This window comes from Leptospira licerasiae serovar Varillal str. VAR 010 (assembly GCF_000244755.1).
Lineage (GTDB): Bacteria > Spirochaetota > Leptospiria > Leptospirales > Leptospiraceae > Leptospira_B > Leptospira_B licerasiae.
Genome location: NZ_AHOO02000006.1, coordinates 173,015 through 230,685, shown reverse-complemented (window position 1 = coordinate 230,685; position 57,671 = coordinate 173,015). Strand labels below are relative to the sequence as shown.

At 41.4% G+C, this 57,671-nt stretch carries 55 protein-coding genes (1 of these 55 cut by a window edge); 30 read left to right on the top strand and 25 right to left on the bottom strand.

Annotated elements, in window-relative coordinates; genetic code table 11:
- The 9 genes from LEP1GSC185_RS09295 to serB all read left to right on the top strand — a co-directional run.
- Window positions 1–506, top strand: the 3' end of a protein-coding gene (locus LEP1GSC185_RS09295; protein ID WP_008590841.1) for a DsbA family protein. 562 nt of this gene lie to the left of the window's left edge; 506 of the gene's 1,068 nt are visible here — the last part of the coding sequence; the start codon falls outside the window, past its left edge; its stop codon occupies window positions 504–506.
- A gap of 31 nt (window positions 507–537) precedes the next feature.
- Entirely contained in the window at window positions 538–1,518 is a 981-nt protein-coding gene (locus tag LEP1GSC185_RS09290) for a malate dehydrogenase (RefSeq protein WP_008590400.1), read from the top strand.
- 16 nt (window positions 1,519–1,534) lie between these two features.
- Window positions 1,535–2,674, top strand: a complete 1,140-nt coding sequence (locus tag LEP1GSC185_RS09285) for an aminotransferase class I/II-fold pyridoxal phosphate-dependent enzyme (protein ID WP_008591722.1) — start codon at window positions 1,535–1,537, stop codon at window positions 2,672–2,674.
- Between the two features lie 2 nt (window positions 2,675–2,676).
- A complete protein-coding gene (gene bioD, locus LEP1GSC185_RS09280) occupies window positions 2,677–3,342 on the top strand; it encodes a dethiobiotin synthase (protein ID WP_008590077.1) in 666 nt (221 codons plus the stop codon).
- Window positions 3,339–4,643 carry an adenosylmethionine--8-amino-7-oxononanoate transaminase gene (gene bioA / locus LEP1GSC185_RS09275; protein WP_008591486.1) on the top strand — a complete coding sequence of 435 codons (1,305 nt, stop codon included), beginning with the start codon at window positions 3,339–3,341 and terminating at the stop codon, window positions 4,641–4,643. Before bioD ends, bioA begins: the two co-directional genes overlap by 4 nt.
- A gap of 68 nt (window positions 4,644–4,711) precedes the next feature.
- A complete protein-coding gene (bioB, locus tag LEP1GSC185_RS09270; protein WP_008590563.1) occupies window positions 4,712–5,806 on the top strand; it encodes a biotin synthase BioB in 1,095 nt (364 codons plus the stop codon).
- A 147-nt stretch (window positions 5,807–5,953) separates the two neighbouring features.
- Entirely contained in the window at window positions 5,954–6,127 is a 174-nt protein-coding gene (locus LEP1GSC185_RS20025) for a hypothetical protein (protein ID WP_008591702.1), read from the top strand.
- 23 nt (window positions 6,128–6,150) lie between these two features.
- Window positions 6,151–6,894, top strand: coding sequence for a GDSL-type esterase/lipase family protein (locus LEP1GSC185_RS09265; protein ID WP_008590117.1), 744 nt, complete (start codon window positions 6,151–6,153; stop codon window positions 6,892–6,894).
- A 6-nt stretch (window positions 6,895–6,900) separates the two neighbouring features.
- Window positions 6,901–7,767, top strand: coding sequence for a phosphoserine phosphatase SerB (gene serB, locus LEP1GSC185_RS09260; RefSeq protein WP_008591487.1), 867 nt, complete (start codon window positions 6,901–6,903; stop codon window positions 7,765–7,767).
- An 82-nt stretch (window positions 7,768–7,849) separates the two neighbouring features.
- On the opposite strand, the gene mutS is transcribed toward serB, so the two are convergent.
- Both mutS and LEP1GSC185_RS09250 read right to left on the bottom strand, forming a co-directional pair.
- A complete protein-coding gene (gene mutS, locus LEP1GSC185_RS09255; RefSeq protein WP_008591172.1) occupies window positions 7,850–10,408 on the bottom strand; it encodes a DNA mismatch repair protein MutS in 2,559 nt (852 codons plus the stop codon).
- On the bottom strand, window positions 10,377–11,039 hold the full coding sequence (locus LEP1GSC185_RS09250; protein ID WP_008591674.1) for a phosphoribosylanthranilate isomerase: 663 nt from the start codon (window positions 11,037–11,039) through the stop codon (window positions 10,377–10,379). The genes mutS and LEP1GSC185_RS09250 overlap by 32 nt, the downstream gene beginning before the upstream one ends.
- A gap of 95 nt (window positions 11,040–11,134) precedes the next feature.
- Between LEP1GSC185_RS09250 and LEP1GSC185_RS09245 the strand changes: the two genes are divergently transcribed.
- Window positions 11,135–11,833 (top strand): purine nucleoside phosphorylase YfiH/LACC1 family protein, encoded by a 699-nt coding sequence (locus tag LEP1GSC185_RS09245; protein WP_008591013.1) that lies wholly within the window; start codon window positions 11,135–11,137, stop codon window positions 11,831–11,833.
- 25 nt (window positions 11,834–11,858) lie between these two features.
- On the opposite strand, the gene LEP1GSC185_RS09240 is transcribed toward LEP1GSC185_RS09245, so the two are convergent.
- The 4 genes from LEP1GSC185_RS09240 to LEP1GSC185_RS09225 all read right to left on the bottom strand — a co-directional run bounded on the left by LEP1GSC185_RS09240 (window position 11,859) and on the right by LEP1GSC185_RS09225 (window position 16,448).
- Window positions 11,859–12,266, bottom strand: a complete 408-nt coding sequence (locus LEP1GSC185_RS09240; RefSeq protein WP_008590287.1) for a response regulator — start codon at window positions 12,264–12,266, stop codon at window positions 11,859–11,861.
- Window positions 12,267–12,374: 108 nt separating this feature from the next.
- Window positions 12,375–13,451 carry a 3-isopropylmalate dehydrogenase gene (leuB, locus tag LEP1GSC185_RS09235; RefSeq protein WP_008590680.1) on the bottom strand — a complete coding sequence of 359 codons (1,077 nt, stop codon included), beginning with the start codon at window positions 13,449–13,451 and terminating at the stop codon, window positions 12,375–12,377.
- A 19-nt stretch (window positions 13,452–13,470) separates the two neighbouring features.
- Window positions 13,471–14,685, bottom strand: coding sequence for an aspartate aminotransferase family protein (locus tag LEP1GSC185_RS09230; RefSeq protein WP_008589826.1), 1,215 nt, complete (start codon window positions 14,683–14,685; stop codon window positions 13,471–13,473).
- Window positions 14,682–16,448, bottom strand: a complete 1,767-nt coding sequence (locus LEP1GSC185_RS09225; protein ID WP_008589661.1) for a phospho-sugar mutase — start codon at window positions 16,446–16,448, stop codon at window positions 14,682–14,684. The genes LEP1GSC185_RS09230 and LEP1GSC185_RS09225 overlap by 4 nt, the downstream gene beginning before the upstream one ends.
- 83 nt (window positions 16,449–16,531) lie before the next feature.
- Here LEP1GSC185_RS09225 and LEP1GSC185_RS09220 point away from each other — a divergent pair, with 83 nt between their 5' ends.
- The gene (locus tag LEP1GSC185_RS09220) at window positions 16,532–16,897 is read left to right on the top strand and encodes a hypothetical protein (RefSeq protein WP_008590716.1); all 366 of its coding nucleotides are present in this window, start codon (window positions 16,532–16,534) and stop codon (window positions 16,895–16,897) included.
- A gap of 22 nt (window positions 16,898–16,919) precedes the next feature.
- On the top strand, window positions 16,920–18,062 hold the full coding sequence (locus tag LEP1GSC185_RS09215) for an aminotransferase class I/II-fold pyridoxal phosphate-dependent enzyme (protein ID WP_008591773.1): 1,143 nt from the start codon (window positions 16,920–16,922) through the stop codon (window positions 18,060–18,062).
- Here the strand turns inward: LEP1GSC185_RS09215 and LEP1GSC185_RS09210 are convergent.
- A complete protein-coding gene (locus LEP1GSC185_RS09210) occupies window positions 17,960–19,108 on the bottom strand; it encodes a hypothetical protein (protein WP_024864002.1) in 1,149 nt (382 codons plus the stop codon). The two genes, LEP1GSC185_RS09215 and LEP1GSC185_RS09210, sit on opposite strands and share 103 nt — an antisense overlap.
- Before the next feature lie 33 nt (window positions 19,109–19,141).
- On the opposite strand from LEP1GSC185_RS09210, the gene LEP1GSC185_RS09205 reads away from it, so the two are divergent.
- The 9 genes from LEP1GSC185_RS09205 (at window position 19,142) to LEP1GSC185_RS09165 (ending at window position 29,025) form a co-directional block, all read left to right on the top strand.
- Window positions 19,142–19,915, top strand: coding sequence for an LOG family protein (locus tag LEP1GSC185_RS09205; RefSeq protein WP_008590446.1), 774 nt, complete (start codon window positions 19,142–19,144; stop codon window positions 19,913–19,915).
- 89 nt (window positions 19,916–20,004) lie between these two features.
- The gene (gene rpmB, locus LEP1GSC185_RS09200; protein WP_008590546.1) at window positions 20,005–20,280 is read left to right on the top strand and encodes a 50S ribosomal protein L28; all 276 of its coding nucleotides are present in this window, start codon (window positions 20,005–20,007) and stop codon (window positions 20,278–20,280) included.
- Complete coding sequence (locus LEP1GSC185_RS09195; protein ID WP_008591719.1) at window positions 20,237–20,932, top strand: endonuclease III domain-containing protein; 696 nt, start codon at window positions 20,237–20,239, stop codon at window positions 20,930–20,932. Before rpmB ends, LEP1GSC185_RS09195 begins: the two co-directional genes overlap by 44 nt.
- Window positions 20,933–20,942: 10 nt before the next feature.
- A complete protein-coding gene (locus LEP1GSC185_RS09190; RefSeq protein WP_008591302.1) occupies window positions 20,943–21,374 on the top strand; it encodes an acyl-CoA thioesterase in 432 nt (143 codons plus the stop codon).
- Between the two features lies 1 nt (window position 21,375).
- On the top strand, window positions 21,376–21,792 hold the full coding sequence (locus LEP1GSC185_RS09185; protein WP_008591197.1) for a peptide chain release factor family protein: 417 nt from the start codon (window positions 21,376–21,378) through the stop codon (window positions 21,790–21,792).
- A 6-nt stretch (window positions 21,793–21,798) separates the two neighbouring features.
- Window positions 21,799–23,679, top strand: a complete 1,881-nt coding sequence (gene uvrC, locus LEP1GSC185_RS09180; RefSeq protein ID WP_008591681.1) for an excinuclease ABC subunit UvrC — start codon at window positions 21,799–21,801, stop codon at window positions 23,677–23,679.
- A 50-nt stretch (window positions 23,680–23,729) separates the two neighbouring features.
- Window positions 23,730–25,865, top strand: coding sequence for an LIC11755 family lipoprotein (locus tag LEP1GSC185_RS09175; RefSeq protein WP_008590374.1), 2,136 nt, complete (start codon window positions 23,730–23,732; stop codon window positions 25,863–25,865).
- A gap of 11 nt (window positions 25,866–25,876) precedes the next feature.
- On the top strand, window positions 25,877–27,265 hold the full coding sequence (locus LEP1GSC185_RS09170; protein WP_008590903.1) for an LA_2168 family protein: 1,389 nt from the start codon (window positions 25,877–25,879) through the stop codon (window positions 27,263–27,265).
- A complete protein-coding gene (locus tag LEP1GSC185_RS09165; protein ID WP_008591252.1) occupies window positions 27,262–29,025 on the top strand; it encodes a phospholipase D-like domain-containing protein in 1,764 nt (587 codons plus the stop codon). Before LEP1GSC185_RS09170 ends, LEP1GSC185_RS09165 begins: the two co-directional genes overlap by 4 nt.
- Here LEP1GSC185_RS09165 and LEP1GSC185_RS09160 read toward each other — a convergent pair.
- Window positions 29,005–30,333, bottom strand: a complete 1,329-nt coding sequence (locus LEP1GSC185_RS09160) for an O-antigen ligase family protein (protein ID WP_024864003.1) — start codon at window positions 30,331–30,333, stop codon at window positions 29,005–29,007. The genes LEP1GSC185_RS09165 and LEP1GSC185_RS09160 overlap by 21 nt on opposite strands.
- Window positions 30,334–30,458: 125 nt before the next feature.
- Between LEP1GSC185_RS09160 and LEP1GSC185_RS09155 the strand changes: the two genes are divergently transcribed.
- A complete protein-coding gene (locus tag LEP1GSC185_RS09155; RefSeq protein WP_008589728.1) occupies window positions 30,459–31,754 on the top strand; it encodes a glycosyltransferase in 1,296 nt (431 codons plus the stop codon).
- A 16-nt stretch (window positions 31,755–31,770) separates the two neighbouring features.
- Here LEP1GSC185_RS09155 and LEP1GSC185_RS09150 read toward each other — a convergent pair whose 3' ends face one another.
- Window positions 31,771–32,829: a glycosyltransferase family 9 protein gene (locus tag LEP1GSC185_RS09150; RefSeq protein ID WP_008596552.1), complete on the bottom strand. Its 1,059-nt coding sequence runs from the start codon at window positions 32,827–32,829 to the stop codon at window positions 31,771–31,773.
- Window positions 32,826–33,428, bottom strand: coding sequence for a DUF4254 domain-containing protein (locus LEP1GSC185_RS09145; RefSeq protein WP_008590270.1), 603 nt, complete (start codon window positions 33,426–33,428; stop codon window positions 32,826–32,828). Before LEP1GSC185_RS09145 ends, LEP1GSC185_RS09150 begins: the two co-directional genes overlap by 4 nt.
- A 127-nt stretch (window positions 33,429–33,555) precedes the next feature.
- Here LEP1GSC185_RS09145 and LEP1GSC185_RS09140 point away from each other — a divergent pair, with 127 nt between their 5' ends.
- Window positions 33,556–35,310: a patatin-like phospholipase family protein gene (locus LEP1GSC185_RS09140; RefSeq protein WP_008590275.1), complete on the top strand. Its 1,755-nt coding sequence runs from the start codon at window positions 33,556–33,558 to the stop codon at window positions 35,308–35,310.
- On the opposite strand, the gene LEP1GSC185_RS09135 is transcribed toward LEP1GSC185_RS09140, so the two are convergent.
- From LEP1GSC185_RS09135 to LEP1GSC185_RS09115, 5 genes are all read right to left on the bottom strand, one after another.
- Window positions 35,311–35,940, bottom strand: coding sequence for a nucleoside phosphorylase-I family protein (locus tag LEP1GSC185_RS09135; protein WP_008591275.1), 630 nt, complete (start codon window positions 35,938–35,940; stop codon window positions 35,311–35,313).
- Between the two features lie 4 nt (window positions 35,941–35,944).
- Entirely contained in the window at window positions 35,945–37,873 is a 1,929-nt protein-coding gene (locus LEP1GSC185_RS09130) for an AMP-dependent synthetase/ligase (protein WP_008591067.1), read from the bottom strand.
- 5 nt (window positions 37,874–37,878) lie between these two features.
- Window positions 37,879–38,892, bottom strand: a complete 1,014-nt coding sequence (gene argC / locus LEP1GSC185_RS09125) for an N-acetyl-gamma-glutamyl-phosphate reductase (protein ID WP_008589637.1) — start codon at window positions 38,890–38,892, stop codon at window positions 37,879–37,881.
- A gap of 123 nt (window positions 38,893–39,015) precedes the next feature.
- Window positions 39,016–40,104 carry a recombinase RecA gene (recA, locus tag LEP1GSC185_RS09120; protein WP_033272188.1) on the bottom strand — a complete coding sequence of 363 codons (1,089 nt, stop codon included), beginning with the start codon at window positions 40,102–40,104 and terminating at the stop codon, window positions 39,016–39,018.
- Window positions 40,105–40,379: 275 nt separating this feature from the next.
- On the bottom strand, window positions 40,380–41,225 hold the full coding sequence (locus LEP1GSC185_RS09115) for a hypothetical protein (RefSeq protein ID WP_008591367.1): 846 nt from the start codon (window positions 41,223–41,225) through the stop codon (window positions 40,380–40,382).
- A 68-nt stretch (window positions 41,226–41,293) separates the two neighbouring features.
- On the opposite strand from LEP1GSC185_RS09115, the gene LEP1GSC185_RS09110 reads away from it, so the two are divergent.
- The 6 genes from LEP1GSC185_RS09110 to LEP1GSC185_RS09085 are packed head-to-tail and all read left to right on the top strand — an operon-like array spanning window position 41,294 to window position 46,960.
- Window positions 41,294–41,767, top strand: coding sequence for a hypothetical protein (locus LEP1GSC185_RS09110; RefSeq protein ID WP_008591154.1), 474 nt, complete (start codon window positions 41,294–41,296; stop codon window positions 41,765–41,767).
- A complete protein-coding gene (locus LEP1GSC185_RS09105; RefSeq protein ID WP_008590273.1) occupies window positions 41,767–42,186 on the top strand; it encodes an HIT family protein in 420 nt (139 codons plus the stop codon). Before LEP1GSC185_RS09110 ends, LEP1GSC185_RS09105 begins: the two co-directional genes overlap by 1 nt.
- A 51-nt stretch (window positions 42,187–42,237) precedes the next feature.
- Window positions 42,238–43,620: a TldD/PmbA family protein gene (locus LEP1GSC185_RS09100; protein ID WP_008589723.1), complete on the top strand. Its 1,383-nt coding sequence runs from the start codon at window positions 42,238–42,240 to the stop codon at window positions 43,618–43,620.
- A complete protein-coding gene (locus LEP1GSC185_RS09095; protein WP_008589465.1) occupies window positions 43,620–44,957 on the top strand; it encodes a TldD/PmbA family protein in 1,338 nt (445 codons plus the stop codon). Before LEP1GSC185_RS09100 ends, LEP1GSC185_RS09095 begins: the two co-directional genes overlap by 1 nt.
- A gap of 2 nt (window positions 44,958–44,959) precedes the next feature.
- Window positions 44,960–45,763: an AAA family ATPase gene (locus tag LEP1GSC185_RS09090; protein ID WP_008589497.1), complete on the top strand. Its 804-nt coding sequence runs from the start codon at window positions 44,960–44,962 to the stop codon at window positions 45,761–45,763.
- Between the two features lie 6 nt (window positions 45,764–45,769).
- On the top strand, window positions 45,770–46,960 hold the full coding sequence (locus LEP1GSC185_RS09085) for a hypothetical protein (RefSeq protein WP_008590481.1): 1,191 nt from the start codon (window positions 45,770–45,772) through the stop codon (window positions 46,958–46,960).
- 78 nt (window positions 46,961–47,038) lie between these two features.
- On the opposite strand, the gene LEP1GSC185_RS09080 is transcribed toward LEP1GSC185_RS09085, so the two are convergent.
- The 9 genes from LEP1GSC185_RS09080 to LEP1GSC185_RS09040 form a co-directional block, all read right to left on the bottom strand.
- The gene (locus LEP1GSC185_RS09080) at window positions 47,039–47,584 is read right to left on the bottom strand and encodes a YceI family protein (protein ID WP_008591677.1); all 546 of its coding nucleotides are present in this window, start codon (window positions 47,582–47,584) and stop codon (window positions 47,039–47,041) included.
- 12 nt (window positions 47,585–47,596) lie between these two features.
- Window positions 47,597–48,262, bottom strand: coding sequence for a hypothetical protein (locus LEP1GSC185_RS09075; RefSeq protein ID WP_244264629.1), 666 nt, complete (start codon window positions 48,260–48,262; stop codon window positions 47,597–47,599).
- Between the two features lie 203 nt (window positions 48,263–48,465).
- Window positions 48,466–48,651 carry a hypothetical protein gene (locus tag LEP1GSC185_RS09070; RefSeq protein WP_008590780.1) on the bottom strand — a complete coding sequence of 62 codons (186 nt, stop codon included), beginning with the start codon at window positions 48,649–48,651 and terminating at the stop codon, window positions 48,466–48,468.
- A gap of 5 nt (window positions 48,652–48,656) precedes the next feature.
- Window positions 48,657–49,460 (bottom strand): SprT-like domain-containing protein, encoded by an 804-nt coding sequence (locus LEP1GSC185_RS09065; protein WP_008589646.1) that lies wholly within the window; start codon window positions 49,458–49,460, stop codon window positions 48,657–48,659.
- Complete coding sequence (locus LEP1GSC185_RS09060) at window positions 49,414–51,402, bottom strand: ATP-dependent helicase (RefSeq protein ID WP_008591096.1); 1,989 nt, start codon at window positions 51,400–51,402, stop codon at window positions 49,414–49,416. Before LEP1GSC185_RS09060 ends, LEP1GSC185_RS09065 begins: the two co-directional genes overlap by 47 nt.
- An 8-nt stretch (window positions 51,403–51,410) precedes the next feature.
- Window positions 51,411–51,881 carry an FKBP-type peptidyl-prolyl cis-trans isomerase gene (locus LEP1GSC185_RS09055; protein WP_008591261.1) on the bottom strand — a complete coding sequence of 157 codons (471 nt, stop codon included), beginning with the start codon at window positions 51,879–51,881 and terminating at the stop codon, window positions 51,411–51,413.
- Between the two features lie 115 nt (window positions 51,882–51,996).
- Complete coding sequence (locus LEP1GSC185_RS09050) at window positions 51,997–52,332, bottom strand: LIC14007 family protein (RefSeq protein ID WP_008589998.1); 336 nt, start codon at window positions 52,330–52,332, stop codon at window positions 51,997–51,999.
- A 279-nt stretch (window positions 52,333–52,611) separates the two neighbouring features.
- On the bottom strand, window positions 52,612–54,636 hold the full coding sequence (locus tag LEP1GSC185_RS09045) for an oxidoreductase (RefSeq protein WP_008589973.1): 2,025 nt from the start codon (window positions 54,634–54,636) through the stop codon (window positions 52,612–52,614).
- 133 nt (window positions 54,637–54,769) lie between these two features.
- Complete coding sequence (locus LEP1GSC185_RS09040) at window positions 54,770–56,287, bottom strand: 2-isopropylmalate synthase (protein ID WP_008590856.1); 1,518 nt, start codon at window positions 56,285–56,287, stop codon at window positions 54,770–54,772.
- 97 nt (window positions 56,288–56,384) lie between these two features.
- On the opposite strand from LEP1GSC185_RS09040, the gene LEP1GSC185_RS09035 reads away from it, so the two are divergent.
- A complete protein-coding gene (locus LEP1GSC185_RS09035; RefSeq protein ID WP_008589730.1) occupies window positions 56,385–56,726 on the top strand; it encodes a hypothetical protein in 342 nt (113 codons plus the stop codon).
- Between the two features lie 140 nt (window positions 56,727–56,866).
- On the opposite strand, the gene LEP1GSC185_RS09030 is transcribed toward LEP1GSC185_RS09035, so the two are convergent.
- The gene (locus LEP1GSC185_RS09030) at window positions 56,867–57,580 is read right to left on the bottom strand and encodes a queuosine precursor transporter (RefSeq protein WP_008590428.1); all 714 of its coding nucleotides are present in this window, start codon (window positions 57,578–57,580) and stop codon (window positions 56,867–56,869) included.
- Window positions 57,581–57,671 lie beyond the last annotated feature (91 nt).

Sequence of the window (57,671 nt, the reverse complement as noted above, 5' to 3'; positions counted from 1 at the left end):
CTAGCGAAAATCCGACTATCGGACCTAATGATGCAAAAGTTACCATAGTAGAATTTTCGGATTTCGAATGTCCCTATTGCGCTATGAGCCAAACTACTACAAAAGCGCTCAGAGAACAGTATAAGGATAAAATAAAATGGGTCTTTAGGGATTTCCCTATGGATTTCCACAGAAACGCAATGTTCGCTCACGTTGCGGCAAATTGTTCTATTCCTCAGGGAAAATACTGGCAGTACAATAGCCTTCTTTTCGAAAACGGAAGAAAATTAGAAAAAGGGAATGTAATCAAACTAGCTCAGCAAGTCGGTTTGGACATGGGAGCTTTCAATCGTTGTATCGCCGACGAGGATAAGATCAAAAGCGAGATTGAAGCGGATATGCAGGCTGGCCAAAGTTACGGCGTGAACGGAACACCTGCATTCTTCATTAACGGTATTTTAGTGGAAGGCAATATGCCGATCCAAAATTTCACGAAGATCATCGACGAAGAGCTGAAAAACAACTAAGCTCTAGTATATAAAAAGTTAGGAGTTTCAAATGGCAAAAACAGTTAAGGTAGCAGTTACGGGTGCCGCAGGGCAGATAGGATATTCTTTATTATTTAGGATCGCATCCGGTCAGATGTTCGGAGCGGACACCCCTGTAGAGATCCAAATGTTGGAACTGGAAGCGGCTCTTCCTGCTGCTAAAGGTGTGATCATGGAATTAGAAGACTGCGCCTTTCCTCTTTTGCAAAAAGTAAGTGTTTCCGCGGATCTGGATGTCGCTTTTAAAGACATTAACTGGGCGCTTTTAGTAGGCTCCGTTCCAAGAAAAGCAGGAATGGAGAGAAGCGACCTTCTCAAAATTAACGGTGGAATTTTCGTGAACCAAGGAAAAGCGATCGAAAAGAACGCTTCTTCAGACGTAAGAGTTCTGGTTGTCGGAAACCCTTGTAATACGAACTGTCTTATCGCTATGAACAATGCGAAAGGAGTTCCTACGGATCGTTGGTTTGCAATGACTAAGCTGGATGAGAACCGCGCTAAATCCCAACTTGCGATCAAGTCTGGAAATTTGGTAAAAGATGTAACTAACGTTGCGATCTGGGGAAATCACTCTTCTACTCAATACCCTGATTTCTATAACGCTAAGATCGGCGGAAAAGTGGCAACTGATGTGATCAAGGATCATGAATGGTTAAAAGGCGATTTTATTAAGAACGTTCAACAACGTGGAGCCGAGATCATCAAAGCAAGGGGAGCTTCTTCTGCTGCATCCGCTGCTAACGGAGTTGTGGATACTGTTCGTCAGATCATTACTCCTACTCCGGCAGGAGATTGGTTCAGCGTTGCTGTAACTTCAGACGGATCTTACGGAGCCGATAAGGGACTCATCTTCGGATACCCAGTGAAGTCGGACGGAAATAAGGTTGAGATCGTTAAAGGATTAGAATTGAACGACTTCGCAAAAGAAAAGTTCAATATAACGCATGACGAACTTAAATCAGAAAGAGACGAAGTAAAAGGGATGTTATAATCCCTACGGAAAACCTGTGCAGGAAACGCAATCCTCGAAACTTCCTTTTTTTTCGGAGCTTCCTGCCTTCTTTTCTAGGTTAGAATCTCAGAATCGGATCCGGACCCTGGATCCTCCTTCTGGTCTGGATCTTTGCTCCAATGATTATCTAGGACTTTCTACTCATCCTGAAGTAATCCAAGCTCTAAAAGAAGGGATCGATATTTATGGTGCGGGTTCCACTGCCAGCCGTTTAGTTCGAGGTCACAGAACAGTATTCGAAGAATTGGAAAATGATTTCTCTGATTGGGTCCAATCGGAGGATTCACTCTTCTTCGCAAACGGATATGCCGCCAACCTTGGAACGATTTCTTGCGTTGCAGATCCTTCTTATACAATCTTTTGCGATCGAAAAAATCATGCTTCTTTAATGGATGGAGTTCGACTTTCCGGCGCTAAAAAAGTATATTATAAACATTCCGATCTAAACGATCTAGAAAATTCCCTAAAAAAATATTCCGGCACAAAACATAAGATGATCGTCACCGAATCCGTATTCAGTATGGACGGGGACAAAACGGATATATCTGCATTAATCGATCTGAAAGAAAAATATGGGGCGTTACTTTACCTAGATGAGGCTCATGCGATCGGACTTTTCGGGAAAGATGGAGCCGGAGTTTCCCTAGAAAAAAGTATCTCTAGATCTTCTGAAATAGATTTTAGAATGTCTACTTTAGGAAAAGCGCTCGGTTTAGAAGGCGCAGTTATTTCTACTTCTAAAGATGCCAGAAAGTATCTGCTTCATTCTGCTCGTACTTTTGTGTTCTCCACAGGGCCTCTTCCTGCAATCGCTCATGCGGGTAGGGTTGCTATTCGTTTAGCAAAATTGATGAACAAGGAAAGAAGTATATTAGAAGAGAATTCTGAATTTTTCAGAACTTCTCTCCACCGGATCGGATATAATACAGGAAATTCTAATACTCAAATTATACCTATACTCATGGGTTCGGAAGAACAAGCATTGGAACTTTCTTCCATTCTATATCAAAACGGATTCCAAGCCAAGGCGATCCGTCCTCCTACCGTGGATATTTCCAGGATCCGTGTTTCTCTCAATTCTAAGATTGCCAGAAAGGATCTGGAAAAATTCATACAATTGGTTCGGGAGAATTAAGCTTGTCCATCTTTGTAACCGGAACTGGTACCGATATAGGTAAAACATTCTTCTGTGCTCTTATGATGGCAAAGTATGCGGAAGAACTTGGACTAAAATATCTAAAACCCATCCAAACAGGAACGGATTCAGACAGAGTAAAGATCATGAATCTTACCGGACTCAATGAATCTTTCTTTTTAAAAAATTATTATACATTCGAACTTCCAGCTTCTCCTCATTTAGCTTCCGAAATGGAAAATACGACGGTAGATACGGACGAACTTTCCAGACATCTATTCAGTATCAAAGACGCTAAAATTTTGGTGGAAGGCGCAGGCGGAGTTTATGTTCCTCTCAATCGTTATTATTTTACGGCAGACTTGGTGGAGCAGGCAAAAATCCCATTGGTATTGGTAGCTTCTACCGAGCTTGGAACGATCAATCATACGTTATTGTCGATTGAAGCGCTTCGAAAGAGAGAGATCAAACTTTTAGGTGTATTTTTTATAGGTCCTGAAAATCCTCTTCGTTCGGACAATATTAGGACCATTATAGAAGCGGCAGAAATCGGACTTTTAGGGACATTTCTTCTTCCGGAAAGAAAGTTGTCTAGAAAAGAATTCCTTGATAAGGTTGCAAATGAATTCGATCCGGATAGGATCCTTCCGGACTTACTTTTCCCTTGATCTGGCATCCTTATACAATCCAACTAGATTCCGATCCTCCTTTAAAGATCGTCTCAGCAAAGGGAGAATTTCTATATGATGAAAACGGAAAAGAATATATAGATGCGATCTCTTCCTGGTGGGTGAGTATCCACGGTCATAATCATCCTAAACTTGTGGATGCCGTCAAAAAACAGTTGGATTCCTTGGATCATGTACTTCTTGCAGGTTTTACACATCCCCCGGCGTTAGAACTAGCTCATGAACTTTTAGAATTTACGGACTGGAACTTCCGTAAGGTTGTCTATTCAGATAACGGTTCCACTGCGCTTGAGATCATGCTTAAAATCGCACTTCAATATTTTAGGAACCAAGGCAGACAAAAGAAAAAAGTATTTATCAACTTCTCCTATTCTTATCACGGGGACACGATCGGCGCAATGAGCGTTGGAGGTGATTCCGTATTCAATCGGGTCTTCCAAAGCTTATTATTTCAAACAAAAAGTTTTCCTTCTCCTGCTTGCCATGATTGTCCTGTTTCTAAATCCCCACATTCCTGCGCAGAAGATTGTTTGGACGAACTGGAGGCATACTTATCCGCTCACTCCGAAGAAGTGGTAGGTGTTGTGATGGAACCTTTGATCGCCGGCGCAGGAGGTATGTTATTCCATAAGCCAAGCGTTCTAACTAGGCTTAGAGAGATCACAGAACGTCATGATGTGCTTCTTCTTTTGGACGAAGTGTTTACAGGTTTCGGAAGAACAGGTGCAAATTTTGCTTATCAAAAGGCAGGCATTCGTCCGGATATGATAGCTCTTGCAAAAGGGCTGACAGCTGGAATTCTACCCTTAGCTGTGACCTTGGTCAGAGAAGAGATCTATAAAGAATTCTTATCCTCTGAGCCTATAAAAGCGTTCTATCACGGTCACACTATGACCGGATATCCGCCGGGTTGCGCTTCTGCGCTTGCATCATTACGAATTTATAAAGAAGAAAATAGGCTCGCTGACGTAAAACGATTGGAGTCTTATCTGGAAGAAGGATGGGCCAAACTTAGAGCTGAATTTCCGGATAAGATAAAAAATACAAGAGTACTCGGTTCGGTGGGTGTAGGAGAACTTTTTACAGGAAAGATCCGACCCGGTTATGTAAATCCGTTTGCGAGAGAATTCCGTAGGATCTGCCAAGAGAAAGGAGTCATCCTTCGTCCGCTTGGCAATGTGATTTATATCACTCCACCATATAATATTTCAAAATCTTCTTTGGACAAGGTGTTCCAAGCAATCCGAGAAGGCCTATCGGCTTACAAGATCCAAGATTGACGAACGCCCGTTTTTATATCGAATAATGGATTGCCAAGGAAAACACCGCCTCGGAAACTATCGGCAGAATGAAACTTAGTCTAGAAACTCCTCAAGTCACTGAAGAAAAAATATTTTCAGAGGTGCCAAGCATTATAGATCGAGAGGAAACACATGCCATTCTAAGCGGCCAGATCCCTTTGACAGAGGCTTTGGACAAGGCATATAAAGTCCGTGAAAAATACTTCGGTAAAACAGTCCGTATCCATGTTCTAGACAATATTAAGAACGGACATTGCCCCGAAGACTGCGGTTATTGCGCTCAAAGAAAGAATGCAGATTCCGGAGTCCAGGAATACTCCATGAAATCCCCGGAAGAGATCTTCCAGGATGCAGCACAAGCTAAGGAGAATGGAGCCTATCGTTTTTGTATGGTTACTGCCGGAACAGGACCAAATTCATTAACCACCGAAAAACTTGCATTCACTATCGAAAAGATCAGCAAAGAACTTGGATTAAAAGTCTGTTTGTCCGCGGGTCTACTCGACAGGGAAAAAGCGGAACGTTTAAAAGCTGCCGGTCTTGATAGATACAATCATAACCTAAATACTTCTAAGGCACACTATCCAGAAATCTGTGACACTCATACCTACGAACAAAGAGTAGAGACCATTACCCATTTGATGAAGGCCGGAGTAGGAATGTGTTCCGGTGTGATCGTTGGAATGGGAGAATCCCTTTGGGATCTAACGGATGTTATATACGAGATCAAGAACCTAAAAGTGATCTCTATTCCTGTGAATTTTTTCATCCCGGTTGCAGGACATGCGATCAAAAATCCCCAAAGTTTAACCCCTGAATTTTGCCTCAGAACGCTTATTGCATTTCGTTTGGTGAACCCTGACTCGGAGGTCCGTATTGCTGCGGGAAGAGAAGGGCATCTCAGAGGATTGCAAGGAATGGCTTTATACGCCGCAAATTCCTTGTTTGCTAGCGGCTATTTAAACGTAAAAGGCTCCGATGCTGCGGACACGATCCGAATGATCTTAGACTCGGGATTCTATCCAGAATTCTCTTCCGGCGTTGGAGAAGAAATAGATTGGGAATCCGCTTTAGGAAAAGACCATCCTTACGCTCGTGAAAATTTCCCGGAACTTTACAAATATCGGAAATCCTTGAAATAGTTTTTTTGGATTACGAACCAAAATCGTATAGCATTTTCGGACCTAGTATGGGAAGATTCCCAGGCTCGGTGGTTTTCCAAGATAAATTTCGGAATAGATTGAAACTCTGGTAGGGATGAAAATCCTGGATATAACGGAGATTGTCGGATGAAATACAAAATAGAGATCAATAAACTAAAAAACGGCTATATAGAAGCCAAATTGATCGATACAGTTTCCAACAACCCAATTGAATTTCGTATCTGCGACACGGAAGAATATCTGCAAGCTCAGATTGCTGATTGGCATAAACGATTTCATATGAAAGAATCCGAGAACTGAGAGTTTTTAAAGGGACCGTTCAAATGAAAGTATTAGGGATTTGTTTTTTTCTTCTTTCCCTAATCTCTTGTTCTGTTTTCCAACCTAGGGTAATATACGACTACTATAATCCCGATTTCAAATGTGTGGACAAAGTCGGTATCAGGAATTCTGACGAATGGGAATCTTACCAAAAATTGTATTTGGAAGCTGTTCTTATCTACACAAATGAGAACGAAAAATTAAAAAAAGCGAATATAGTTTTCGTAGGAAATAGTCTGATCGCTGCCATTCCGCCGGATCTGATCCAGGCAGATTTTTCGGGTTCAGTGAATCGAGGGATCGCCGGGGATATGACGGAACTTCTTTTAAATCGCCTGGATTCCACGGTTCTGAATCTAAAACCTTCTACAATTATCTTAGAAATCGGTGGGAATGATATTCGAGACGGAAAATGTCTGGATTATATAGAAGGCATTCATAGGCTTTTGATCCAAAAGATCAGAAAAACTCTTCCGAATACTAAAATTTTGATTTTGGGAATTCCTCCGGTTTTGAGCCGGAATGTAAATTCAATATCGCCAATCGTAAATACTTGGCTTTTGCGGTTTGCAAATGAGAACCAAAATGTTCAGTTTTTGGATATCTGGCCTGAGTTCAGACAAAAAGGGATCCCTTTTCTCAGAGAGGAATTGGCATTTTCTTATGACGGAAAAAAAGATCCGATCCACATCAACAGAGATGCCTATATCATCTGGCTTCGCAAAATTAAATCCCTTCTAAGATAGTCTTAAGTGATCTTATTTTTCAGTCCAAAAAACGATTCGGACCCCCAAAGATTATCCGAGGCACTTTCCGACCGATTCAAACAACCAGTCTTTATAGAAAGAAGGACTGAAGTTTCCAAAGAATACGTATGCGATGTATGGAAGACGGATCGTGTATTCCAAAGAGAAGAATTACTTTATCTCAGGCAGGAATTACAAAGATTCCGTAAGATCGATCTGATCCAAATCTTTTCCTTTTTAAGCAACGGAGCCCTATTCTGCTTCGACATGGATTCCACCCTGATTAAAGAGGAAGTCATAGACGAATTAGCAAGATACGCAGGAGTCTATGAAGAAGTAGCACATGTTACTAAGGAAGCTATGGAAGGAAATTTGAACTTTCACGAAGCTCTCCGAAAAAGATGCTCTTATCTAAAAGGTCTTCCTGTGTCCATATTCGACGAATTGTATTTTAAATTACACGCGAATCACGGTGTCCCCGAATTGTTCCAAGGTTTAAGGAAGAAGAACGCAAAAACGGCTGTATTCAGCGGCGGATTTATCGATATATTAGAAAGATTTAAACAAGAATATTCCATCGACGAGGTCCGTGCGAATTATTTGGACAGAGAAGGGGATAAACTTTTAGGGACAGTATCCGGAACCGTAGTGGATAAAATTATCAAAAGAGATTCTCTTTTGGAGCTACAGTCCCGCTTTCAAATGAGTAAGGAAAATGTAGTAGCTGTCGGCGACGGTGCAAACGACCAACTGATGTTGGAAGCATCGGGGATCGGGATCGGATTTCATGCAAAGGAAGGTCTTAAGACCAATATTTCCAACTGGATAGACTTTGCTTCTATGGATGTTCTTTTGTATTTGTTTACGGAATAGCCCACGATCAAGGACGTCCCACATTTATTGTCTTCACAGCTCTTTGCCTCTGCGTGAGAAAAAACGAGGAGCCGCCCCTTGTTTATCCCCTCGAGCTCACTCTTTTCTTCCAATCATCCAAAAGTTTTAAAGCTTCTATCGGAGTCATAGAGTCGATCGGAAGATCTGTGATTTCCTTTTTAAAATCCTGCCAGAACTGAGTATCACCATTAGGTGCGCTCATGTCTTGGAATAGGGAAGGTTCCCTAGTTTGGATACGGATTTCCTTTTTCCTGGATTCCATATCCGTGAGAATTTCTGCGGCACGTTTTACGACTGAATCAGGAACACCTGCAAGTTGGGCCACATAGATACCGAAGGATTTTTTAGCCTTACCTGGTTTTACTTTTCTTAAAAAAATTACTTTGTCGTCCTTCTCCACTGTCTCCATATGAAGGTTCCAAACTCCAGGAAGCCTAGAAAGTTCAGTAAGTTCGTGATAATGGGTGGCAAAAACGGTTTTAGGTCTTGGGTGCATCTCGGAAAGAGATTCTAAGATAGCCCAGGCAATGCTCATCCCGTCGTAGGTGGATGTTCCTCTTCCTACTTCATCAAAAAGTAATAAAGATTGAGAAGTGCAGTTCCTAAGAATATTTGCAGTCTCTTTCATTTCTACATAGAACGTGGATTCTCCTGCATTCAGGTTATCTCCCGCACCGATTCGAGTGAATAATTTGTCTAAGATAGGAAGTTTTGCGGCCTCGGCAGCCACACTTCCACCGATCTGGAATAAGATCTGATTGATCGCGATCTGCCTCATGAATGTGGATTTACCTGCCATATTAGGACCAGTTAGGATCGCGATCGAGTTTTCTTTTCCATCTAAGCCCACATCGTTTGGAGTGAATTTTGCACCTACTGGAAGACTAGCCTCCACCACAGGATGTCTGGAAGATTTCATTTCCAGAGTGGAATCTTCGCTCAGTTCAGGGCGTATCCAGCCGAATTTTTCCTCGGCTTTTAAGAGAGCGATTTGGAAATCTAGATCTCCAAATTCTTCCGAAACGAGAAGAAGTTCGGAAGAATATTCCAAAACGGTTTGTACCATTTTTTCGAATTCAACCTTCTCCACTTTTTGGATGATCTCATCTGCTTCTAAAATTGTTCTTTCTATCTCTTCCAATCTGGCAGTGGTAAATCTTTCGGATGTAACCAGAGTTTGTTTTTTGAGATATTCTTTAGGAGCCTGCTCTGCTTGTGCGCGGGAAATCTCTATAAAATATCCAACAATCTTATTGTACTTGATCTTTAGAGTGGAAAGTCCGGTTTTTTTCTTTTCTTCCGTTTCTAATTCTAAGATCCAGTCCGCACCTTTGGAGCCTGCTTCTCTGGCCCGATCCAGGTTTTTATCGAATCCGTCTTTCAGAAATTTACCATTCCCTAATATAACCGGAAGTTCTTCCGTATGGATCCTATCTTCGATATGGACTTTTAGGTCGTCCAATTTGTCCGGTTTGGAGATCGGATAACCAAGAGGAGAAAGTAAGCCGATAAGAGAATCCAATGTTTGGATAGAAGAAAGAATTGTTTTAAAATCCCTAGGATAGGCCTTGTTTCCTCTGAATCTTGCTAGAATTCTTTCCAAATCTCCAAGATCCTTCAGAGCTTGGGTCAAATGGGCAAAAGGGACTTTTTTGATGATATCCTGTTTTTCCCATCTGGATTTCAGAATAGCCGGGTCCGTTTCCGGAAATAAGATCCTCTGTTTTAAAACTCTTTTTCCCTTGGCAGTGCTGCAAAAATTTAGAACGGAAAATAGAGTATGGCCTTTGTCTTCTTTTTCGTTTTCAATCAACTCCAGGTTTAGGATGGTCTCTCTATCCATCTCCAAATAGGAACCTGTTTGCAGAATACGCGGTTCTCTTAATGTAAGAGTCCCATCCCTGTAATTTTCTCTAATATAATATTCTAATGTTTTAGTAACCGTCTGGAACGGATCGTTTGAATTCTCCGATCCGACTTTAGATGCGTCCAAAACGGTCAGCTCTCTTTCTCCGAAATTGGGCCAAGTCCTGATCCTTTCCAGGTCTTGAGAAAATACACAAATTTCACTCGGTTTAAATTTTACGAATTCTGATTCCAAAACTTGTGTCCTGGAAATTGGAACTGCAAAATGTAGGACTTCCCCTGTGGAAACATCTGCCATTCCCACAAAGATCAAAGCGGCTTTCGGGACCAACACGCATAGATAATTATTTTGGAATCCTGAAAGCAAATGTTCTTCTATAACTGTTCCAGGAGTGATGATTCTCACTACGTCTCTGGTCATCAGTTTTGTATTTCCGTCTTCGGGTCTGGATTGTTCGCAGACCGCTATCTTCTTGCCTGCAGAAAGCAACCTGGAAATATATCCGTCCTTACTATGGAACGGTATACCGCACATCGGAACTGAGTTTTGTCTTTTTGTAAGCGCAATATCTAGGATCGCTGAGGCAATTTTTGCATCTTCCAAAAACATCTCATAAAAATCTCCCATTCGGAAGAATAGGATAGAATCAGGGAACTTTGCCTTGATCTCCAGATACTGCCTCATCATCGGAGTATCCAGGGCTTCCGTCAGATCCGGAGAATTAGTTTCCGTTGTAAGAGAATTGTTTTGCATTTCTGATAAAATTCCGAATGAGTTTTTGGTCCTTAATTCCGGGAGAAGATTCCACGCCGCTAGCCACATCCACTCCGTATGCTTTGGTTTGCGAAAGTGCCTTCGCGACGTTCTCCGGAGTTAGTCCACCTGCGAGTAGATAAGGCCTTCTGACTTCCGAAACCTGTTCCCAAGGAAAACTTTCTCCTGTGCCTCCACCTGCTTCCGAATTATAACTATCTAATATCAATAAATCTGAATTTAGGAAACGGAGAGAGTTATCATTCACATTTCCGCGAACACGATAGGAAATAATTCTGGAATCCTTGGTTTGGAATAGCGGGGAAGTTTCGCCCGGAGCCAATGGGTCGTCGCTAACGTATTGGACATAGTCGTGGTGCAAATTTTTTAAAATTGCTTCTATATATTGGGTTGAAGATTTATAAAAAAGGAATACGATTTTCGGGCGTAAAAACGAAGGAACGGAAGTATATAAATAGGTGACTAGGATCTCAGCTTCTTTAGGAGAAACCAATCTTGGGCTGGAAGATACAAAATTGATCCCGATCAGATCGGCTGCTTCTTCCACGCAGATTTTAAGATCGTCTACTTTTCGTATTCCGCAGATTTTTACTTTAGGGGTTTGGGACATGGGATTTTTTTTCCGGGATTGTATTTTGATTCCGTTTCCGGCTCGAAATATTTCCTCTCTTTTCTATACAAGACCAGGACTTCCCCAAGTCAAGTATGATCGATCATAGATTTTTTCTAGAAGATAAAAGAAGCCTTAGGCTTTTGATCCTGGGAAACAAAGAAGCTTCCGGAGATCCAAACGATCCTAATTTTATCAGAGAAAGGGTGGCCCAGGCTTCAGGAGTCGCGGGCGCCGAAGTATTTTTTATGAATCAGGAACACGGAACTACCATCCTGGAAGCAAACGGATCTCCTGGTCCTGACATTCCTGTAGGGGATGCACTTTTTACCACTGAACCTAAAAAGATCCTAGTCGTAAAAACCGCAGATTGTATGCCTATTTTCTTTTGGACAGGTAGGCCTGCTCTTGTGGGTGTGATCCATTCCGGCTGGAAAGGAACTCTTGCAGGTATTACGGAAAAAACCTTAGGCCATGTGCAGAAAAGATATGGAGTCGATCCGGAACTAGTTCACTTTTATCTTGGACCGTATGCTACCGGCAAACACTACGAAGTCGGAGAAGATGTGGCTTCTCTTTTTCGTAAAGAAGTTCCGAGTTCTCTGAAAGCTTTGGAAGAACCTGGAAAGTTTCTTTTAGAACAAAAAACTTTCTTACTTCATAGAATCAAAGGTCTGGGGATCCAACCTTTTTTGGAAACTGCCGGGGTTTGCACCATGTCTCCCAATTCTAAATTTTTTAGTCATAGAAGGGGAGATACTGGTAGGAATCTGAATTGTATTTGGTTGGAATAGAACCCTAAAATTTACAAGATCAGAATCAAACTTTGATCGCTTTTCGGACGGTTGCGTTTGCTTTTTCTAGGACTTTTTCTCTTTTGATCGGTTTTACTAGATAGTCCATGATGCCGTCTTCGGTTAAAGCCTTGATGACTGCCGGAGTGTTTTCGTCGCTGATCACGATCACTCTGGGAAGAACTCCCATATCTTTCATTTCGTAAAATGCAGCAAAACCGTCTATCACAGGGAGGTGAAGGTCTAATGTGATCAAGTCCACCTTTCGGTTTTCCTTGTACATATTCAGGAGTTCTTTTCCAGTTTCCGCAAAGCCGACCACTTCGTAACCTTCGGATTCCAGGATCTGAGCCAATTGTTTGGCTTGGAATTTAGAATTTTCCGCAATGATTACCTGATAAGGTCTTCCTGATGGAGCTACTCCGCCTTTCATCCAGTCACCGTCCCTGTTAATTCAAGAAATTTCCAGAAAGTTTCATTCATTTAGTATTTATATACGTAAAAATATGAAATTTCCTGGCATGGAATTCAATTCCAGGCTTTATAAAACCTTCTCAATTTCTATTCCGATTTCTTCCGTTCCCAAAATTTCGGCGCCTTTCTCGGCGATATCTTTGGTACGTTTTCCTGCGGAAATCACTTTACGGACCGCAGTTTCTATCTTTTGCGCTTCTTCTTCCATAGAGAAAGAATAACGTAAGAGTAGGGCGGCACTCAAAATCTGAGCGATCGGATTTGCGATCCCTTTGCCTGCGATATCCGGAGCAGAACCACCGGAAGGTTCGTATAGACCGAAACCGGATTCGGAAAGGGAAGCGGAAGGAAGCATCCCAATGGAACCTGTGATGATGGAAGCCTCGTCCGAAAGAATGTCTCCGAACATATTCTCGCAAAGGATTACGTCGAATTGTTTCGGATTTACGATCAGCTGCATTGCCGCATTGTCCACGTAAAGATGAGATAATTGGACGTCAGAAAATTCTCTTTTGTGCAGATCGATCACCACTTCTTTCCAAAAAACGGAAGTGGTTAATACGTTTGCCTTATCAATACTAGTGACCTTATTGTTTCTTTTTCTCGCGGCTTCGAATGCAACTCTTGCTGCTCTTTCGATCTCTCTGCGAGAATATCTCATTGTGTCGAATGCAAATTCTTCTGCTCCGCTTCCTTCTCTACCTTTTGGCTGACCGAAATAGATCCCTGAGGTTAATTCTCTTAGGATCAGGATATCCAAACCTTCTCCGATAATTTCAGGTTTGATGGGAGAAGCATTTCTAAGCTCGGGATAAATGATCGCCGGTCTAAGGTTGGCGAATAGATCGAAGTGTTTACGCAAAGGAAGAAGAGCCCCTCTTTCCGGTTGTTTTTCCGGAGGAAGAGATTCCCATTTAGGTCCTCCCACGGAACCGAATAAGATCGCATCCGATGCTTCGCAAAGTTTTAATGTTTCGGGTGGAAGAGGACTACCGGTTTTATCGATAGCCGCTCCTCCTACTAAGGCCTCCGTAAATTGGAAGTCGGAAGTTTTGGAGCCTAACGCTTTTTTAAGAACGGAGAGCGCCACCTTCATGACCTCGGGGCCGATTCCGTCCCCTGCTAATACGGCTACTTTTTTCATAGAGATGTTGTTTTCCTTTTTATTTCTGTGCTTCTAAGACGGATTCAAGAATATCCAGTCCTTCGTTCAAATATTGTGTCGAGATCGTAAGCGGAGGCATGATACGAATGACGGTATCTCCTGTTGCATTTACGATCAGTCCTTTTTCCAAACAGAGTTCCGCGATCGGTCTGGAGGGAACGGTTAATTCCACTCCTATATGTAAGCCTTTGCCTCTGATCTCTTTGATGACCTTATTCTTTTGTTTCATCTGGTTCAAACGGCTGAACGCGATCTCTGAACAAGAGTTTACGTTTGCAAGAACGTCTCTTGTTTGGATTATCCTAATGGTTTCGTATGCGATTGCCGCAGCGAGATGATTTCCGCCGAATGTGCTTCCATGAGTACCCTTTGATAGAACATTTTGGTATTTTTCCGCAACGATCAATGCGCCCATAGGAAATCCAGATCCTAGTCCCTTTGCTAGAGTCATCACATCCGGAGAAAAACCGAATGTTTCGAAGGCAAACATAGTTCCTGTTCTTCCGAAACCTGTTTGGATTTCATCTAAGATCAAAAGGGCTTCGTTTTCTAAGGTTAATTCCCGGACTAGATTCATATATCCGTGGGAGAGTGGAATGATCCCACTTTCTCCCAAGATAGGTTCAGCTATGAATGCTACCACTCTTCCGGCAAATCTTTCGAATGCATCCACTAACTCTTCTTCGTTGTTCGGGCTAACGAATTCGATTCCTTCTAATAACTTTCCAAAACCGGTATGCATTTTTTTCTGTCCGGTTAAGCTGATCCCAGAGACGGATCTTCCATGGAAACTTTTATGGAGAGAAATGATGACTGGATCGTGTATCTGTTTCTGCTCCGCGTAAGCTCTTGCTAGTTTGAAAGCGGCTTCGGTTGCCTCCGTTCCGGAATTACATAGGAATACTTTTCCAGGAAAAGTATTCAGGATAAGAAGTTCCGCTAAACGGGACGCCTCTTCCGAATAGAACCAATTAGAAGTGTGCATTAGTTTGTCTATTTGGTTGCGGATCGCCTCTATGATATCCGGATCGCTATGTCCCAGATTTGTAACAGCCACACCTGCTAAAAAGTCGATGTACTGTTTGTTGTCTTGGTCGAATAATAATTCGTTTGCTCCGTACCGGAATGCAACAGGGTAACGATTGAATAAGTCTAGAAGATACTTGTCTGTAAGTTCTTTTGTCTTTTGGAATTCGGATGCAGTTTCGTTCATGATAAACCAGCCAATTGTAAAAATAAGGACTCTGTTTCTTTCAATTCTTCTAATAAACTTTCTGTGAATTTTGGGATCTCAGCTTTGGTCTTAGGAGAAGTCCTACTCTTGAAAGAAGAATAAATTTTGATCTTAGGCTCAGTCCCGGAGGGACGGATAGTCAGCTTAGCCTGACCTTCTAATTCTAATTGGATCACATCGGAAGAGGGAAGTCCCGAAAAAGCGGATTTAGATGCGCTTCCTTTTGCGATCTTATTCTTGAAATCTAAAAAGCCGGTGACCTTTCTTTTGCCAATGGACCTTCCGATCAGGTCATTGTCCCTGAGAGATTGGAGAGAATCCTGGATCTTCTTTTTGCCTGCAAGTCCTTCTAAGGTCAAAGACTTTAGACTTTCTTGATAAAGTCCGTACTTCAAATAAATCTCGTCCATATAGGAAAGTAGATCTTTTTTTTCGGACAGAACTTCCATGAGTAGAAGTGCAGAAGATAGACTATCTTTGTCTCTTACGAAATCCACAGGTAGATAACCGTAGGATTCTTCTCCCCCGAATAGGAAGTACTGGGTTTTACTTTTATCCAGTTTTCCCATCACTTCCGCGATAAACTTAAAACCCGTTAGAACATTTTTGAGTGCGATCTTGTTCTTCTTTGCGATCTCAGCTTGCAGATCCGTAGTGACTACGGTTTTTACAAGAACCGGTTTTTTACCCTTTTTAGGTTTGGAGCCTACCTTCTCCGCTAAGTACGCAGCTAAAATAGAACCGATCTGGTTTCCGTTTAGAAGTGAGTAACCACCTTTCGGATTTTTTACTCCGATCCCAAGTCTATCCGCGTCCGGGTCTGTCGCTATAAATGCGTCGGCTCCGATCTTTTCGGAAAGTTTCCTGCTCAATTCTAAAGCTTCCGGTTCTTCCGGATTCGGGAATTTGACTGTAGGAAATTCTCCATCTGGATCTTTTTGTTCCGGAACCAGAGTTACGTTTTTGTATCCGAATTCTTGTAGTAACTTCTTCATATATTTTCCTCCGGTCCCATGGAGAGGAGAATATACTAATTTGGTTTGGGATCTTTCTTTAGGACTGACCTTTGAGGATACGATCCCTGATTTTTTAAGAGCTTTTAAATAAGAAGAAAAACAATCCTCTCCCGCTTTTTGGACTAACTTTTTGTATTTTGGGTCTTTGGAAGAAAGAAAAGGGATCTCATTCCAATCCTGTACCTTGTCGATCAAGGAAATGATCTTTTTATCGTCAGGAGGAGCAAGCTGCTCTCCTTTGGAAAGATAAGCCTTGAACCCATTATATTCGGGTGGATTATGAGAAGCAGTGAGAACCACACCGCCGGTTGCTTTATAATAACGGACTGCATAGGAAAGTAAAGGTGTAGGAGCCACTTCGGAGAAAAGGATCACCTTGATCCCGAAAGATGCGGCAACTCCTGCGGTGACTTCCGCAAATTCTCTGGATCTTCTTCTGGAATCGTAAGCGATCACAAGGATCGGCTTTTTGGATTTTTGGACGAGGTATCTAGAAAAACCTAGGGCAGCTTTTCCTACGGTGAATTCATTCATTCTACCGATCCCGTTACCGATCCTTCCCCTCATTCCTCCGGTCCCAAACTCTAGGGGAACGGTGAACGCCTCTATTTCTAAGCCGCTAGTTTCTCCCTTTTTGTATCTGTCCAGGATGGCTTTTGCTTCTTTTTGCACCTGGGGGGAAAACGGGGACTTGGTCCAGGATTCAATGTGGGATTCTGTGCTCATATATTTCTCTAGTTCACCCTATACTTGGAATAAAAAATCTAGTTCTTCCAGGTTCAAGACGTTTTTTCGCCGATTCTATTAGTATGGAATCTAATGAAATTTCCCGAGAACAACATAGGGAACTGGACTCACTCAGAGCGGTATTGAGGAACATTTCCTTTCTTCTATTTTTACTTTCCGGAATTTTAACATTCGGAGCCTTTTTAAAGGACGCTCCGGGAAAGATTGTAATCCAAGCTGTGTCCGCGGTTTTGTTTTTTATCCTGGGGATTTTGGGTTATGGAGCCTCTCTTTCTTTCCGTAAATCCTTGGTCTTGGAAGAGAAGGACCCGGAACAGATCCTATTTGCTCTCAAGGACCTGAGATTTTTCTTAAACGGACTAGGTTGGATATTACTCGGTCTATTTTTACTTTCTTTCTTCGGAGCTTTTGCGTTGCTTCTTTCCTGAATGAGTAAACCATGCTCAGGGAGTGGATTTAAGAGAATTTTTCATAGAAGATCGTCTTGAAAAATTTAGGACGGAAGCTCCTTGTAATCTGGGAGAGAGCGGGATCCGAAACCTGGATCTGGGAGAACTTGCAGAATATCTAAATTTAGATCTGAGAGAATTGGGAACACTTTCCTTAGCAGACTCTCCTAATTCAGGCAGAAAAGATCTAAGAGAAGAAATTTCAAAACTTTATACAAACGTTTCTCCGGATCAGGTTCTTGTGACTACCGGGACCGGAGAAGCTCTCTTCATTGCATTTCATTTACTTTTAGAAAAAAAGGATATCGTCTCTTTATTTTGGCCTGCATTCCAGGCATTGTATGAAGTACCAAGATCTCTCGGGGCGAATCTGCAAAAAGTGGACCTTCTTCCTAGACTCGAAAGTAATGAGTTAGGATTCGGAAAAGAGAATCTGAACAAACTTTTTCAAAATTCTCCTAAACTTGTCGTATTCAATCACCCTCATAATCCGACCGGAATCATTGCAGAAGAAGATGATAAAAAAGAATTACAAAAGCTCGTCGGAAATTTTTCGAATTGGATCTTATTCGACGAACATTATAGATTTCTTTCGGAAGAAAAGGATCTGGGTTGGAGCGGTTTCGGTATATCTGAAAATTCAATCTCTACGGGTTCTGTCACAAAATGTTTCGGTGTGATGGGACTTAGGATTGGTTGGCTCATCGGTCCTAAAGATTGGATCTCAAGAGCTAGGTCCATGAAGGATTATCTGACCCATACAGTTTCTCCTATCTCTGAGTTTTTGACTTTGAAACTTCTGCAGAATCGTAAAAGTTTGCAGGCTAAGATTAGGGAAAATTTGAAAGCGAATATCCGAAGCTTCGCCCATGCAGAGGCAGTAGGCAAACTCCCAGGAATCCAAAATTTCAAAGAACCAAGAGGCGGAGTGGTTGGGTTTGCGAAATTGCAAGAGGGCTTGCAGTCACGCGTCTTTGCGGATCTATTGTATGAAAAAGCGGGAATATTCGTTTTACCTTCCGCTGATTTTGAAACGGAAGGTTATATCCGGCTCGGATTCGGCGAAACGGAAGAAAGATTTCGTTTGGGCCTTGCGCGCTGGAGTAATTTAGGATCGGAACTGATCGCTCTTTTGAATAAATAAGCGATCTGTCTATCCCTTACAAAAGATCCGGACTCCAATGTAAAATAGGATTTTCCCAGGAATATATGAGGACTTTCTAATATACTTTCGAAACGGGAATTTTCTCCGGCAGGTTTCCAGCTCCATTCCAGATCCCTGATCCCTATTTTTAAGATTTCTCCTTCGATCTTCCAATATGTGGCGCCTGTCCTGAAAGGTAATCCTTGTCTAAGTCTTGGATCTTCTTCCTGTAAGATGTCCGGTGAGATCCAAACTCCGAGTGGAAATAGCATAGGTCTTTCCGGATCTATTTCTATTTCTTTTGTGTGTCCATAGACCCAGACTTCTGTCCTATACACTCTGTTCGGGCTAGGGTAACTGTCTTCGTATAAATTCCCTAATTGATGAGATAGAACTCTCATGGATTGGATACGCACTTTCCATTTTCCAGGTTCTCCCACAGGTAGCACTGATTCAGGCAAACAATCTTGGAACAGATCGGAAGGAACGGAGGTCTCCCATATCACGAATGGAGAAAGTGTAAGAGTGCTTATTTGCGGAAACCATACTTCCCAGAAATACGGTTTATTTCGGAGGTGGAAGTTTTCTTTTTTGCGGATCTTCTTCTTTGTTTCCTCTTGGAATAAATTTTCTCCGGGTTGAAATGCTCGGAAACTAGGCTCGGAGACTTGGATCTTGGATTTCCAAGGAAGAAAAAATAGCAAAGACCAAATAGAAACCTTATGTTTTCTGACCCGATGGACTTTCCGTTTTGCGTTTGGAAAAATTTCTTCCGTTTCTGTTTCGGTAAAGGAGAAGGGAGGAAGATTTGTTGTCCAGTCTTCGGTCGTGGCAGCTTCTTTTCCGTTTAAATTGCGAAAATACCTGGAATGAGACTCGCTTGTTACGTAAGGATCTAGTCTTTTTTGGAGTCTGATCCTTCCCGCTTCCCATTTAATGGAAAGGTGGAAGAGGGAAGACCGGAAGCGGGAAAAAATTTTTTCTTTTAAACTTTTTAGTCCGATCATTCTTAGAGATAGGTTAATAGACAGAGTTGGGAAAGGCAAGCCTAACTTCCCCTAAAAAAAAGGAAAAGAAATATGGGAAGAACGTCCTTAGAACATGAAGAGTTTTTAAAATCCATAGATGCGTTCCATCTAAGGGTACTTGCAGAAATAGATTATCCTCAGTCCTTATTCAGGGAAGGTAAGATCAAAGATACGATCTGTATTTTTGGATCGGCCCGGATCTTAAGTCCGGAAGAATGTAGGGAGAAAGAGACCAGAGACCTCTCCGAATCGGAAAAGAAATTATTCCTAAAACAAAAAGAGATGTCCGTTTACTATGAGGATGCTAGAAAAACAGCACGACTCATCACCGCTTGGGGAAAGGAGATTTCAAAAGATACCAGGCGAATGGCTGTTTGTACCGGAGGTGGACCTGGTATTATGGAGGCCGCTAACCGAGGAGCAAAAGACGAGGACGGACCAAGTCTAGGTCTGAATATCAGACTTCCTTTTGAACAATTCGTGAACCCTTATGTGGATCCGGAAATCAGCGTTGAATTCCATTATTTCTTTATGAGAAAACTTTGGTTTCTCAGATTGTCCATGGGAGTGGTGGCGTTTCCTGGTGGGTTCGGGACAGTGGATGAGTTATTCGAGACTTTGACTCTCATCCAGACAGGAAGGAATAACCGGAAAATCCCTGTGATCCTTTACGGAACCAAGTTCTGGCGGGAGATATTTCATCTAGAAAGTATGATAGATTACGGACTGATTGAAGCGGAAGATCTGGAATTGATCACTTACTGCGATACTCCTGAAGATGTTTTGGAAACATTAAAGAAGAAGGTTCCCTTGGATTTGGAATAACTTCCAAAAATGAGAGAAATTCTAGGATTTTTCCCAAATCTTTTTGGTTTCCTTGACATAAGCAACTTATAGAAAACTATGGTCGCAGTATGGCCAGAAAATGTGTTGTGACAGGGAAAGGTACGATATCCGGAAACAATGTTTCCCACTCTCACCTTAAAACCCGTAGAACCTGGAAAATCAACCTGATCAAAAAACGTATCTTCTTAGAAGATGAGAATCGTTGGGTAACCGTTCGTATCTCTACTCGCGCTTTAAGAACCCTAAAAAAGAAAGGGATCAAAGCTGCGATCAAAGATAACGGCGAATCACTAAAAGCACTTGCCCCGAAAAAGTACGTCGGAATCCAAAAAAAGGCAATCTAGTCCTTCTTTTTCCCCGACTCAGGTATATGTATCCCGGATTTACTTCCTGCTTAGGAAGGAATTCGGGGACGTAAATTCTCCTCTCCAATATTCCAAAGACTACGAATTTGCGATCTCGGTAATCCTTTCCGCTCAGTGTACTGACGAAAGAGTAAACCAGGTTAGCCCTATTCTTTTCGCAGAGTTTCCTACATTGGAATCTCTCGCTTCTGCTCCTTTAAAGAAGATAGAAAAGATCATTTATCCTACAGGGTTTTATCGAAATAAGGCAAAGTCTGTTTCCGGTTTTGCGAATCTTCTTCTACATGAATACGGCGGCAAATTGCCAAAGAGTATTAAGGAACTGATCAAACTTCCCGGTATAGGAAGAAAAACGGCAAACGTAGTATTAAATGAGATACACCATATTTCGGAAGGATTCGTGGTGGACACTCATGTAAAAAGAGTTTCTAAAAAGTTAGGTCTTACCAAACAAACCGACCCGGTAAAAGTGGAGAAGGACCTAATGCAAAATGTGCAACCGGAATACTGGATGGATCTGTCCTTGTATTTTATATTTTTAGGAAGAAAATATTGTAAGGCGCATAAGACATTCTGCGAGACTTGTATCCTTAGAAAAGAATGTCCTTCTTCCACTTCACCAAAAGATTAGAGAGGCCAAAATGAGCGTAGAAGTCTTTTTAGATGAAAAAATCCAAGGAATGGAATTAAGCACTCAACATATAGTCATGTCAAGGGACTTAAACCAGCACGGCTTTCTTTTCGGCGGTCAGATGTTAGCTTGGATCGACGAAGGTTGCGCGATGTTCGTTATCGAAAAAATAGGATATTCTAATCTTGTGACTGTAACGATGGACAACGTAATCTTTAAAAGCCCCGGTCTATTAGGCGAGATCATTCAAATTTTTTCTAAAATAGAAAAAGTGGGAAAAAGTTCCATCACCATCCGAAGCGCAGCGATCGCAAAGAGTCAGAAAAAAAAGGAAATAAGAGAGATCATAGATTGTAGGGTAACTTACGTCTGCTTGGACGATTCCGGAAAACCGTTCCCTTATTTCAGTCAATTCGATCCGGAAGAATTCCTAAAAAAATAAAATGGCTGCTCAATTCCCTGTCTCTCCGGAAAAAGTAAACCTTCTTCTTGCCAGAATGAAAAAGCTTGGCATCCAAGAATCCGATCTGGAAGAAACTTTTGTAAGAAGCGGCGGAAAAGGTGGACAGAACGTAAACAAGGTTTCGACTGCAGTTCGATTGTTTTATAAAAAGACAGGTCTCGAAATTAAATGTTCCATTCATCGCACCCAAGGTTTAAACAGATATAAGGCGAGAATCCTTCTATGTGAAAAATTGGAGGCCGAAATTTTAGAAGCCTCTAAAATAGAAGATCCTAAACTTACAAAGATCAGAAAAGCCAAGGCGGATAAGGCAAGAAAAGCCAAAAGAAAGATTGCTTCCAAAACTTTGGCAGGTCTAAAAAGAAAAACCCCGCCGAAAGATTGGGACGAAGAATAGTAAATCATGCCTGAAGTAGTCAATCATACTCTGATTGTAGAAAAACTCAAAAACCTTACCGGTTCTCCCGGATGTTATCTTTGGAAGAATTCGGAAGGAGAGGTGATCTATGTAGGCAAGGCAAAAAACTTAGACAAAAGGATCCGTAACTATTTAAAAGATAAACAAACCGATCTAAAGACCAGATACCTGCAGAGAGAAATTTTCGATCTGGATTGGTTTGCAACCTCTACTGAAAAAGAAGCTTTAATTTTAGAAGCTACTCTGATCAAAAAACATAATCCTAGATACAATGTTCGTTTAAAGGACGACAAAAAATATCCGTATATCTGTGTTTCTCTTTCGGAACCGTATCCGATGGTGTTTATCACACGTAAAATTAAGGATAACGGAGATAGATATTTCGGTCCTTTTACGGATGTAAGGACCACCCGCGAAATTTTAGATGTAATCCTTCGTATTTTTCCGATCCGAAAAGTCCGTCAAAAGCTTCCTCTTCCCAAACCGAAACGTCCTTGTTTGAATTTTCAAATGGGAAGATGTCTGGGCCCTTGCCAAGGAACTGTTCCGGAAGCTGAATATGCAGTAATCGTAAATCAGATCATACAATTTTTAGAAGGGAAAAAAGAGGTCCTTGCAACCGAACTCACTAAACGTATGGAGGAATACTCCGGAAAACTAGAATTCGAAATTGCTGCTCGTTACAGAGACATGCTAGGGCGATTACAGATTTTCCGACAAAAACAGACCGTTGTGAGTATGGACGGTGGAGATGAGGATATAATCGCATTCGCACGTAAAGAGGACGAAGGTCAAGTAGTACTCATGGAAGTTCGAGGCGGACTTTTAGATAATAAAAAATCTTTTCCTTTGCAAGGTGTGCAGAATTCCACGGAAGAGGAAATATTGTCCTCCTTCTTCCGGGATTATTATATGAGCGCTGGAATGATCCCTGCAAGTATAGTAGTTCCTTTCGGTTTAAAAGAAGAAGGGGAGACCGTGTTGGACTTCCTACAAGAGAAAACCGGATTCAGACCTAAATTACGATTTCCTAAAGCAGGTGAAAAAAAATCCCTCTTAAAGATCGCAGAAAAAAACGCGGAACTCGGACTGACTGAAAGACTTCTCGCCACTCATTATAAGGACCAAACGGTAGCTCTAAAAGAGATACAAGAAATGTTCCAATTAAAAGAACCTCCGCATATTATGGAATGTTACGATATTTCCCATTTCCAAGGGTCATTTCCTGTGGCAAGCGGCGTGATGTTTGTGGAAGGAAAACCGTTCAAACAAGGATACAGAAAATATAATATCAGAGGTTATGAAGGGATCAACGATCCTGGAATGATGCATGAGGTGATTTCCAGAAGGTTGCAAAGGATCATCAATGAAGACGGGGTAATGCCTGATCTGATCGTAATTGATGGAGGTCCTACTCAGCTTGGAAAAGCATGTGAGGCTGCGGTGGAAGCAGGAGCCGCAAATCTTCCCATGGTAGGACTTGCCAAAAAAAGAGAAGAGATCTATTTTCCCGGAGAAACTTCTCCTTATAGTTTCGATATGAATTCGCCCGGGATGAGATTGCTTCGTCATCTCAGGGATGAGGCACATAGATTCGGAGTCGAGCATCATCGTTCTAGACGAAATAGAGAAGCTCTTACAGGTTTAATCAGAGAAGTTCCGGATATAGGATTAAAAAGAAGTAAACTGTTACTCCAATCATTTTCGGGGCAAAAAAAAATAGAAGAAGCGAATATTGCAGAGCTCATGAAGGTCCCAGGAATTGGAGAAGCGTTAGCGGAGAAAATTTATAATTATTTTCATTCCGCAAATTCTAAATATTCAGCTGGAATCACAATTCCGGAAAATTCCACTTCTAACCCCTAAAAATCGCAAGTGATCGGTTTTTCCTCAGACAAGTAGTTCTGGAGGAAAAAATGCGAACAATAATATTCAATCTTGGTCTTTCGATCATCATCGTCTTAGCTTCTTGTAAACAGAGCTCGAGTTCAGAGTATCTCTGGGAAGGATCTCAAAAATCCGTTCAATTCCTATATGATCCAATCCGATCGGAAGATCCGAAACTCATTTCTGATTTGGTCCAAGAGAACGGTCAGGTCTGCTTCGTTTCCGGAGAAGATCCAAATTTCCGGATCAGTATCTGTATAAAGGAAGAGGAAATATCGGAATTTGAAAAGGTTCTTTCCGCTTGGAAAGAGGGAGCCTTGGTTCCTGAATTTGGATCCACACTTTCCGATAACTCTGAGTATAGAATAGGGACTTATCTATTTTCCGGAATTAAGAAAAAGTTAGAAGATCCAAAATTTGCTATTGTAGGGGATAAAAAACTAAGGTCCATAGGCTCCGGAACTGTTCTCTGGGACAGATCTAATATCAGTCTCAAAAATCATCTTAAAACTTTTAGTATATTCTTCCTTTCTAATGGAGTATCTTTTTTAATTCTTCCTCCTTTTGGAGGATCCGAAGTCTTTTTGGGTATTTACTTTAAATCCCCTAACTTGGAAAACGAGATCCAAAATTTGGTTCGGACTAAAAACCAGATCGGATTGGAGACTTGTAAATCTTCTCTGCCGATCATCACTGAGATTTTTGGAGAAACGAATTCGAATTTAGGAAGATGGATCGAGATCTATAATCCGAATGGTTTCCCGATCTGCGAAGAAGGTTTGGAATTTAATCTATTCGGTAACAAGGCGCCGATCCCTGTAACTACCGGTTTTATTTCGGCTCACGAGACTCGGATCTATGCGGAAGATTCCGCTTCTTTGGAAAGGCTCTCTCTTTTAAACCTCAAATGGGGGGATCTGAAGAAATACGGTAAAATTTTACTGAGTCGATTAGATCAATCCGTTGAATTTAACCTTCCCGGAACAGGTTATTTATTCGGAGAAACTTATTATTCATGGAACGGTAGCTCTTTCTCCCGTTGTGAAATTATTTCAAAGTTTTGCATGGATCCTGGAGAAAATCCCGCTTATAACTTAGAGACTGAATCCACTTGCGATCCGAATGATTTTGAAATAGAGGAAATAAACCCCAACGGACTAGTTCATAATGGAACTCTACAGTCTGATTGGAAGTATTTAGATCTGGTCTATCGAGGAAATAAAGTTTGTGATCCCTCTTCTTTAATGATTAGTTGGGGCAAAAATCTTTTTCCGATCAAGATCTCTAAAAAAATTCAGGCAGATGAACTTCTTAGCATTGGAAATCTTCCGTTCCTATTAGGAAATCCTTTCTATTCACCGGCCAGTTTTCAATCGGTTACTCCGAGTGATCTTATCTCCCTTTCGGGTTCCTCCGGAAAGGAGAAGGTTCTTTGGGATGGGAATTTCAGAACTAGTAAAGGAGTTCCCACTCGGATTGTACTCCAAAAAACGAATGGAGAAACCGTAAGCATTTGTTTTGAGAATGGACAAACATTTCTTCATCAGAATACGAGTATAGCTTTTTCAAACGCAAGTTTGCGGACCAATTTGCCTCAATCCTCAATGTATGCAGAAAATCCCAGGACTTCTGCCGGTAGAAAGTTTTGCCACAGACCGGAAGTTGAGAGTAAGATCCAATTTTCGGAAGTTTCTTGGATGGGATCTTACCAAGGAGTAGATCCGATTTCTAAAGATAGGTTTCTGGAATTTGTATCCGTCTCGGAAAGTTCTCCCGATTCAGCATATTTAGAGATCATCCAAAGTAATGGGACTTTGGTTTCCATTCTTCTACCATTGGAGAAAGAAACTCCGACTGTACTTTCTTCCGGAAAATCTGTCTGTTTTCCGCATACGGAGTTTTGGAAGGATGCAAGTTTTAGTTTACCTTCATCCGGATCGAATCTTCTTAAAATTTCAGATCCACATACTGGAGAACTTTGGGATGAATTTACTTATAGTTCCGCCGGTCCCGGAGTAAACGATACTCGGAATAAGATCCGAAAATCCACATATTCTAAAATAGAATCAGGAGTGAGAGTCTGGTCCATAAGTTCTTACTCCGGAAGACCGTTTAGGGATAGCAACTGCAGTCTGACGGAAGCTCATCCTGGGATCTTGGAATAAGAAGGTGATTTATGAAAAGAATCTTCTTCTTATTCGTACTTTTGCACGCCCATATTATATCCGCTGATGATGTTCGTGATCCATCTTTGGAGATCTATTTTCAGTGGATCCTGTTTCGGACCCAAGGAAGGATCTCGGAAGAGAAGGAGCATTCCAAGATTTCGGCCTTAACTTCGCCCGCGGTATTCGGATTTAAAATTGAGAAGTCTACGGAAAAGATCCGAGCAGACATAGAATGGAATCTTGTTACTACTTCCAATTCCGGAACATTCTTCTTACCCGGTAAAAACTCATATATCGGAATTCTTTATAAAGGATTTTTATGGGGGGCAGGAAGAAGATCTGATCCGGAAGAATTTCCTGCTTGGTCTTCTTGGAAAGACGGAGTAGAAGGCCTGTTCGCAGAAACTGAATTGGATCGCACCAGAATACGATTCGACTTTTTGGATCTATACAGAGGATTTCCTTTATCAGAAAACCAATGGTTGAAACTACAGGGAAGGGAGTTTTTTCTTCCAAAACAGGCAAGAGACGAACTTATCACTGAAAAAGACTCAGCATACTCTTCACAATCCAGATACAGAGCCGGTATAAGCCTAACGGGAAATAAAGAAGATCGTTTTATATACAAATTCAGAGTGCGTTATCTATCTTTGGGAGACTGGGGAAGATTCGGTTCAGATACAAAAGAATCCAGATCGGAAACTACGGAAGGTGACAAAGATTATTTAGTAGAATGGAAAATCGGGCTCGGATTTCTGTGGAAGTTCTTTTATGTTTCCGGGGACTTTTTTCTTTCCAGAGGGATCGATAAAACGGGATATCATCCTGCACGATTGGACAGATCGATACCGATTAGCGGAGAAGCTTTTCGGTTTGATTTAGGTTTTTATAATACATTCGGACAAATTTCCGTTTTTGGGCTTTTACCTGACAGAGAGAAACGATCCTCACAAGGTGAAATTTTAGAAATGGGTTTTGTCGGAATGGGATCTTCTCCTGTTTCGAACCCTATCTTGCAACAAGTTTGGGGTTTTTATCCTTCTGCTTGGATTACTGACCGCGGATTAGAAAGAGAAGATACCGATTTTCCAGGTAAAAGACCTGCCAATCTGTTCGGCTGGAAAGCGGAAGGGAAATTTTTCGGAGTATCCCCCGGAGTTCATTTTACCTATATCGGATTTTTGAAAGAAGAGAATTCTTCCTCCGGTCTATGGACAATTTCATTCAGAAATATGCATAATAAATTTCTAAGAGAAGCAGGTGTAAGTATTGTCTGGTCTGCCTTGCAAGACGAATCTGCGAGGATCGAATTAGATATTGGAGGCTTTGAATCGAACGAAACAACAGGGCTTAAACAATGGTACATGCTCTTTCGTATTGGAGGGGTTTGGAAATGAAAATATTCTGTATATTTTGGTTTTCGATCCTTTGTTTTTTACGCTGCGAAAGAACAGAAGAAGATGTTTCCGTTTTTTGGGAAGATGACTTATATCCTAAAGTATTCTTTTCATATCCGGGTAGATTCGTACCGCTCGGTAAAAAGAGAAATGTTCGAGATGAGATACTGCACATCGTCCGAGAGTCCAAAAAATCTATTTATATGCATCTTTATTCTTTCGACGATCCGGAGATTGAAGAGGAACTTATAAAGGCATATCGAAGAGGCGTTCATTTAGAATTCATGGGAGAATGGGGAAAAACTTATCCAAGCTCTATCCTACCATTTCTAAAATATTGGGAAGGCACTGGTTTACAGCATACGAAGGTTTTGGTCTCCGATCAGTCATTGGTGTTTATCGGAACCGGGAATTTTACATTTTACGGTTTAGAACAGGATCATAACGGATATATAGAATTTATACTGAACCGAAAAGAATGGGAAAACTTTTATTCTTTTCTAAGAGAAGAATATCCATTTCCTACTTTGAGAATTGGCGAATTAGAATTTTGGAATTCTCCTATCGAAGGAAATTTGATCCAGAATAGGCTTTTGGATTCAGTTTTTTCTTCTAAACATTCGATTCGTTATTTGATCTTCGATCATTATGATCCAATCATAAGCTTCGGATTTACTCGCGCAAATCATGGATCCATTAGCGGGATATACAATCGCCCGGTTGATCCTGAAGGAACAATTCTATCCGGCATTCCCGGGGTAGAGATCTCAGAAGACGGAAACGAGGATATTTTAGATGATCCTAATATTGGAAAAGGAGGACTCCTCCATCATAAGACCATGATCTTGGATGATCTAGAAGTTTTGACCGGATCCTATAATTATTCTTTGAGCGCCAGGGATTCCAACAGAGAGATTCTCATTCGAATCAAGGATGCGAGAGTCACTAAAAAATTTAAAGAAGAATGGGAGAATATTCTAGTTAAATCCAAGCCGATAGAGATCTCGGAACCTACATTTCCTGTTGATACGAATACTCACAGTTTCGACGTCGACAACGATCTGATTTGTAGATCGGAAATACAATCGGAAGAAACGTTTTTGGAAATCGGATTTGAATGGTTTCGTTGGAATAATTTCTATAGATGGAAAGAAGAATCCTGTAAATCTATCTCGGATTATGAATCGATTAGTTCCAGATTTTTCGGAGGCAAAAGTGAATTTCCGAAAACTGAAACGGAAAGCTTGGGAATCCGATCGTTCTCCAGAAATGGAATATCAGGATTTACTCTTCCTAAATCCGATCTGATGAAGGAATTTCATTCTACGATCTTAAAACCTTCTCTATTTTTAAGGCCATCCCAATTTTTAGGAACGGCAGGAGCCTGGGTTTTTCCGAATAATACTGAACTGAGTAAATTTCTGTCTGAAAATTCCCCCCAGCAGGTATGGATCTTAGAAAGGGGAAAACTTCCGAGATTATTAGGAGTTTCATTAGAAGAAGGAGTGTATTATCTTTCTGAGAGTGTAACTTCGAATTCCGGCGTTATACTCCTTGGATACGAGAACTTTGGGCTATATTTCTGTTTTAAGTCGGTTAATTATAATCTGAATTGGCCGGAGCAAGTATTATTTGCAGTTTACAATTTTAGAGAAGCCTCCGAGTTTCCCGATCAATATTCTGAATCTAATTTGGAATACTTTGCAGAACAGGGAATTCCAAACCGAAGGAGAAAGAACTTATGCGTTATTCCGCTTTGATATTAGAAATTCTCCTTTTACGAAAAGGCCTAATAAGATCCAGAATAGGATGACCACCTCGTCATCCTGGAAGTAACACTGGAATAAACCTGAAACAAAAAATCCGATCAGTCCATAAAAGAATAATATGATCTGAAAGTCTTGCTTGGATTGGAATAGATACGCGATCAGGATTGCTCCTAACCCCAAATAGATCAATGCCGCAGGGATACCGAATACCGAAGCGAGATGGAAATAATCGTTATGTGCGTGTCCTCTTTGAGTGACTTCGTAAAAGTAGGAGAGTTCCGGATATTCTTCGGAATGTGAGATCCTAACTTTTTCGATCTCTTTATTGTAATTCCCGGGACCTACTCCTATGATCGGATTCTTTTGGATGAGTGGAAAACTGGAATCCCAGATGAATGTTCTTCCTGAATCGGTGTGTTTTTCTTTTCCAAAGAGTGGCCCGATGACCTTCTTTCCTGCAGGACTAATTGCAAGTACAAGTCCTATCAAAATTAGAAGTCCTAAGAAGAGAGAAGCTCCCTTTATCAGAAAAGATCTTGAAAATTCCTTTCTGATAAAGAATAAATGAACTCCCGCAAAGAAGATACTTACCCCGGCTCCAATCATGCTAGATCTTGCCTGGTTTAATAAGAACACTAAACAATATAAAAAGAGAAGAAGCCCTGCAATTAGGATCTTTTTCTTATCCCCTTGGATGAGAGTCCTTAAAAAACCGAATACTGCAAACGCCGAAAAGAATTGTAGCAACCCTCCGAAGGTCAAATGAGTGTTCATCAAACCTATGGAGATATAAAGAGGGATGGAAGAAACAGAACCCAATGGGTGAGTGAATCTATAACTACTGGAGGTTTTGTATAGATCGCTGATGAGTCTGGAAAGACGGACAGGAGTAAAACCTCCAGCAACTCCTGTGAATACTAGGATCAAAAAAAGCCAGAAGAGAGCTCGATAAATTTTGGGTAGATCTTCCTTTGTTGTAAATCCTACGGAAAGGAACCCGAAAAATAGGAAGAAGTCTTTCAGCTCTCCGTTCCAAGCAGCCTTTGTATATCCTGTGGAATTATCAAATACAAGATGGATCAGAAATACGATCCCGTACCAGAGAAAAAGAGAAATCGAAATTTTAGAAATAGGATGATTGGGTAGGATGTCCTTCCAATTTCCTATCTTCAGTTGGTCCGCCAGTCCGAAAAAAAAGGAAAGCACCAGAAATCCCTGGCTAAGGCTGACCGAAATTCCGATCGAAGGTAGGGTGGCGAGTAAACAGAATAGATGCGCTTTTTTCAAAAACTCTTTCATCCGGATTCTGGAAATAATCTCACCGATCTGTTCTTTGTAAATTCGATTATTTTTCACATAGATTTCTGTAATGGAGTGGTAAAATCCATATTATGGAGGAGATTGGTTCCGCATTAGGAACCTAAATGAAGATTCTTTATTTTTCGGACACCTTTTTACCCAAAATAGACGGGGTCGCTATTTCGATGAGAAATTTTGCGGAAGCCCTTGCCGAAAGAGGACATGAATTTTTGATTTGTTGTCCACGTTATGGAGAAGGTGACTTCGATAGAATGGGAGATCATATCCGTCTGGAAAGATTCAGGAGCGGATACCTGCCTAGTTACCCCGATATCAAGGTTGTTTTACCTTCTCCTTCAAAGATCAAAAGAGCGATCAAAGAATTCCAACCGGATCTAGTGCATATCCACACTCCTGGACTTATGGGAGTTTACGGGATCAACGCTACCGAAAAATACGGAATCCCAAGTATCGGAACTTATCATACATTGATGTCCGAACAGGACATGTATCTTTCTTTTTATCGTCTTCTTAAACTAGACAAACTTTTTATGAGAATCGGAAAGTTGAATAAGAAGATTAAAATAAAGGACTTGGTAAAATTCGAAAAATTCGACAAGTTCAATATTCGTAAAAAGATCATTCTGAAAATTACGAATAATTTATACGATCGTTGCGATCTGATCATCTCTCCTTCCCACCTGATAAAAAAACAGTTGGAAGAGTTCGGATTAAAAAAGCCGGTTGCTGTGATCTCAAACGGTTTGGATCTTTCCCAATTTAAGGGAAGTCCTAAAACTCTTTCGGAAAGTCCTAAACTACTACATGTGGGTAGGATCTCTTATGAGAAAAATTGCGATGTGATCATTAACTCATTCAAATTGATCCTAGAAAAGATCCCATCTGCTACTTTGACGATCATAGGAGACGGTCCAGCTTTGGCTTCTCTTAAGGTCCAAGCTCAAAAGCTTGGGATAGATAATGCAATTACATTTACCGGTTTTATAGATAGAGCGGAACTTCCAAAACACTATCCGAACTACGATCTATTCTTAACGGCTTCTACCATGGAAACACAAGGTCTTGTGATCTTAGAGTCAGTAGCATGCGGTCTTCCTGCGGTCGGTGTGGATTCGTTTGCAATCCCGGAATTAGTCCATGACGGACTGAACGGATTTATAGCAAAACCTTTCGATGTAAAAGATATTGCCGAAAAGACTGTTCGTATTCTGCAAGATCCTGAAATGTATGCTTCTTTCTCCAAGGAATCCCTGAAAATTTCCCAAAACCATGAGATGAAAGCTTGCGTGGATAGAATGGAAGAAGTATATAAATCGGTAGCAGCCCAAAAGAATAAAAAGAAAAAAAGATCTATACTAAATACGATCTTCTCTTTGGATCCTTTCGGGATCTTAGGCTAATCGATTAAAAGACTGATCAAAAAAGTGTATTGATATTCTTGATAACGTTGATCCGTTTGATCACGTCTTCCGGAGTAATCCTCTCCATACAGGCAAAGTCTTTACGATAGCAGGTTGTATTTCCGTAAATACTACATGGTCTACAAGGTAGATCTTCTATCTGTAAAACGCCGGTGTCTTCCTGACCAAAAGGAGCAAATCCGGAAAGTGGGTGTGTAGTTCCGAATAACGCGATCACAGGACGCTTGAGAAGCGCTGCAATATGGATGTTCGAAGAGTCCATTCCGATAATTACATCCATTCTTTCCATGATCCCTAATTCACCTCGTATACCCAGTTTACCACCGGAAACGATGGTCATGGATTGATCCCCATTCCTCCATTCTTCCATTTGAACCGCTTCCTGAGAGGAACCGAATAAGAATATTCTAATATTAGGGAATTCTTCTTTTAAAAGTTTGAGTAGTTCCAGGCTTTTTTCCAAAGGCCATTCTTTCAGTTTATGGCCTGCAAAAGGTGCATATCCGACCCAAAGACCTTCTTTTTTATCTATCTTTCTGGCAAGAAGGAAGTCTTTTGCATAAATTTTGGATTCAGGATCCACATTGATCCAAGGGCCTTTTCGAACGTTCGCGGGGAATCCGGCTTTTTCGAAAACTTTTAGATATCTGTCTACAGTGTGGGGAAGTTTACGCAAAACCTTACGGGTCCTACGTATTTGGCGCATCTTTTCCCTTCTTCCCTTAATGATCCTGAAAACGGAAACCCCTCGGATCCAAAAGAAAAAACTGATAAAACGGGATCTAACGCTAGAATGTAAGTCCACGATTTTCTCGTAAGGACCTAGTTTATTCAATTCCTTGAATAAACGATATAATCCGGATAGGCCTTTATATTTTTTGAGATTGATCCCGATCACGTGGACGTTAGGGATATTATAAAAGAAGGGAGCATAGTTCCCTCTGGTAACAACAGTGAGTTGTATATTCGTGTACTTGGCTGCTACGGCAATCAATGCCGGAGCCATCAAGGCAACATCTCCCATCGCTGAGAATCTTAGCACCAAAAGATTCATGCTTGTTTTGTATATAAGGATGGGTTCAGATTTTTGTCGTTGTACATTTTCATCTGCCTATATACCTTATAGAATTTATCTCCTTTAGATAAATCGTCCAGAAGTTCATCCAGACATTTGGAAAGATCAGTCCTTTGTTCCAGCAAAACATTCAGCTTGTTTTGGCAAGTTTGGATATGTTCGGGACTTACATCCTTTCTTTCCGTTTGTTCTTTCATATGATAAATTTTGAGTTCCAGGATACTCATCCTGTCTATCAGCCAAGCAGGGGTTTCCGAGTTCATTCTGGCATTCGGCTTTTTTTCCACCGACTTGAACATTGCTGAGATCTGATCGTCTATCTGCTCGACTAGGTCCGTCCTTTCCTGGTTTAGGGCGTCTATTCTTCTTTTAAACTGGACAAGATCCTTATCAGGAAGGTCGGGCCTTCTGATCTCGTCCTCCACATGCCATTGGATGGTGTCTATCTGGTTTTTTTGGTAAAAAAGGAACTCAAGAGAGGACCCAGGGAATGGATTCGGAGAAAGCGCTTCCTCTTTATGCCAGTCCGTGACGGAATTTTTGAATATCTCAACCACTTTGGCCGATTCTAACTTCATCGGAGCTAGAATTTACGCGATAGACCAAAAATCAAGAGGATTTCCTATTGTCGGTCCGTCGGCTAAATGACAGAACGTTCTAGTTCCGCTTTACAAAATAAATTTCCCAGGTTAGGATCTTGCCCGCATGAAAAAAATAGTACCTCCGGAAGCGTTGCAATTTTTAGCGTCTATCCCCTTGTTCAAGGGTCTCCCGAGAAAATTACTAGTCTTACTTTACGGTCATATAGAAGAGCGGAACATTCACAATCACACTGTAATTTATTATAAAGGAGAGATCTCCAAGGAACTTTACATAATCCGACACGGAGAGGTAATGATGACCTTGGGGGAAGCTGGCAAGACGGTTCGCTACTTGGGTGAAGGAGACGTGTTTGCTGAGAATAGCGTTCTCACAAGAACCGCTCATACCGGATCTGCCACCGCGATATTGGATACGTTATTGTATGTATTGGACGGGGAATATTTTCTAAAACTAGCTGCCAAAGAAAGGGTACTTTCCCAAAACTTAATGAGACTGATGGGAATGAGGATGAGAGAGGTGATGGAAGACTCTTCCGCTCAGGTACATTCTCCTAGAAGACTAGTCTGTCATATCCCGATAGAAGAAGTAGAAGATTTTAAAGTACATCTAGAGTCCATAGTGGATAACGGTAGGAAGTCCCACGAAGGTCATGTTTCTCTCTTGAGAATAGATACATTCAAAGGAAAATCTGTTTCCGAGATGATCCGAACTATTGCAGGGCTTAGAAAAAAATCCGCCATACTACATCTCTATTTTAAAAACCCGGAGATCCAGCCAGAGTTGGATAAGCTCGTACAACAATGCGATCAGATCGTTTTCTGGGAGGAAAAACCGGAAAGAAATCTGAAACAGAAAAATGAGATCCTAGGTTATTGGGAACCAAGGATACGTAATTTTTCCGGAAGGACTTCTCGGATTGTCGTGTCCGAAAACGGATTAAGAAAACATGAAGAATCCGCTAACCAAAAAGTATTTTATAAGGGTGAAACATTCGCAAGATATTTGGTCTCTAGGACTCGAGGGCTTGCGTTGGGAGGAGGAGGAGCTAGGGCCCTCGCACATGTCGGTCTTCTGAAAGTTTTGGAAAGAGAAGGGATCCGTTTCGATTTTGTGAGCGGTTCTTCTTTCGGGGCTGTGATCGGAGCTCTTTATGCAAGGGGGGAAAGCACGGATTCGATCTTCAAAATGATCGGTAAGTTTTTTGGCGGAATCGAAAAACCGTTCGATCCTACCATCCCACTTATTTCCTTCTTCAAAGGAAAAAGAATGCTCCGAATGTTAAAGGATGCATTCGGAACTCAGTTAATAGAAGATCTAAAGATCCCATTTGCAACATCCGCAGTGGATCTCCATAGCGGGCAAGAATACGTGATGGACCAAGGTCCCATTTGGGAAGCGCTGGCTGCGGCAATGAGTTTACCTGGGATGTTCCCACCGGTATTTAAAGGGGATCATCTTTTGATAGATGGCGGAGTGATCAATAACGTTCCGGAAAACCTGATCCGAAGGAAAGGAGCGGATGTGATCTTATCCGTGAATGTTTCTCCGCTTAGAGACGAGGGGATCGTCAGACTTCTGGAAGACAGAAAGGTAACAGGAAAGTCTTTTTTCAAAAATCTTTGGGAAGACATTACTTATCCTCCCATTCTAAAGATCATGGCAAGAGCGATCACTTTAGAAGGAAGAGAAATTACTAAATTGAGAAAGGAAAAGATGGACCTTTTTATCAATTTACATATAGAAGAGTTCGCATTTACCGATTTCGGAAAATATAAGGAAATCATTAAAAAGGGAGAATTGGAAACGGAAGCTGCAATCGGAGATATCCGTAAATTATTCTTTCCAACCGAAAAATAATCAAAGGTAACTCAAGATCTTCTCCTGGAGTCTATCGGAGTGTTTTCTCCAGGAAAGCTTCCATTCTTCACTTCCTTTCGGTCCTACTTTGTTCGTAAGTGCGAATACTGTTCCGAAAGGAATATTAAATAGATTGCATACTTTTGCAAGGCCGAACGCTTCCATATTCTCAAAGCCTAGGCCTTCTCCCTTGATCCTTTCTAAGGCTCGGGGGCTAAGATCTTCCAAGGTGACTGAACCAGTTCCGTTTGTCGCGGATTCTACGAAATCGTTTCCGTCAAAAGGGAATTGTAAGTCGGGGAACTCGTATCTAAAAGTCATACTTTCCGGAAGTCTGATCTTTTTATCCAAGAATGCGATCTGGTAATTAGCGAATACTTTCGAAAGTCCAAATTTACCTTCCCACTCTTTTCGAGGGATCCAGGTATATACTCCTGCGGAGCCTATCCCTAGAATCGCCTTAGGTTTCCAACTTTCAGGATCTGAAAGATATTTCTGGAGATTGATGGCCGCTTCCAATTCTCCGATGCCCGCTTCGAAAGTGTGGATCCTAGGATCCGTTTTTAATTTGTCTATTTCTCCCGCGAAAGCCGCGCAGAAAAGAATGTCCTGGATTTTAAGGTCGCTCATCTGATTAAAGAAAGATCGTTTTTATCAGATGCGCATAGAGTTCTGCAACCTTATTTCTTTTCACTTTCATGGTTTCGGTGAGTTCTTTTCCTTTTTCGAATTCCTTGTCTAAAAGGCGAAAGTCGTTAATTTTTTCGAAATTCTTAAACCCGTTCTTTTCGGAGATCGTATTCTTGATCAGATCTTTGTAAAACTTCAGCACTTTCGGGTCTTGTACCAGAGCAGAATTCTCATTTGGAAGAGAAATTCCCTGTGAGGAAAAATGATCTCTAACTTTGGCAAAGTCCGGAACGATCAAAACCGCTAAAAATTTTTGGTCCTGACCAATAACTATTGCAGTCAGTGCCCAGCCTGTTTCTAAAATTTTTCCTTCTATGGGTTCAGGCTCCACATTCTCCCCGGAAGAAAGAACGATCGTATCTTTTGCCCTGCCTGCGAATTTTAACTCACCGGTCTTGGTCCAGACGAATAAGTCCCCCGAGTTAAACCATCCGTCCACAAAATTAGACCGCGTGAGTTCCTCATTTTTATAATATCCGGCAGTTACATGAGGGCCTTTATGCCATGCGATCCCTTTATCTCCCGGTTTAGAAACCACCTCGTTTTGCTCGCCGACTAATTTTATATGCGCCCCGGGGAATACTTGTCCGATCGATCCTGTTTTAGGGATCGGAAAACTACCCAGGGCACCCATTCCTGTAGTCTCGGTCATACCATATGTTTCAATAATGGGAACTCCCATAGAACGAAAGAAAAATTGGATCTTAGGAGGCATTGCGCCCGCTCCGCAGAATGCAAACTTAAGTTGTCCACCGAATAGGGCTCTAACTGGTGCAAGTACCTTCTGGGCCAAAATATTTAAGAAATAGAATAGGGGAAGAAGTAGGACAGAAACCACTGTGTCGGTTAACTTCTCCTCTTTATTACTATTTTCAGTTTCCGAATAATTTCCGATAACGGTGTCTAAAAGAGAATTATAGGTCTCAGCGATCCGGACTGCCGTTTTAAAAATTGCAAGTTTTGTTGGAGAGGATTTGGAGACCTTATCCCAGATCCTTCGATACAATGCTTCCCAAACTCTGGGCACGGAAACAAGAACTGTAGGTTTGATAATCTCGAAATCACGAGTAAGCTGAGAAACATTGGAGCAGGCAAGCGAGGCGCCCCAAGAAAGAAGCGCAGTTTCTAGAATTCTTTCCGCGATATGCCATGGCGGAAGAAAGACTACGACTCTGTCCGAATAATTTGCGGGCACGAATTGTTGTAATTGGTTGATTGTCCAGGTAAAAGATCTATGTTTTAAGACCACACCTTTAGGAACTCCGGTGGTCCCGGAAGTATAGATGATCGTCGCGATATCGTTCTCAGTTAAGGATTCTCCTACGGAATGAAGAAGAGATTTTCCTTTTTTTTCGACCCAGGCTCTACCTTGAGAGATTGCAGTTTCCAGATCTATAAATTCGATTTTAGGGTAAGAAACTTTCAATTTTGCCAAAGAGGAAAAGTTTTCCTCAGGCTCTATGAGTATTACAGTTTCTAGATGTTTTAATTTGTTTAAAATATTGCCTAATTTGACCAGGACCTGCTCTTTTTCTATAAAAGTGATCTTGGATTCGGTATGATCCAGGATATAAAATATCTCATCTTCGCTCGCATCACATCCTCTTGGGACGTCCGCTCCACCCGAACACATTACGGAGAAGGAGCATAATGCCCATTCTGTTCTGTTGTCGCAGAATAGGCCTACCTTATCTCCTTTGTTTAGATTTTTCTGTCTGAAAAAACCGGAAAGATTTTCCAGGTTTAAGAACCACTCGGAGTAAGAGATCCCAGAAAAAGATTTTAATTTTTCATCCCAGATCCATTGGAAGGGCCTGTCCTTGTAATGGATACAAGAGTCCCTGACCAGATGATAGATGCTTCTTTTTTCCATAGGGATTAGGGAAGTAAGCCAAGAGTTTCCGGCTCGTTCAACATTAAATTTATATTTTGTAAAGCCTGGCTTGCCGCTCCCTTCATTAGATTATCCAAAGCGGAAACGATCGTGATATTTTTTCCTCTTTGTCTCATGCTTATATCCAAGAAGTTCGTATGTTGGACTTTTGCCAGATCTATCTCCTCCGGAGTTTTTCTGATCCGGATAAAAGGTTCCGATTTGGAATTTGCGGTCAAAGTTTCCATAAAAGGTAGATTATCGGAATTCGCTTCCAAATAGATCGTGGATAAAATCCCTCTGTATACCGGAAGTAAATGAGGTACGAATAAAACCTCGGGTTCTGATAATCCGGATCCTGCGAAACAATACTCTTGGATCTCAGGCTCATGTTGGTGACTTAAAATTTTGTAAGCTCTGAAATTCTCATACACACCATTGAAGGAAAATCCTCCGTCTTCTACTCTTCCTCCTGCACCGCTAATCCCTGATTTACAATCTGCGACGATCCTTGGTTTGATCTCCTTTCTTAGGTTACCCAAAAGATACAAAGCTAAGATGACTGAAGTGGAGAAGCAGCCCGGATTGGAAACAAAGTCTGCACCTTTCAGTTGGTCCCTGAAAATTTCCGGTATTCCGAATACCGCTCTGGCAGTTAATGAAAAGTTGCTGTGTTTTAATTTATAGCTCGTTTCGAATTTTTCTTGGTTATGAAGACGATATACTCCGGAAAGATCGATTACCTTATGACCTTTGTCCAAGAACTTAGGAGTAAGCTCTAGGGAAGCTTCGTTTGGAACTGCAAGAACTACGAGGGAACCTTTTGGAACCTCATCCTCGTGTTTTTTAAAAACTAGATCTTTAGGTGAGATTAGATCCGGAAAAACTTCAGAAAGAGATTTGCCGGCAAGTTTATCGCTAGTAACATGCACCGCTTTGTATTTTGGATGGCGGGAGAGTAATCCTAATAACTCTTTTCCTGTGAACCCGCCTGCTCCGATGATGCTGATCTCTGACATAGGTCTTCCTTTTGACTAGCGTTTGAAACAATCCTAAAAATCGGGACTAGGCTTGGAATAAAAAAACGCCGGATGAGTTTTCATCCGGCGGTCAATGGTTTCTAAAAAGAAAGCCAGTAGTAATTAGCCTGCTGCTTTTTGGACTTCTTCCGACGGCTGAGCAGGTGGAAGTTTGCCGTCAGGTGCTAAAGGGGGTAATCCGTTCAGATCTCTTACCATATTTTCTACTTGGAAGGCGATCTCTGGATTTGATTTCAGATATTCTTTAGCCGCTTCTTTTCCTTGGCCTATCTTTTCCGTATTATAGGAATACCAGGCGCCGGATTTGCTAATAATGTCGTGTTTTACCCCTAAGTCAACGAGAGAACTTTCTCGGCTGATTCCTGTGTTAAAGATTATGTCGAATTCCGCCTGACGGAAAGGTGGTGCCATTTTGTTTTTTACAACTTTTACACGCACTCTGTTCCCGGTGGCTTCTTCCTTCTCCTTTAGAGTTTCAATCTTACGGATATCCAAACGAATCGTACTATAAAACTTTAATGCGTTTCCACCTGTAGTGGTTTCGGGAGAACCGAACATAACACCGATCTTCATACGGATCTGGTTGATGAAGATAACTACAGTCTTGGACTTAGAAATAGTCCCGGTCAGTTTACGAAGCGCTTGGGACATAAGTCTTGCTTGCAAACCCATATGAGAATCTCCCATATCACCTTCGATCTCCGCTTTAGGGACCAATGCTGCAACCGAGTCTAAAACTACTATATCGATTGCGTTACTTCGAACTAGAGATTCACAAATTTCTAATGCTTCTTCTCCGTTGTCCGGTTGAGAAACTAATAGTTCCTCCAGATTGACTCCCAACTTTTTTGCATAAGCAGGGTCCAGTGCATGTTCTGCATCTATAAAGGCCGCCACTCCGCCTCTTTTTTGGCATTCTGCAATTGCAGAAAGGGTTAGGGTCGTTTTACCGGAGGACTCCGGACCGTAGATCTCTACAATTCGTCCTAATGGATAGCCGCCGATACCGAGGGCGATATCCAGGTCCAAGGACCCGGTTGGAATGACAGGGGCAACCACACTTGCTGAGGCCGATCCCAATCTCATTATGGAACCCTTACCGAATTGTTTTTCGATTTGGGTCATTGCCTGGTCTATGGCCTGGCGCTTGGAATCATCCAAACCCTGTGCTTCTTCTTTTTGCTTTTTCATGGACTCTTTAGCTCCTTCTCTTGCCAAGACCCGGTTCCCCCTCAGATAAAACTGCGTGTACTTTTTTAACGGGAATCTAATCTTTACTAATACGAAGGATACTCTTAGTCCCGGACAAATTCCAGGTCGGATCTAAAAAACCTTCGGATTCCCTGGGAAAAGTTTCTCGCGAATTCACTCTTATGTCACCCAAAAAATTAGAAGAGGGGTGAAAAAAGTGCAAATATTTGTATAGTAAATGGGGTTGTAGTAAAACTGCCCTGTAAAAACGAGGCCTAATCGGACAAAAATCCCTTCTCCGCTTTCTCCTTATCCGCTAAAAACGAAACTTCTGCCTTATGACTTCTGCGAGTCTGTTCCAAAAGGAATTTCCAGAACCTTCCCGCATATAATATAAATATAATGAATGAGGAGAATACTAAAAGTATTTTAGAGAGAAGTAATATATAGAAGGGAGCGGTATTGTGATTTGGAAAATAAAATAGCTCGGTTTTGTTTTCTGAGAAGTTTTTGGAATTTCCACCATGCTTTTTGCCTTCCTCGAAGAATGTACGGACTTCTCTGATGTCCAGATCTTTGATAGGAAAGTCCGGGTTAGTCTTGTATAATAGAAGCGCCCCCGATTCTGAGAAGAGTAGGAAATTTCCTTGTAATTTTAATTCTCCCCATTTAGGCAAAGGGTGATAGGGAAGATTACGAAATACGTATCTGATAGAGACTGAGCCCGTCTCTAATTCGTAATACGACTCCGGGAAATTTCCTTTTTCGTAAAACAAAGTCTCCCATTCTTTTTCGGGGAATCGGATCTGCACTCCTTCGAATCTTTCCAGGTTTTGTAGGTCTTTTCTTAGCTTATCCAATCCGGGCTTTTGGTTCTGTCTTTTGTCAGGTTTTAGATCGTTTTTTAGAAACAATACTAAACTTTGTTCGGAGTCTTTTTTTAACTCTGCGATATACTCGCTACTTAAGTTACGAACGATCCTTTCTTCCGTTAAAATCGGGTGTCCAGACCATTCTAAAAATGAATTTAATAACTCCTCCGAGGATTTTTCGGAAGCGGTAAGGCTTAAGGGATAGGAGAGAAAGAAAAGCAAAAAGAAGAATCGGAAAACCTTTGACATAGGCGGCTTTTATCCTGTAATACTCAAACCATAATCGAAAACCCCGAACTGAAAAGCTTTAAAAATATATGAGCCTGTTAGAACTACATAAAATACAAACCACCAAATCTTCCTGGCAGGATTTTGTGGAATATAGCATTAATACCCCTTTTTATACCGAAACAAAGGCAAAAACCCAGTCCTTAGTAGAGGCGATACAACTCACATTATTCCACGATTATCTTTCCACTTTTTCAGATGAGGAAAAATCCCAATTCCTTTCTTCTCCGGATGCATTCCAGGCATCTGCCGAAAAGTTCGTGAATATATTGGAAGGTGTGCGTTATTCCCAAGAAGGATATAACCAAAAGGAAAGGTCCCTGTTTTTGGGAATGTTAAAGTCCTTATTAAAAGAATACAAGGTAGATGAGAACGGAGAAAGAAAGGATCTGGAAAGATATCATTTCTACAGATGTATCATTCGTTTTTGTTCCGATAAGGATTATATCTTCAGAGTTTACGAAAAATACAAATCCTATATCTCTCAGGGCAGTGGGGTGTAATGGCCCAAAAGACCTTAGTTGTTTCTCCGGAATGCCCTATTTGTTCCGTGCTGCGTGGGACAAAGATCCCAGGTCTAATCCATCAAAACTCTTCTTTTATCATCCGCCACGCGCCCGAAGATAAAAAAATCCCAGGCTATCTATACATAGAACCGATTTCGCATAGAGAAAAATATTCAGACTGGGACCCTAAGGAATTCAAGGACTTAGGAGAAACGCTACAATTCGCTACGGAATGGATCCAAAAGAAGTTTTCACCTCCCAAAATTTATACAGTTTTAATCGCTGAAAAAGTGGCACATATGCATTTTCATTTGGTTCCAAGATACGAAGATATTAAAGGACCAGAGTATATTCGATTTGCGTTAGAAGGTTTGGCCTCGGCTCCGGTCGGCATACCTTTCCCTAAATTCGAGTGATCTTTTTTCCTTCCATTATCATCAAAAAATTTCTGTCTAAAGTAAAAGGTTATGAATCAATCCAATATAGAGACCCTGATCGACGCGGGTAAAAAAAGAAAAGCGGACTTTGTGGAAATTTATGAAGAAGAATCCAGAAATTCTTCCATCTCACTCAGAGACCAAAAAATAGAACAATCACTTGCAGCTACCGATTACGGGATCGGGATCAGATTGGTATACGGGACAGATGTCTTATACGCGTATACAAGCAATGACGACCAACAACATTTACTTTCTTTAATACACCTTTTAGCGGATTCCAGGGGAGAAGCTGCAAATAACTCCGGAACGTTTACGCTTCCTGGAGATGTATCCAAATATTCTTTTTCTAAAAATATTCACGATCCTAGAAAAGTTCCTCCTTTTAGAAGATTGGAACTCCTACAAACTGCGGACCAAGTCGCTAGAAAAGTTTCTTCTAAGATCATACAAGTAGGAGTAAGTGCGTCCGATATAGTAACGAACGTTCTGATCGCAAACTCGGAAGGCCTTTGGGTGGAAGACCTAAGAGTGAGAAGTAGATTTTTTCTTTCAGTGACTGCCGAAAATCAAGGTGAGAGATTTGTAGCGAGTGAATCGCCTGGAGCTCTAAAAGGATTCGAATTTTTCGAAGGATTACCTGTAGAAGATATCGCAAGGAAGGCGGGAGAAAGGGCGCTCTTCATGCTGGATGCTGGTTATATAGAAGGTAAAAAAATGCCTGTGGTCATGGGCAACGGTTTTGGCGGAGTAATTTTTCATGAGGCTTGCGGTCATCCTTTGGAGACAGAGGCTATCCGTAAAAAATCTTCCCCGTTTGTAGGAAAACTAGGCCAGTCGATCGCACAATCCTGTCTGACCGCCTATGATGACGGAACGATCGAAGAACAGTATGGCTCTTTGAATGTAGACGACGAGGGAATGCCTACACAAAAAACGCTTCTGATAGAGAACGGAATTTTAAAAGCGTATCTTGCCGATAGGATCGGATCTATGGAAACAGGATCCCCTCGGACCGGGAGCGGAAGAAGGGAATCTTATCAATATGCACCCGTCTCTAGAATGAGAAACACTTATATAGAAGCAGGAAAAGATTCACTGGATGATATGTTTGCATCCGTAGACTTCGGACTGTACGCAAAAAGAATGGGCGGAGGTTCGGTAAACCCGGCGACCGGAGAATTCAATTTCGCTGTGGAAGAAGGTTACGTAATCCGAAACGGAAAGATCTCCGAGCCTGTAAGAGGAGCCACTCTAATAGGAAAAGGTCATGAAATTCTTCCTAAAATTTCTATGGTAGGAAAAGACTTGGAATTGGCCGCAGGAACTTGTGGCGCTTCGTCGGGATCCATTCCTGTTACTGTTGGACAACCGTCCCTAAAAGTGGATGAGATCCTAGTGGGGGGAAGATAATGGATTTAGAGCAAGCAGCCGGATTCGTATTGGAAGAAGGAAAACGTTACGGGATCGATTCTTTCGACCTGATCGCTACCGACTCGGAAGATATCGGTATCGAAGTTTTTAAAGGAAGGATAGTTTCTACGGAAACTTCTCGTTCAAGAGGAGTGGGTATTAGAGTTCTGAACAATTCCCGCCCAGGATATTCATATAGCGAACGTTTTAGTAAAGAAGCTCTTTCCCAAATGGTAAGAGATGCAATGGACCAGACGGAGATCACAGATCCATTGGATATGGAACTTCCGGGACCGAAACCCTTGCCGGAAGTGGATCTAAAACATTATAATCCTGCATTAGAAAAATTAGATTTTGCTTGGATGAGGGAGCTTGGACTCACATTAGATAACGCTTCTTGGGAATCGGACAAAAGAGTGGAAAATGTTCCACATGTAGGAGTGGGAAAAAGTTCCACCCAAAGTCTGATCGCGAACTCTAAAGGTGTATTCGTTAAAAAAGATTCCAATGTTGCCTATCTCGGAACGGGGTTAGTCGTAGCGGAAGGTGATGCAAAAAAGATGGGAAGTTACTATCGTTCCGGTAGGGATATTTCCCAATTTGATCCATCTTATATCGCCAAAGAAGCCGCACATAGAGGAACGGAACTTTTAGGAGCGAAACCTCTTCCGAGCGGAGTATATACTATCATTTTGGGAAATCGTATCAGCCCACAGATTTTCGGGATGTTCTCTTCTCCCTATTTTGCGGACGCAGTCCAAAAAGGTTCTTCCCGTCTTGTAGGAAAACTGGGGAACGAAGTCGCTTCTCCTTTATTAAGTATTTATTGTGAGGCTCATACTCCGGATTATCCAGGTTCTCGCTTAGTGGATGCCGAAGGAATTCCTACATCCGCGCGTACAAAGGTTTTAGAAAACGGGGTTCTTAAATCTTATCTTTATAATTTAGAATCGGCTAAAAAAGATAATGTATCTCCTACCGGCCACGGAGTTCGTTCCTATTCAGGAAGAGCAGGAACTTCTTTCTCCAATATGATCGTTCCATTCGGAACTAAGAGTTTGGAGGAGCTTTTATCTTCCGACTCTCATTGTATTTTGGTGACTAAGTTGGAAGGTGGAGCCGGTTGCAGCGCAGTTTCTGGCGAAATTTCTATCGGGATCCAGGGGATTTATTATAAGAATGGGAAACCGGAACATGCAGTGGATCGTATCACGATGAACACGAATTATTTCGATCTACTCCACAAGATCCAAGGTATTTCCAACGAATATTCTGACAGTTATTCCTCTATCAAGGTCCCCGATATTTTGATCTCAGAAATTCACGTAGCAGGTTGATCATGTCGGAAGAAAGAAATAAACCCGAAACATACTTACTCTCTAAAGAATTAGAAGAAGCGGTCCAAGTCGCCGAGATCACCGCTAGGCCTTTGTTGCTAAAGGGAGAACCCGGAACAGGAAAATCTCTTTTAGCTGATTATCTTTCCTTCAAGACTAAAAAAAAGCTCTACTCATGGCATGTAAAATCCACCTCGCTCGCAAAAGAAGGATTATATTTTTATGATGCAGTTTCTAGGCTAAACGATTCAAGATTTACGGAAGACAAGGAAAAGGTCCGTAATATCGAGAATTATATCCGTCTGGGCGCTTTAGGAGAAGCCTTCTCTGCGAGTGAACCTTCTGTAGTATTGATTGATGAGATCGATAAAGCGGATATAGAATTCCCGAACGATCTACTTTTGGAATTGGACAGAATGGAATTCGTGATTCAAGAAACCGGTCGTAAGATCAAATCGATCAATCGACCTTTAACTCTTATCACTTCGAATAATGAAAAAGAGCTTCCCGCCGCGTTTTTAAGAAGATGTATCTTTCATTATATAGATTTTCCGGAACCTGCTTTTATGGCGGATATCGTAGCTTCTCATTTTCCTAAAATTGAGTCCTCACTTTTAAAAAGGGCGCTCGAGTCCTTCTATGTGATCCGCACCATGGATGATATGAAAAAAAAGCCGGGCACTAGCGAACTACTAGATTGGATCCAAATTCTAATCCATATGGGGGCCAAACTTCCAGAAGACGGAAGGATCCCTTATATAGGCGCTCTTGTAAAGAATGAAGAGGATCTGAAATTATTCAGATAAAAGGTTTTGTTTTTTCCGTTTTTCTACAGGCTGAAATCATCCGGTGTTCCAATCTCCACCGTGGAACTTTTGGATTTTTTAAAGGCAACAGAAACACTGACTAGAGATAAAACATTTCTTTCTTTAAATGAATTCTATAGAGTTTCCAGACTTTGTCTAGTTAAAGACGTAAAATACTACGATGCATTCGATCTGGTATTTACCGAACTCTTCGGAGAAAGAGGTGTGCTCAAAGAATCTTTCCGAAAGGAAATGATGGATTGGCTTTCTAATATATTCGAAAATCCGAATAAACTACCGCCGGGAATGATCCCGCCTGAAGAACTTTGGAAAGAATTTTTAGACAGGCTCCAAAATCAGAAAGGGGAGCATCACGGCGGAAATAAATGGATCGGAACCGGAGGAAGTTCTCCTTTCGGTCATTCCGGTGTAAATCCGGGGGGCGTACGTATTGGCGGAGAAGGCGGGGGAAAATCCGCGATCTTCCAAGCGATGGAAAGAAAGTATAAGGATTATAGAACCGACGAACAATTGGATGTTCGACAGATCAAAATTGCACTCAAAAAACTTAGGAATCTTAGAAAGGAAGGTATTCCGGAATTTCATCTTCCTAAAACCGTGGATGCCACTTGCAGGAATGCCGGAGATCCAGAGCTTGTATTCGATCGTACCAGAAAGAATGGCATCAAAGTATTACTTTTAATGGATACAGGTGGGAGTATGACTCCTTATGCGGAAAGAGTGAGTAAACTTTTTTCGGCTGCTCATCAGATGAATCATTTTAAGGAATTCGGGCATTATTATTTCCACAATTCAGTTTACGATTCCGTATATCCTAAAGGAGATCTAAGGTATCCGATCCCTTTAAAGAATCTTTTTAAAAAGCATAAAGATGATACCAAGGTTATAATAGTAGGGGACGCCTACATGGCTCCTTACGAACTTTTGGATCCCGCTTACGGATTTTATCATTCTAGATTTAGGCAGGAATCCAAACTTCCGGAACATCCCGAATCCGGGTTGGATAGTTTTAAAAGGATCAAGTCTCATTGGACCGATACGATTTGGATGAATCCGGAGCCTAAAAGATATTGGGACGCACCCACCATCTACGAACTCAAAAAAGTATTTCCTATGTATTTTTTAAGCGTAGATGGATTGGAAGACGGCATCCGAGAACTTTTAGGAAAAAGATAATTAAGGCTCTAAAATAAATTTTCCTTTGAGGCTCCATTATTAAAGCCCTAAAAAAATACTCGTTTATAACCTAAGTTTTTAGGGACGAACTATAAACTTATATTCTATACTTACTTCGTCCTTGGCGGTTGCAAATAATAGACTAGGTCTTTCTACGTCGAAATCGCTCATCAAAACCTGAAATTTTCCGGATAAAATCGTGTCCTGTCCTTCTTTTTGGATCGTTGCTACTGATTTGATCGCTTTGGTTTTTCCTTTGATAGTCAGGTTGCCCGAGATAGTCCATTCGTTATCCTTAGCCGTAATCGATGTGCTCGTAAAACTGATATTTGTAATCGTAGGATATCCTAACGATTCTATGATATGTTCGTCTCTGTTCTCATCCCCGGACTTGATCTGAGAAAGTGGGATCTCTATTTTTACAAGCTTAGGGATTTGTAAACCGGCGGGCCCTTGGGTCAATGTCATTGGACTTACCGTAGCGCCGGAACATTTACCATTTACAGTTTTGAAAGGATGGATGGCTATAAAGTTGATTTGAGATTCTTGTAATTTTAATTCTTCCGAAAAAACGGAAGAAATACTAAGTAAGAACAAAATTAAAAAACGTAAAATGTAAGTCACTGTGACTACTCCTTAAAAATAAAATACTGCTATAGAAACGCTGAGTGCTCCGAAACCTGCCCAACCGACAGCTCTCATTTCATTTGCCGCACTTGGACCTTCCTTGGAAATTCTTTCTCCGATGAACGGAAGTGCGAGCATTGCAGGCAAATGTATCCAGATCATTGCCTTATGGGTGAATATTGTACTAAGTCCAGGCTCTCTTTCCAAACTTTTGGAAGGGGAGAAGAATGCGAGCCCAGCAGTTAGCGCATACAGAGTAAAAGTAGTTCCTGCTAATGCGGAATGCATACTGCCTGAAGATTCCGAATCCCAAGGAGAGGATTTCATGAGCGCGGTGTACAAAAGTAAGTTCTTTTGGGGATCGCTGATCAATAAATAATTTGCATAAGGTTCGTATTCTCTTTTGAGACTGGAGAGAGCTTGTTCTCCTACTATATTCGTAGCGAGCCAGAAACCCCAGGTCAAAAGGCCTAAACCTTGGTGCCAGTCCAAAAGGGAACGACGTAATTCGACACGTTCCTTTTCTTTACGTAAATCTTTTTGTTCAACGGTATTTATGGGAGAAGTTTCCTGGTTATAAAACTTAGGAGAATATCTGGAATAATCAGGAGTTAAAGGGTTAACCTCCGACCATCCGGAAAAATCGTTATAAACATACGGAGAAGATTGTAACACAGTGCTCGTACAGAAAAGAAAAACAACCGAGAAAAATATTCTCTTTTCAAAAGTCATATTCGATTCATAAAACGAATTGAAAAAAAGGAAATCATTATTTAGAGGAACTGACAAAAAGCAATAAGCGACCTGATTTTAGGAACAAACGAAACGGTCTAAAATTCGGATCGTTTATATGAGGATTTTGAGAATGCGGATCTATCTTATCTTTTATTTTGGACTTTTCTCAAAACTTCGGTGACAGCCTGGGTGTAACCGTCATATACCCCCTTGTCGTAATCGGATAAGGACTTATAACTCAGCCCGGAGAACTCTTTTAGAAGTTTGGAAAGTTCTTCTTCGATTATATTTTTGCGAATGTATACTGTTTCGAAATGGTTCGGATGCATAAAGTTTATCCGTAAAATTCTGATCTAAGCCTATGGCCGATTTCTCTCTGGTGGCTTATTAGAAACTTAGGATATTCCATTTTCAACCAATTTATTGCCTCTCTGTATCTAACGTATTCTTTTTCCATCCGTTTGAATTCCGGGCTATGAATTGAATTTTGGCCGTTTTTGATCCGAGTCGGAAGAATATGGTGTAGGATTTCGTGATGGACAACATGTTCTAACACGTAAAGCGGAACCTCTTTATGGTCCAGGATAGGACTGATACGTATATTCATATTCCGTTTTTCGTAACTACCTAATCTTCTTTTTCCGAGTCGATCTGCCCAGCCGATGGAGAGCAGTTTTGCATCCATTTTGGGAAAATAAAAAGAGGAAATTTTTTCCAAAATCGCCTTCAGATTGTATACGGCTCCGACTTCTTTTAATTTTTTGAAATTGCCAGTTCCGGACTCAGGGAGAGAATTTAGGAATTCTGCGACTTCCTCTTTCCATATCTGTTTTGGTTTGAGTCCTAATATTTTCGAAATAAGTAATTGAACAAAGGATAGTATTATTTCTTCCCTCGCTTCCATTAAAGAAGTATGAAATTTGACGGTTAATAGCCCGTTATGATAAGATACCGAATGATTTCCGTTCTTATAGGGATAAAATTTGATTTCTACGGATCGGACCCGGCTTTCCTTGAAACGTTTGGATCTTAACTTTAAAGAATCCCAGACGGAAACTAGAAGTTCTTCCCAGTTCCTTTCAGGAACGAGATCAGGAGCCGAAAAACTCTCTAATTCTTTTTCTTGCATCCGATTCATTTTGGTTCCGAGAGGTTTGGGACGAAGAAGGATTCGGTACTTCTTCTTTTTTGATGATAAAACTTTTATCCAATACTTTTTCAGGCGCTTTGATCTCTTCAATAAACCTGGAAACTCGATTGAAATATTGTGAATTTTTCTGTTGGGAAATTTGAGGGTAGGTGAGCACTAATTTCTTTTTAGCCCTTGTGATACCCACGTAGAACAATCTTCTTTCTTCTTCTAAGTTTTTCTCTCCTCTTCCCGAAGGAAAAGAACCTTCTGAAACATTCAATAGTATCACCGTATCAAATTCTAATCCTTTAGAAGAATGGACAGTAGATAAAACCAGTCTTTCGTCTTCTTCCTCAGGAGAAATTTTATCCAGGCTACGGCTTGGTCCTTCTAAGCTCATATCTACTAAGAATTCGTGTAAGGTCTCATATTTTTGGGAAAGTGTCAAAAATGCATTCAGATCCTCTAATCTTCTTTTGAAATCGTCGTATTTTTTTTCGAGTAGAGGAGAGTAGTAGTCTATATAGTTTCCTAAAAGTTTTCGTAAATCTTTCTCGGGATCGCTGATTAGATGATTCAATTCTTTTAAATGGGATGCTGTTGCACCTTTCGATTCGGATATGATCTTTTCAAGATTTCCTCCGGATCTTTCCAAATCCGTTAGAATGGATCTTGCCTTTGCCGCTCCAATCCCTGGAAGGAGTAACAAAACTCTAAGCCAAGAAACAGAGTCGGTTTTATTTTCCTTAATTTTTAGAAGAGATAGATAGTCCTTCGCATGCGCGCTTTCTACGAATTTTTTTCCGCCGAATTTTAAGAATGGAATATTTCTCCGAGAGAGGACTAATTCCAATTGGTTCGAGTTCCATCCGGATCTAAATAGGACGGCTATGTCTTTTAGTGGGATCCCATCTTCTCTTCTTTCTAAGATCAGATCAGCAATCCCTTCCGCTTCTTCTAATTCGTCAGCGTATCCAACCAGTGTCGGTTTTTGGAAGTCTTCATTCTTGGTGTATAGGTACTTTTCGTATTTTTCCCTAAAATTGGAAAGAACCACATTTGCAAGATTTAGAATGGATGGAGTACTTCTGTAATTTCTTTCTAAGTAGATAGTTTTTGTCTTAGGGAATAGTTTCGGAAAATTGAATATTCCGTTTACATCAGCTCCGCGGAAAGAATACACACTCTGCGCGTCGTCTCCGACCACCAAAATGTTCTCATGGTCCAATGCGAGTAGGCATGCAATATGAGCCTGGATCTGATTCGTATCCTGAAACTCGTCCACCATGATGTATTTGTATTGTTCGCCGATCTTTTTTCGGACAGTTTCATTTTTGTTCAGAAGATCTCTTGTATAAACTAGCAGGTCATCATAATCTAATAGAGATCTTTGTTTTTTGTAATCGGCATATTCTTCGAATATTTTGCGAATTGCGGATTCTTGCTCCAAAAATTTAGGATATTCCGCTTCCAATAATTCTTCTAAGGTTTTTACACGATTGATAATAGAAGAATGAAGTGAGATCAAGGTATCATTCGATGGGAACCTAGACTTCTGTTTTGCATATTCTCCTTCCGTCCTCAAGAGTTGGAATATATCGGAAGTGTCAGATTCATCTAAAACGGAAAACTGAGAGGAGAAACCTAAGACAGGTGCGTATTTTCTGAGAATATGGCTTCCGAAAGAATGAAAAGTGCCGCCATGGACTTTCGCACATCGTTTATCCAAAAGAGAGACCGCTCTGGACAACATTTCTCTGGAAGCTTTTCGGGTGAATGTAAGGAGTAAGATATTTTCGGCAGGGACGCCTGATTCGACTAATTTGGAAAGTCTGTGGACGATTGTTTTTGTTTTTCCCGTTCCGGCGCCGGCGATCACTAAAACCGGGCCGTTTAGGGTCTCGATAGCTTCCTTTTGTTTTTCGTTAAGTGACTCTAAGGACGCCATTATAGAGATCAGTGGTGGTGATGTCCCCCCTCACCGTGAACATGCCCATGGCTCACTTCCTCGTCGGTTGCAGTTCTGATATTTACGATCTGGACATCAAAAATCAGATCCACTCCTGCTAAAGGATGGTTTCCGTCCACGATTACAGACTCTCCCTTGATATCTGTAATAGTATAAACAGTATCCGGTTCGTCGGTTTGGAACATCATTCCAACGCTCAATTCTTCCCCTTCTGGGAATTGGCTTTTAGGTACATCGAAAACTAATTCGGGATTTTTTTGACCGTAAGCCAAATCTGCGGAAACAGAGATTATTTTTTTGTCTCCGGCAATCATATTTTTGATTTCGTCTTCTAGACCGGCGATGATCTGTCCGGTCCCTTCCAGATAAGAAAGAGGGTGGCTTCCTTGAGAAGAATCGATTTCGTTTCCTTCTTTATCTGTTAATTTATAGTGAAAAGTCACTACTCTTGGGTTCATTTATTGCTCCAACCGGCTAAGGCCCTGGACGGGTTAAGAGAGGGAAGTTCCGGCACGTGATTTAAGTTAGTATATTCTTGGAAGATCCTAGGACAATCAGATTTTTGAGACTAATTCAAAAGTCGTAGGAAATTTCGACTCCGAAATTCTCCACGTCCTTAATAAACTGTTCTACTCGATTGGCCAAAAAGAACCAAGAATCTCGATGAACGATATCGTTTAGAAAATTCAGGAACCGATTTGTGTTCCTAAGAGCGAATTCTCTATCTTGGGTGTAATTTAGAAGAACCGTATATGCCAAAGACTTTAGAACTTTATCATTTTCAGCTAATTCGAAATACCCAGGTAGATTAGGCTCGAATAAACTGAGCCTGGTTTTGGCATTCCCTTCGGTTACATATAAATTATAATCTGCTGAATTAGGAACTCTGTCGGCTGAGTATACTTTCATATTGGATAACTCCTCTAGAAACCAGAGGAAAATGTGGTTCCCATTAAGAAACATACCCGCAAAAAGTCAACGGGAAAGAATACTTTTGGCATTTCTAAGTCACAAAACACGCTTTAGTTTAGCGTTGTTTTGAGAATGTTTTAGGAAACCTTCCTCAAATAATCTGTTGGACGGAACATTCTTTGCACGTCCAATCAGCTACCCTCCAGCAAGCTAGCAATACTAAAAGTATAACATCCAATATTACTAGTTGAAAATAATTTTTTGCTAATATACTTTTTAGTTTTGTTCCGTTCCGATTCTTGTAGCGGCCAAATAACCTTCTAACATGGCTCTTTTAGCGTCAATGCCCGAAGCGTCTTTTGCTCCGCCGATCAGATAGGACGGAATAGAACTTCTTTCCTTGCTAAAAGTTTCATATAGAGAAGAATCGCTTGTCTGTCCGGCGCAGAGAATGATAGAATCGCATTCTAAAGTTTTTGCTCCTTCTTTTTTGGTTTCTATCACAAGACCTTTATCCGTTACTTCTTTGTAGGTAAGAGAAGAATGGAAATCCACTCCTTTGGATTGTAACTCTTGCAGAAGCGCCCAAGAAGTTGTGGCACCAAGACCTGCTCCTACTTTTCCATTTCTTCTTAATATAGAAACTTTTCTAGGAACAGTCTCGGGTTGGATCACTGCCTGAGTATAAGAGTTCACATTATATTTTTCGAAATAGGTGGAAATGTCCGGATCCTTTTCTTCCGTTAGTTTATGGGCCACGTCCACACCGATTCCTCCGCCGCCAATGATGGCAACATTGGAACCCGGCTTGAATGTTCCATTCAAGAATTCCACATAACTTGCATGAGGTTTTTTTTCTAAACCAGGAAGATTCGGGTTTCTAGGAAGAACTCCTGTTGCAAAGATCACCGCATCCGGTTTAAGATCGTCTAACATTTTTAGATCCGCTTTTGTGCCGAGACGAATATCCACTTTTAAACGAGGCAGTTCGTTTTTGAAATAACGGATCGTTTCAAAAAATTCGAATTTACCCGGGATGGCGGCAGCCAGATTTAATTGGCCTCCTAACTTCCCGGAAGCTTCTAAAAGAATTACTTCATGTCCGCGTAACGCAGCAACTCTTGCGGATTCCATTCCACCCGGACCGGAACCGACTACTACCACTCTTTGTCTTTTTGCCTGAGGAAGTGATTTCCAGTCCAACTCTCTGTTCGCAGAAGGATTTACCAAACAAGAAACCATTTCCTCTTTAAAAGTATGATCCAGACAGGCCTGGTTACAAGCCACACACGTATTCACTCTTTCTGTTTGGTTTTCTTTGATCTTATTTACGATTTCTGCATCTGCTAAGAATGGTCTTGCCATACTTACTATGTCCGCTTCTCCCGCATTCAATACCTGGATGATCGTCTCAGGCATATTGATCCTGTTGGATGCTATGATCGGAATTCCCGGAACTGCCGTTTTTATTTTTCCCGCGATCTTTGCCCAAGCTCCCCTTGGAACTAATTGAGAGATCGTAGGAATACGTGACTCATGCCAACCGATACCGATATTGAGTGCGTCGGCTCCTGCTTCTTTTAATTCTTTTGCTAGAGTGATTACTTCTTCGAAAGTAGGGTTACCTGGGATCAAATCGATACCCGACATTCTTACTATGACTGGGAAACCGGGCCCTACCTGTTTGCGGACTTCTTTCATGGTTTCGATCGCAAATCTTCTTCGGTTTTCAGGCGATCCGCCGAATTCGTCTGATCTTTTATTCGTGACTTCCGAGAAAAACTGGTTAACTAGATATCCTTCGGAGGCCATAACTTCGACCGCTCTGAAACCTACTTGTTTTGCGCGTAATGCGGAAGATCCAAAATCGTGGATGGTTCTCCAGGCATCTTCCGTAGAAAGTTCTTTAGGTATGAATCGATTGATAGGCGCGCGTAACGCAGATGGGGCCACTAGTTCTCTGTGGTAGGCGTATCTTCCCGCATGGAATAATTGAGCGCAAAAAATTCCCATCGGTCTCAGAACTGAGGCTACTTTTTCAAGTTCTTTGCAGTCTTCTTCCTTTTGAAAATCGAAAAATATATTGGAGCCTTTACCTTCCGCATTCACCGAAATTCCTCCGGTGGTTATCAATCCAACTCCTCCTTCGAATCTTTTCCCATAGAATGCAGCCATTCTATCCGCGGTATGGGGCATTCCTTCCAAACCCAAGTGCATGGATCCCATGATAATACGATTAGGAATAGTTTCGGCTCCGATCTGTATCGGGCGAAAGATTGGGGAAATATCTAAAGAAGACATTCGCAGTCCGCCTTTCTTTTTATTTGAGTAGAACAGTCGTTCTACTGAGAAAGGATTTTAACTGAATTTGGAAAAGGCAACGGTTTTTCTAGAAAATTTTAAAATAGATACCGAACATGATTCGGCAGATATTTTAATTCATAGAAAAACGATTCAGAGCGGAGATATAAGCTTGAGAACAAGCCTCAATAATATCAGTGGAACTTGCTTTTCCTACGACTCTTTCTCCATGTTTTTCTAAAGTGACGGAAGCTTCTGCCAGAGCGTCTTGTCCTTCTGTTACAGGAGAGATCACGAGCTTAATGAGTTCCACATCCGAAATAGTTGCCTTCTGGATTGCTTTAAAAATAGAATCAACAGGTCCGTCTCCGGTTGCAGATTCTTCTTTTAGATTTCCTTCGATGGAAAGTCGGATACTTGCGGTAGGAGTGCTCTTAGTTCCGGTAGTTACATGAAAACTTTCTAATACATATTTATCTTTGGAAGATTTTCTGGATTCGTCCGCGAATAACGCGCGAATATCTTCGTCAAAAATTTCCTTTTTACGATCTGCGATCTCTAAAAATCTTTGGTACGCAGCTTCTAATTCTTCCGGATGAGGGCTGAATCCTAAACGAACGATCCTGTCTTTGAAACCGGCTCTTCCGCTATGCCTTCCTAAAACCATACGATTAGAATGGATGCCCACACTTTCAGGAGTCATGATTTCATAAGTCTCTCTATTTTTCAAAACTCCGTCTTGGTGGATCCCGGATTCATGAGCAAAAGCATTTGCACCTACAATCGCCTTATTAGGTTGTACTACCATTCCGGTGATCGTTTTTACTAGATAAGAAGCCTTTGCGATCTCTTCGGTATTAATTCTAGTTTCTATCCCGAATTTATCCTTACGTGTACGAAGTGCCATGACCACTTCTTCCATTGCAGTGTTGCCGGCTCTTTCTCCGATTCCATTTACGGTACATTCCACCTGTCTTGCACCGTTTTGGATGGCTGCCAAACTATTAGAAGTAGCAAGTCCTAGATCGTTATGGCAATGAGCGGAGAAGATTGCCTTATCACTTCCTTTTACATTTTGGATCAGGAATTTGAATAATTCTCCATATTCGTATGGTGTTGTATATCCTACAGTGTCTGGAATATTGATCGTAGTAGCACCAGCTTCAATTACTGCTTCACAAAGTTCTCGTAGGAACTCTGGCTCGGAACGAGTAGCATCTTCCGGAGAAAATTCCACATCGTCTACATGGTCTCTGCAAATCTTGACTGCTTCCACAGCCATTTTCAAAACCTCGGATGGTTCCTTGCCCAGTTTGAATTTCATGTGAATGGGAGAAGATGCTATGAATGTATGAATTCTTCTTTTTTTAGCAGGGATAATTGCTTTTGCTGCGGCTTCTAGATCCGGACGAACCGCTCTTGCGAGTGCGGCGATGATTGGACCTTCGATCTCTCTGGAAATTCTTTGGACTGCTTGGAATTGGACCGGAGAAGAAACCGGGAAACCTGCTTCGATCACATCCACATTCATTTTGGCGAGTTGGAGTGCGATCTCTATCTTCTCATTCTCGCTCATTGCCGCACCCGGGCATTGTTCTCCGTCACGGAGAGTGGTATCGAAAATCCGAACAAAATCCAAATTTGAGTTCATATGCTTGGAAAACTTCCCTAACTCCAAAATTATAGTCTGAATCGGGCCGTAAACCTAATAAATAAGCGGTTTTGGCTTTCGGAGATTAGACCAAATTATGGACGGGAACACTCTCAGTTTCTTTGGAGCCAGCTTAAAAGCAGAAGACTGTTCTGTTACAGCCAAACTATACTCGGATCTTTTCGGTGGGGAAGTCCAGGTGTCGAACACAGGTCATGCGGAACTTCTATTTTTAGAAAACCAAAGAGTGATCTTTAGCAAAGAAACAGAAGAATGTCCAGTTTCTCCCGGAACCCTAGTCTGGAAGATTGCAAAGGGCCAGGTCGCATCTTTCGAAATGCAACTTATAAGCGCGGGATTTGAGAAGGAATCTGAAGGCGGTAAATATTCTTCTTATCTAGACCCGTTGAAAAACCGGATCTGGTTGTACTGGTATTAAAAACCTCCGCGTCTTTGTGACTCTGCGTGAGATTTAAACTCCTAAAATTGGCACGCAGAAACGCGGAGCCGCAGAGAGGATACGGTTTTGATTTTTAACCTTAATTACTCTGTGCTCTCTTGATCTCTGTGCGAAACCTATTAACCCGGATAGGGTTGGATTTCTTCTTTCCCTTCTTTCAAGGCCGCCTCAGCCATTTTGTGGGCATCTTCTCCCAGATACTTTTCAATCCAGTAGTGAGCTAGATATATGATAGGAGTGATCCCAATTGCTATGAAGATCTTATAGCCGAAATTGGTATAGGAGATCGAGTTCAAAGTTTGGAAATCGTAGGTTCCCCAGTAGGCAACAAAGATTACGACATAAGAGTCCAAAAGTTGCGAGAAGATTGTGGAGCCGGTAGCTCTTAGCCAAAGAAGTTTATTTTTGGTCTTTTTGCGGATCAAATGGAAGACTTGGATATCCACAAGTTGCCCGATCAGGTAAGCCACGATGGAACCTGTGATCACTTGCCCTGTATTAAAGAATACTACCTGAAAGGAGTGATCGTCCACAGGAGAATTTCCTGCCGCTGGAATGGCCATGTCCAATTGAAGAAGAAAGAATGCCAAAACGATCATTACCATTCCGACTAGGGTTAGGTATCTGACACCTCTTCTTCCATAATACTCATTCAAAAGGTCCGTTACGATAAACGTGATGGGGAAGGGAATGACTCCCAAGGTCATGGTCAATGCCTTACTGCCAACCGCAACTTGGAACCATTTAGAGCCAGTCACCTCTGCCATCAAAAGGAAGGTTATGAAGATGGAACCTAAAACGAAAAAAAGTTTGAAAGGTCGGTGGAACTGCATCTGAGGAAAAATCTTGCGAATTCAGTCTCTGTCAATCAAAGAACAGACAATACTTCCACAAACGTTTGACAGACAGACTACCTATAAATCA

Coding starts and splice junctions, on each gene's coding strand:
- LEP1GSC185_RS09290 (WP_008590400.1), top strand. CDS start 538: ATGGCAAAAACAGTTAAGGTAGCAGTTACGGGTGCCGCAGGGCAGATA.
- bioB (WP_008590563.1), top strand. CDS start 4,712: ATGAAACTTAGTCTAGAAACTCCTCAAGTCACTGAAGAAAAAATATTT.
- LEP1GSC185_RS20025 (WP_008591702.1), top strand. CDS start 5,954: ATGAAATACAAAATAGAGATCAATAAACTAAAAAACGGCTATATAGAA.
- LEP1GSC185_RS09265 (WP_008590117.1), top strand. CDS start 6,151: ATGAAAGTATTAGGGATTTGTTTTTTTCTTCTTTCCCTAATCTCTTGT.
- mutS (WP_008591172.1), bottom strand. CDS start 10,408: ATGCAAAACAATTCTCTTACAACGGAAACTAATTCTCCGGATCTGACG.
- LEP1GSC185_RS09250 (WP_008591674.1), bottom strand. CDS start 11,039: ATGTCCCAAACCCCTAAAGTAAAAATCTGCGGAATACGAAAAGTAGAC.
- LEP1GSC185_RS09245 (WP_008591013.1), top strand. CDS start 11,135: ATGATCGATCATAGATTTTTTCTAGAAGATAAAAGAAGCCTTAGGCTT.
- LEP1GSC185_RS09240 (WP_008590287.1), bottom strand. CDS start 12,266: ATGAAAGGCGGAGTAGCTCCATCAGGAAGACCTTATCAGGTAATCATT.
- leuB (WP_008590680.1), bottom strand. CDS start 13,451: ATGAAAAAAGTAGCCGTATTAGCAGGGGACGGAATCGGCCCCGAGGTC.
- LEP1GSC185_RS09230 (WP_008589826.1), bottom strand. CDS start 14,685: ATGAACGAAACTGCATCCGAATTCCAAAAGACAAAAGAACTTACAGAC.
- LEP1GSC185_RS09225 (WP_008589661.1), bottom strand. CDS start 16,448: ATGAGCACAGAATCCCACATTGAATCCTGGACCAAGTCCCCGTTTTCC.
- LEP1GSC185_RS09220 (WP_008590716.1), top strand. CDS start 16,532: ATGGAATCTAATGAAATTTCCCGAGAACAACATAGGGAACTGGACTCA.
- LEP1GSC185_RS09205 (WP_008590446.1), top strand. CDS start 19,142: ATGGGAAGAACGTCCTTAGAACATGAAGAGTTTTTAAAATCCATAGAT.
- rpmB (WP_008590546.1), top strand. CDS start 20,005: ATGGCCAGAAAATGTGTTGTGACAGGGAAAGGTACGATATCCGGAAAC.
- LEP1GSC185_RS09190 (WP_008591302.1), top strand. CDS start 20,943: ATGAGCGTAGAAGTCTTTTTAGATGAAAAAATCCAAGGAATGGAATTA.
- LEP1GSC185_RS09185 (WP_008591197.1), top strand. CDS start 21,376: ATGGCTGCTCAATTCCCTGTCTCTCCGGAAAAAGTAAACCTTCTTCTT.
- uvrC (WP_008591681.1), top strand. CDS start 21,799: ATGCCTGAAGTAGTCAATCATACTCTGATTGTAGAAAAACTCAAAAAC.
- LEP1GSC185_RS09175 (WP_008590374.1), top strand. CDS start 23,730: ATGCGAACAATAATATTCAATCTTGGTCTTTCGATCATCATCGTCTTA.
- LEP1GSC185_RS09170 (WP_008590903.1), top strand. CDS start 25,877: ATGAAAAGAATCTTCTTCTTATTCGTACTTTTGCACGCCCATATTATA.
- LEP1GSC185_RS09165 (WP_008591252.1), top strand. CDS start 27,262: ATGAAAATATTCTGTATATTTTGGTTTTCGATCCTTTGTTTTTTACGC.
- LEP1GSC185_RS09160 (WP_024864003.1), bottom strand. CDS start 30,333: ATGAAAGAGTTTTTGAAAAAAGCGCATCTATTCTGTTTACTCGCCACC.
- LEP1GSC185_RS09155 (WP_008589728.1), top strand. CDS start 30,459: ATGAAGATTCTTTATTTTTCGGACACCTTTTTACCCAAAATAGACGGG.
- LEP1GSC185_RS09150 (WP_008596552.1), bottom strand. CDS start 32,829: ATGAATCTTTTGGTGCTAAGATTCTCAGCGATGGGAGATGTTGCCTTG.
- LEP1GSC185_RS09145 (WP_008590270.1), bottom strand. CDS start 33,428: ATGAAGTTAGAATCGGCCAAAGTGGTTGAGATATTCAAAAATTCCGTC.
- LEP1GSC185_RS09140 (WP_008590275.1), top strand. CDS start 33,556: ATGAAAAAAATAGTACCTCCGGAAGCGTTGCAATTTTTAGCGTCTATC.
- LEP1GSC185_RS09135 (WP_008591275.1), bottom strand. CDS start 35,940: ATGAGCGACCTTAAAATCCAGGACATTCTTTTCTGCGCGGCTTTCGCG.
- LEP1GSC185_RS09130 (WP_008591067.1), bottom strand. CDS start 37,873: ATGGAAAAAAGAAGCATCTATCATCTGGTCAGGGACTCTTGTATCCAT.
- argC (WP_008589637.1), bottom strand. CDS start 38,892: ATGTCAGAGATCAGCATCATCGGAGCAGGCGGGTTCACAGGAAAAGAG.
- recA (WP_033272188.1), bottom strand. CDS start 40,104: ATGAAAAAGCAAAAAGAAGAAGCACAGGGTTTGGATGATTCCAAGCGC.
- LEP1GSC185_RS09115 (WP_008591367.1), bottom strand. CDS start 41,225: ATGTCAAAGGTTTTCCGATTCTTCTTTTTGCTTTTCTTTCTCTCCTAT.
- LEP1GSC185_RS09110 (WP_008591154.1), top strand. CDS start 41,294: ATGAGCCTGTTAGAACTACATAAAATACAAACCACCAAATCTTCCTGG.
- LEP1GSC185_RS09105 (WP_008590273.1), top strand. CDS start 41,767: ATGGCCCAAAAGACCTTAGTTGTTTCTCCGGAATGCCCTATTTGTTCC.
- LEP1GSC185_RS09100 (WP_008589723.1), top strand. CDS start 42,238: ATGAATCAATCCAATATAGAGACCCTGATCGACGCGGGTAAAAAAAGA.
- LEP1GSC185_RS09095 (WP_008589465.1), top strand. CDS start 43,620: ATGGATTTAGAGCAAGCAGCCGGATTCGTATTGGAAGAAGGAAAACGT.
- LEP1GSC185_RS09090 (WP_008589497.1), top strand. CDS start 44,960: ATGTCGGAAGAAAGAAATAAACCCGAAACATACTTACTCTCTAAAGAA.
- LEP1GSC185_RS09070 (WP_008590780.1), bottom strand. CDS start 48,651: ATGCATCCGAACCATTTCGAAACAGTATACATTCGCAAAAATATAATC.
- LEP1GSC185_RS09065 (WP_008589646.1), bottom strand. CDS start 49,460: ATGAATCGGATGCAAGAAAAAGAATTAGAGAGTTTTTCGGCTCCTGAT.
- LEP1GSC185_RS09060 (WP_008591096.1), bottom strand. CDS start 51,402: ATGGCGTCCTTAGAGTCACTTAACGAAAAACAAAAGGAAGCTATCGAG.
- LEP1GSC185_RS09055 (WP_008591261.1), bottom strand. CDS start 51,881: ATGAACCCAAGAGTAGTGACTTTTCACTATAAATTAACAGATAAAGAA.
- LEP1GSC185_RS09050 (WP_008589998.1), bottom strand. CDS start 52,332: ATGAAAGTATACTCAGCCGACAGAGTTCCTAATTCAGCAGATTATAAT.
- LEP1GSC185_RS09045 (WP_008589973.1), bottom strand. CDS start 54,636: ATGTCTTCTTTAGATATTTCCCCAATCTTTCGCCCGATACAGATCGGA.
- LEP1GSC185_RS09040 (WP_008590856.1), bottom strand. CDS start 56,287: ATGAACTCAAATTTGGATTTTGTTCGGATTTTCGATACCACTCTCCGT.
- LEP1GSC185_RS09035 (WP_008589730.1), top strand. CDS start 56,385: ATGGACGGGAACACTCTCAGTTTCTTTGGAGCCAGCTTAAAAGCAGAA.
- LEP1GSC185_RS09030 (WP_008590428.1), bottom strand. CDS start 57,580: ATGCAGTTCCACCGACCTTTCAAACTTTTTTTCGTTTTAGGTTCCATC.